The organism is Enterobacter cloacae complex sp. 2022EL-00981 (assembly GCF_028737495.1).
Taxonomy (GTDB): domain Bacteria; phylum Pseudomonadota; class Gammaproteobacteria; order Enterobacterales; family Enterobacteriaceae; genus Enterobacter; species Enterobacter cloacae.
The window spans coordinates 114,166-171,836 of the sequence record NZ_JAQZRK010000001.1 but is presented as its reverse complement, the minus strand read 5'-3'; the positions used below and the strand labels follow the sequence as shown (position 1 = coordinate 171,836).

55 protein-coding genes and 1 pseudogene (2 of these 56 only partly in view) are annotated in these 57,671 nt (G+C 54.7%); 25 read left to right on the top strand and 31 right to left on the bottom strand.

The annotated features are described in order from the left end of the window. Positions 1–559, bottom strand: the start of a protein-coding gene (locus PUZ33_RS00860; protein WP_045294419.1) for a carbohydrate porin. It extends 821 nt beyond the left edge of the window; only the first 559 of its 1,380 coding nucleotides appear in the window; the start codon lies at positions 557–559; the stop codon falls past the left edge of the window. 94 nt (positions 560–653) lie between these two features. Beyond that, a complete protein-coding gene (locus PUZ33_RS00855) occupies positions 654–2,012 on the bottom strand; it encodes a glycoside-pentoside-hexuronide (GPH):cation symporter (protein ID WP_058680158.1) in 1,359 nt (452 codons plus the stop codon). A gap of 365 nt (positions 2,013–2,377) precedes the next feature. On the opposite strand from PUZ33_RS00855, the gene PUZ33_RS00850 reads away from it, so the two are divergent. Beyond that, positions 2,378–4,063, top strand: coding sequence for an alpha,alpha-trehalase (locus PUZ33_RS00850; protein WP_058680159.1), 1,686 nt, complete (start codon positions 2,378–2,380; stop codon positions 4,061–4,063). A 67-nt stretch (positions 4,064–4,130) separates the two neighbouring features. On the opposite strand, the gene PUZ33_RS00845 is transcribed toward PUZ33_RS00850, so the two are convergent. Then, positions 4,131–6,233 (bottom strand): TonB-dependent siderophore receptor, encoded by a 2,103-nt coding sequence (locus tag PUZ33_RS00845; RefSeq protein ID WP_029882291.1) that lies wholly within the window; start codon positions 6,231–6,233, stop codon positions 4,131–4,133. A 113-nt stretch (positions 6,234–6,346) separates the two neighbouring features. Continuing rightward, on the bottom strand, positions 6,347–6,601 hold the full coding sequence (locus PUZ33_RS00840) for a GlsB/YeaQ/YmgE family stress response membrane protein (RefSeq protein ID WP_020690853.1): 255 nt from the start codon (positions 6,599–6,601) through the stop codon (positions 6,347–6,349). A 206-nt stretch (positions 6,602–6,807) separates the two neighbouring features. Between PUZ33_RS00840 and ycgR the strand changes: the two genes are divergently transcribed. Continuing rightward, positions 6,808–7,539 (top strand): flagellar brake protein YcgR, encoded by a 732-nt coding sequence (ycgR, locus tag PUZ33_RS00835; RefSeq protein ID WP_020690852.1) that lies wholly within the window; start codon positions 6,808–6,810, stop codon positions 7,537–7,539. 38 nt (positions 7,540–7,577) lie between these two features. Here ycgR and emtA read toward each other — a convergent pair whose 3' ends face one another. Beyond that, complete coding sequence (emtA, locus tag PUZ33_RS00830; protein WP_023621731.1) at positions 7,578–8,189, bottom strand: membrane-bound lytic murein transglycosylase EmtA; 612 nt, start codon at positions 8,187–8,189, stop codon at positions 7,578–7,580. A gap of 96 nt (positions 8,190–8,285) precedes the next feature. Between emtA and ldcA the strand changes: the two genes are divergently transcribed. After that, entirely contained in the window at positions 8,286–9,200 is a 915-nt protein-coding gene (gene ldcA, locus PUZ33_RS00825; protein ID WP_047360886.1) for a muramoyltetrapeptide carboxypeptidase, read from the top strand. Positions 9,201–9,297: 97 nt separating this feature from the next. After that, complete coding sequence (locus PUZ33_RS00820) at positions 9,298–11,031, top strand: potassium/proton antiporter (protein WP_013096157.1); 1,734 nt, start codon at positions 9,298–9,300, stop codon at positions 11,029–11,031. A gap of 47 nt (positions 11,032–11,078) precedes the next feature. Here PUZ33_RS00820 and dadX read toward each other — a convergent pair whose 3' ends face one another. Together dadX and PUZ33_RS00810 are read right to left on the bottom strand one after the other, a co-directional pair. Beyond that, positions 11,079–12,149: a catabolic alanine racemase DadX gene (gene dadX / locus PUZ33_RS00815; protein WP_013096156.1), complete on the bottom strand. Its 1,071-nt coding sequence runs from the start codon at positions 12,147–12,149 to the stop codon at positions 11,079–11,081. A gap of 9 nt (positions 12,150–12,158) precedes the next feature. Next, a complete protein-coding gene (locus tag PUZ33_RS00810; RefSeq protein WP_014832348.1) occupies positions 12,159–13,457 on the bottom strand; it encodes a D-amino acid dehydrogenase in 1,299 nt (432 codons plus the stop codon). Between the two features lie 320 nt (positions 13,458–13,777). Here PUZ33_RS00810 and PUZ33_RS00805 point away from each other — a divergent pair, with 320 nt between their 5' ends. Then, entirely contained in the window at positions 13,778–15,310 is a 1,533-nt protein-coding gene (locus PUZ33_RS00805) for a SpoVR family protein (protein ID WP_013096153.1), read from the top strand. A gap of 82 nt (positions 15,311–15,392) precedes the next feature. Here PUZ33_RS00805 and fadR read toward each other — a convergent pair whose 3' ends face one another. Beyond that, positions 15,393–16,112 (bottom strand): fatty acid metabolism transcriptional regulator FadR, encoded by a 720-nt coding sequence (gene fadR / locus PUZ33_RS00800; RefSeq protein WP_013096152.1) that lies wholly within the window; start codon positions 16,110–16,112, stop codon positions 15,393–15,395. A 201-nt stretch (positions 16,113–16,313) separates the two neighbouring features. Here fadR and nhaB point away from each other — a divergent pair, with 201 nt between their 5' ends. Then, positions 16,314–17,852, top strand: coding sequence for a Na(+)/H(+) antiporter NhaB (nhaB, locus tag PUZ33_RS00795; protein ID WP_020690847.1), 1,539 nt, complete (start codon positions 16,314–16,316; stop codon positions 17,850–17,852). 46 nt (positions 17,853–17,898) lie between these two features. Next, positions 17,899–18,429 carry a disulfide bond formation protein DsbB gene (gene dsbB / locus PUZ33_RS00790; protein ID WP_028028084.1) on the top strand — a complete coding sequence of 177 codons (531 nt, stop codon included), beginning with the start codon at positions 17,899–17,901 and terminating at the stop codon, positions 18,427–18,429. Between the two features lie 121 nt (positions 18,430–18,550). On the opposite strand, the gene PUZ33_RS00785 is transcribed toward dsbB, so the two are convergent. From PUZ33_RS00785 to PUZ33_RS00775, 3 genes are all read right to left on the bottom strand, one after another. After that, complete coding sequence (locus PUZ33_RS00785; RefSeq protein WP_014832353.1) at positions 18,551–18,991, bottom strand: YcgN family cysteine cluster protein; 441 nt, start codon at positions 18,989–18,991, stop codon at positions 18,551–18,553. 92 nt (positions 18,992–19,083) lie between these two features. Next, positions 19,084–19,743 carry a fumarylacetoacetate hydrolase family protein gene (locus PUZ33_RS00780; protein ID WP_029882294.1) on the bottom strand — a complete coding sequence of 220 codons (660 nt, stop codon included), beginning with the start codon at positions 19,741–19,743 and terminating at the stop codon, positions 19,084–19,086. 47 nt (positions 19,744–19,790) lie between these two features. Then, on the bottom strand, positions 19,791–20,066 hold the full coding sequence (locus tag PUZ33_RS00775; protein ID WP_013096146.1) for a YcgL domain-containing protein: 276 nt from the start codon (positions 20,064–20,066) through the stop codon (positions 19,791–19,793). 123 nt (positions 20,067–20,189) lie between these two features. Between PUZ33_RS00775 and minC the strand changes: the two genes are divergently transcribed. The 3 genes from minC to minE are packed head-to-tail and all read left to right on the top strand — an operon-like array spanning position 20,190 to position 22,006. After that, positions 20,190–20,897, top strand: coding sequence for a septum site-determining protein MinC (gene minC / locus PUZ33_RS00770; RefSeq protein ID WP_020690845.1), 708 nt, complete (start codon positions 20,190–20,192; stop codon positions 20,895–20,897). Positions 20,898–20,920: 23 nt separating this feature from the next. Further along, entirely contained in the window at positions 20,921–21,733 is an 813-nt protein-coding gene (minD, locus tag PUZ33_RS00765) for a septum site-determining protein MinD (protein WP_013096144.1), read from the top strand. A gap of 3 nt (positions 21,734–21,736) precedes the next feature. Then, positions 21,737–22,006, top strand: coding sequence for a cell division topological specificity factor MinE (minE, locus tag PUZ33_RS00760; protein WP_008500504.1), 270 nt, complete (start codon positions 21,737–21,739; stop codon positions 22,004–22,006). Between the two features lie 74 nt (positions 22,007–22,080). On the opposite strand, the gene rnd is transcribed toward minE, so the two are convergent. The 5 genes from rnd to PUZ33_RS00735 all read right to left on the bottom strand — a co-directional run bounded on the left by rnd (position 22,081) and on the right by PUZ33_RS00735 (position 28,460). Continuing rightward, positions 22,081–23,208, bottom strand: a complete 1,128-nt coding sequence (rnd, locus tag PUZ33_RS00755; RefSeq protein ID WP_274205293.1) for a ribonuclease D — start codon at positions 23,206–23,208, stop codon at positions 22,081–22,083. A 71-nt stretch (positions 23,209–23,279) separates the two neighbouring features. After that, positions 23,280–24,965: a long-chain-fatty-acid--CoA ligase FadD gene (gene fadD, locus PUZ33_RS00750; protein ID WP_072262744.1), complete on the bottom strand. Its 1,686-nt coding sequence runs from the start codon at positions 24,963–24,965 to the stop codon at positions 23,280–23,282. Positions 24,966–25,168: 203 nt separating this feature from the next. After that, positions 25,169–25,750 (bottom strand): Slp family lipoprotein, encoded by a 582-nt coding sequence (locus PUZ33_RS00745; protein WP_013096141.1) that lies wholly within the window; start codon positions 25,748–25,750, stop codon positions 25,169–25,171. Positions 25,751–25,787: 37 nt separating this feature from the next. After that, positions 25,788–26,483, bottom strand: a complete 696-nt coding sequence (gene tsaB, locus PUZ33_RS00740) for a tRNA (adenosine(37)-N6)-threonylcarbamoyltransferase complex dimerization subunit type 1 TsaB (protein WP_013096140.1) — start codon at positions 26,481–26,483, stop codon at positions 25,788–25,790. 66 nt (positions 26,484–26,549) lie between these two features. Further along, positions 26,550–28,460, bottom strand: a complete 1,911-nt coding sequence (locus PUZ33_RS00735) for an ATP-dependent DNA helicase (RefSeq protein ID WP_058680161.1) — start codon at positions 28,458–28,460, stop codon at positions 26,550–26,552. A gap of 132 nt (positions 28,461–28,592) precedes the next feature. Between PUZ33_RS00735 and PUZ33_RS00730 the strand changes: the two genes are divergently transcribed. After that, positions 28,593–28,937 (top strand): RidA family protein, encoded by a 345-nt coding sequence (locus tag PUZ33_RS00730; RefSeq protein WP_013096138.1) that lies wholly within the window; start codon positions 28,593–28,595, stop codon positions 28,935–28,937. A gap of 5 nt (positions 28,938–28,942) precedes the next feature. Here the strand turns inward: PUZ33_RS00730 and PUZ33_RS00725 are convergent, their stop codons facing one another. Next, a complete protein-coding gene (locus PUZ33_RS00725; RefSeq protein ID WP_008500497.1) occupies positions 28,943–29,125 on the bottom strand; it encodes a YoaH family protein in 183 nt (60 codons plus the stop codon). A 61-nt stretch (positions 29,126–29,186) separates the two neighbouring features. Between PUZ33_RS00725 and pabB the strand changes: the two genes are divergently transcribed. The 4 genes from pabB to PUZ33_RS00705 all read left to right on the top strand — a co-directional run bounded on the left by pabB (position 29,187) and on the right by PUZ33_RS00705 (position 34,375). Further along, complete coding sequence (gene pabB, locus PUZ33_RS00720) at positions 29,187–30,515, top strand: aminodeoxychorismate synthase component 1 (RefSeq protein ID WP_252107554.1); 1,329 nt, start codon at positions 29,187–29,189, stop codon at positions 30,513–30,515. A gap of 3 nt (positions 30,516–30,518) precedes the next feature. Continuing rightward, positions 30,519–31,097 carry a CoA pyrophosphatase gene (locus PUZ33_RS00715; protein ID WP_013096136.1) on the top strand — a complete coding sequence of 193 codons (579 nt, stop codon included), beginning with the start codon at positions 30,519–30,521 and terminating at the stop codon, positions 31,095–31,097. A gap of 184 nt (positions 31,098–31,281) precedes the next feature. Beyond that, positions 31,282–32,646: an L-serine ammonia-lyase gene (gene sdaA, locus PUZ33_RS00710; protein WP_038419892.1), complete on the top strand. Its 1,365-nt coding sequence runs from the start codon at positions 31,282–31,284 to the stop codon at positions 32,644–32,646. Between the two features lie 130 nt (positions 32,647–32,776). Then, the gene (locus tag PUZ33_RS00705) at positions 32,777–34,375 is read left to right on the top strand and encodes an EAL domain-containing protein (RefSeq protein ID WP_252107540.1); all 1,599 of its coding nucleotides are present in this window, start codon (positions 32,777–32,779) and stop codon (positions 34,373–34,375) included. A gap of 6 nt (positions 34,376–34,381) precedes the next feature. On the opposite strand, the gene yoaE is transcribed toward PUZ33_RS00705, so the two are convergent. Both yoaE and PUZ33_RS25180 read right to left on the bottom strand, forming a co-directional pair. Then, positions 34,382–35,941 carry a CNNM family cation transport protein YoaE gene (gene yoaE, locus PUZ33_RS00700; RefSeq protein WP_058680164.1) on the bottom strand — a complete coding sequence of 520 codons (1,560 nt, stop codon included), beginning with the start codon at positions 35,939–35,941 and terminating at the stop codon, positions 34,382–34,384. Beyond that, positions 35,929–36,087, bottom strand: coding sequence for a protein YoaL (locus tag PUZ33_RS25180; protein WP_372588456.1), 159 nt, complete (start codon positions 36,085–36,087; stop codon positions 35,929–35,931). The genes yoaE and PUZ33_RS25180 overlap by 13 nt, the downstream gene beginning before the upstream one ends. 315 nt (positions 36,088–36,402) lie before the next feature. On the opposite strand from PUZ33_RS25180, the gene manX reads away from it, so the two are divergent. The 5 genes from manX (at position 36,403) to mntP (ending at position 40,556) form a co-directional block, all read left to right on the top strand. Further along, positions 36,403–37,368 (top strand): PTS mannose transporter subunit IIAB, encoded by a 966-nt coding sequence (manX, locus tag PUZ33_RS00695; protein ID WP_038419895.1) that lies wholly within the window; start codon positions 36,403–36,405, stop codon positions 37,366–37,368. A gap of 48 nt (positions 37,369–37,416) precedes the next feature. Next, a complete protein-coding gene (gene manY / locus PUZ33_RS00690) occupies positions 37,417–38,217 on the top strand; it encodes a PTS mannose transporter subunit IIC (protein ID WP_003859914.1) in 801 nt (266 codons plus the stop codon). A 12-nt stretch (positions 38,218–38,229) separates the two neighbouring features. Beyond that, positions 38,230–39,081 (top strand): PTS mannose transporter subunit IID, encoded by an 852-nt coding sequence (locus PUZ33_RS00685; protein ID WP_006175979.1) that lies wholly within the window; start codon positions 38,230–38,232, stop codon positions 39,079–39,081. A gap of 54 nt (positions 39,082–39,135) precedes the next feature. Then, positions 39,136–39,594: a DUF986 family protein gene (locus tag PUZ33_RS00680; RefSeq protein WP_013096131.1), complete on the top strand. Its 459-nt coding sequence runs from the start codon at positions 39,136–39,138 to the stop codon at positions 39,592–39,594. A 395-nt stretch (positions 39,595–39,989) separates the two neighbouring features. Beyond that, positions 39,990–40,556 carry a manganese efflux pump MntP gene (mntP, locus tag PUZ33_RS00675; RefSeq protein WP_013096130.1) on the top strand — a complete coding sequence of 189 codons (567 nt, stop codon included), beginning with the start codon at positions 39,990–39,992 and terminating at the stop codon, positions 40,554–40,556. Here the strand turns inward: mntP and rlmA are convergent. The 7 genes and pseudogenes from rlmA to mgrB form a co-directional block, all read right to left on the bottom strand. Beyond that, entirely contained in the window at positions 40,553–41,368 is an 816-nt protein-coding gene (rlmA, locus tag PUZ33_RS00670) for a 23S rRNA (guanine(745)-N(1))-methyltransferase (RefSeq protein WP_013096129.1), read from the bottom strand. The genes mntP and rlmA overlap by 4 nt on opposite strands. Before the next feature lie 67 nt (positions 41,369–41,435). Next, a complete protein-coding gene (ftsI, locus tag PUZ33_RS00665; protein WP_072203564.1) occupies positions 41,436–43,142 on the bottom strand; it encodes a peptidoglycan glycosyltransferase FtsI in 1,707 nt (568 codons plus the stop codon). 230 nt (positions 43,143–43,372) lie between these two features. Next, positions 43,373–43,582, bottom strand: a complete 210-nt coding sequence (gene cspE, locus PUZ33_RS00660) for a transcription antiterminator/RNA stability regulator CspE (protein WP_001062678.1) — start codon at positions 43,580–43,582, stop codon at positions 43,373–43,375. A 12-nt stretch (positions 43,583–43,594) separates the two neighbouring features. After that, a pseudogene (locus PUZ33_RS00655) lies at positions 43,595–43,739 on the bottom strand (DUF2627 domain-containing protein). A 525-nt stretch (positions 43,740–44,264) separates the two neighbouring features. Then, on the bottom strand, positions 44,265–45,254 hold the full coding sequence (locus tag PUZ33_RS00650) for an MBL fold metallo-hydrolase (RefSeq protein WP_072203565.1): 990 nt from the start codon (positions 45,252–45,254) through the stop codon (positions 44,265–44,267). 23 nt (positions 45,255–45,277) lie between these two features. Beyond that, the gene (locus PUZ33_RS00645) at positions 45,278–45,568 is read right to left on the bottom strand and encodes a YebO family protein (protein ID WP_023620462.1); all 291 of its coding nucleotides are present in this window, start codon (positions 45,566–45,568) and stop codon (positions 45,278–45,280) included. A 74-nt stretch (positions 45,569–45,642) separates the two neighbouring features. After that, positions 45,643–45,786 carry a PhoP/PhoQ regulator MgrB gene (mgrB, locus tag PUZ33_RS00640; RefSeq protein WP_013096124.1) on the bottom strand — a complete coding sequence of 48 codons (144 nt, stop codon included), beginning with the start codon at positions 45,784–45,786 and terminating at the stop codon, positions 45,643–45,645. 159 nt (positions 45,787–45,945) lie between these two features. On the opposite strand from mgrB, the gene PUZ33_RS00635 reads away from it, so the two are divergent. Beyond that, a complete protein-coding gene (locus PUZ33_RS00635; RefSeq protein WP_013096123.1) occupies positions 45,946–46,185 on the top strand; it encodes a YobH family protein in 240 nt (79 codons plus the stop codon). A gap of 66 nt (positions 46,186–46,251) precedes the next feature. Here PUZ33_RS00635 and kdgR read toward each other — a convergent pair whose 3' ends face one another. Further along, a complete protein-coding gene (gene kdgR / locus PUZ33_RS00630) occupies positions 46,252–47,043 on the bottom strand; it encodes a DNA-binding transcriptional regulator KdgR (RefSeq protein WP_013096122.1) in 792 nt (263 codons plus the stop codon). A gap of 178 nt (positions 47,044–47,221) precedes the next feature. Between kdgR and PUZ33_RS00625 the strand changes: the two genes are divergently transcribed. Further along, positions 47,222–48,595 carry an MFS transporter gene (locus tag PUZ33_RS00625; protein WP_058680167.1) on the top strand — a complete coding sequence of 458 codons (1,374 nt, stop codon included), beginning with the start codon at positions 47,222–47,224 and terminating at the stop codon, positions 48,593–48,595. 50 nt (positions 48,596–48,645) lie between these two features. Here the strand turns inward: PUZ33_RS00625 and htpX are convergent, their stop codons facing one another. The 4 genes from htpX to PUZ33_RS00605 form a co-directional block, all read right to left on the bottom strand. Then, positions 48,646–49,527: a protease HtpX gene (htpX, locus tag PUZ33_RS00620; RefSeq protein ID WP_013096120.1), complete on the bottom strand. Its 882-nt coding sequence runs from the start codon at positions 49,525–49,527 to the stop codon at positions 48,646–48,648. A gap of 192 nt (positions 49,528–49,719) precedes the next feature. Next, positions 49,720–51,768, bottom strand: coding sequence for a carboxy terminal-processing peptidase (gene prc, locus PUZ33_RS00615; protein WP_013096119.1), 2,049 nt, complete (start codon positions 51,766–51,768; stop codon positions 49,720–49,722). A 19-nt stretch (positions 51,769–51,787) separates the two neighbouring features. Further along, complete coding sequence (gene proQ, locus PUZ33_RS00610) at positions 51,788–52,474, bottom strand: RNA chaperone ProQ (protein WP_020690828.1); 687 nt, start codon at positions 52,472–52,474, stop codon at positions 51,788–51,790. Positions 52,475–52,570: 96 nt separating this feature from the next. Next, on the bottom strand, positions 52,571–53,068 hold the full coding sequence (locus tag PUZ33_RS00605; protein ID WP_013096117.1) for a GAF domain-containing protein: 498 nt from the start codon (positions 53,066–53,068) through the stop codon (positions 52,571–52,573). Between the two features lie 132 nt (positions 53,069–53,200). Between PUZ33_RS00605 and yebS the strand changes: the two genes are divergently transcribed. The 3 genes from yebS to rsmF form a co-directional block, all read left to right on the top strand. Then, positions 53,201–54,484, top strand: a complete 1,284-nt coding sequence (yebS, locus tag PUZ33_RS00600; RefSeq protein ID WP_038984489.1) for a membrane integrity lipid transport subunit YebS — start codon at positions 53,201–53,203, stop codon at positions 54,482–54,484. Further along, entirely contained in the window at positions 54,453–57,086 is a 2,634-nt protein-coding gene (locus PUZ33_RS00595) for a PqiB family protein (protein WP_058680168.1), read from the top strand. The genes yebS and PUZ33_RS00595 overlap by 32 nt, the downstream gene beginning before the upstream one ends. A gap of 76 nt (positions 57,087–57,162) precedes the next feature. Then, positions 57,163–57,671 carry the 5' end (the start) of a 16S rRNA (cytosine(1407)-C(5))-methyltransferase RsmF gene (gene rsmF, locus PUZ33_RS00590; protein WP_062676524.1) on the top strand. 934 nt of this gene lie beyond the right edge of the window, so 509 of the gene's 1,443 nt are visible here — the first part of the coding sequence; its start codon is at positions 57,163–57,165; its stop codon lies off the right edge, out of view.

Sequence of the window (57,671 nt, the reverse complement as noted above, 5' to 3'; positions counted from 1 at the left end):
GGCCAACTTTTACCTTCCAGTCGTTTTCCGTGCCAAAGAAGAAGACCGCGTCATCCAGGTTCATTTTGCCCGTTAAGTCCGCCAGCGGCTGTACGGAGAAACCGGCAAAATTGCCGTTTTCCATTCGCTTATAGCCGTCAAACCCCAGCAGCAAACGCCCGTTAATATCCCAGCGTTCATGGTTACCGGGTGCCCAGTCTTTATTGGCTGTCGTTTTCATGGACGTTAAACTGCCGGTCTTGCTGGCCGCATCCATATTAAATTCAACGTCACCATAAAATTTAATATCACCGTAGCCGGATAACGTAAGCTTAGGTGCCGTTTGCGCTGTCGCAGGCTCTGTGGATTCAACCACCACAGGATTTGCGGCCACCACGGTTTGCTGCTGTTGCTCCAGAACCTGAATTTGTGCTTCTGCCTTTGCTGCCCTTGTTTCGGCCTTTTCGAGGCGCGCCTCCAGTTGCGCCAGTTTATCTTCCAGACGTTGGGTATCATTTGCTGCCATTGCTGCGGTAGAACAAAACGCACTGACGAGCAGTGCAAGGTATTTCACTTTCATCGACTCCATCCTCGTGAGTTAATCATTATTTCCTGACGGACACAGAGAACCTCACCGATAATTCAAATGAATTATCGGCTTACTGCTTCAACTATTAAGAGTTAGCGAATTCGCCTTTGTTTAAATCACTCACCACGCCATTCATGACGTTTTCAGTTAATTTATAAAATTTGATCGAGAATGCGGTGAGTAAATAAAAGAGTGAAGGGATTAACGTGAACAATAAAATAACGCCCTGAATGGCGGATTCTGACTGTACGGTACTGTTCGACTGGTAATTAAACCAGGCCAGCACCCAACCCAGAATGGCACCACCGACGGCGACACCCAACTTAATCACGAAAATATTGGCCGCAACATTCATACCTGTAATACGACGTTGGGTTTTCCATTCACCGTAATTATTTGCATCAGTGATCATTGACCACTGCAACGCGCCGTTACCGCCCTGGACAATCTGAATGAACACATGGGCAATCAGTGGAATGACCCAGAACTCCAGCGGCAACCAGAAGCAGGCCACGCCTAACGCAGCGTTGAGAATATTGATCCAGAAGGAGAGTTTAACCTTGCAAAAACGGGTACCGAACGGCTGCGCCAGAACCGAACCAAACATCGAGGCCAGCATCCCGCCCAGCATAAAGAACGAGATGACGTCAGCCCCCTTGTTGAGAACAGTGTTCACGTAATAGACCACTGCACCACCGCGGATCACCACCGCCACCAGCATCATAAAGTTGTAGATCGAGAGAATGCGCCACTGATCGTTACGAAAGAGGATTTTAACGTCCCGGGCGATGTTCAGATTCTCCTCTTTGATCGGCTGGACGCGCTCTTTAGTGGTGACAAAACAAATGATAAACATCACGCAGCCGATTGCACCAAACAGCGTCATCGCCACCTGAATGCCGGTCGCCCTGTCGCCAGGGTAGAGATAGTCCGCGAGGGGAAGAATAAGCGCGGTACCAAGCGCGCCACCAATCGGGGTGATGGCAAAGCGCCAGGACTGCAAAGAGAGGTTTTCCCGTGGATCGGACGTTAGCGCAGCGCCCAGGGAGCAATAGGGGATATTAATGGCGGTATACATCAGAGTCATAAATATATACGCCCCGACGGCATAATAAATTTTACCTGTTTCGGTAAAATCCGGAATGGAATAAACCAATACGCAACTCACCGCAAAAGGAACGCATATCGCCAGCAGCCAGGGACGAAAACGTCCCCAGCGCGTGGAAGTTGCATCGGCAATCGCTCCCATAACGGGGTCGGTAATGGCATCTAATAAACGGACCAAAAGAAACATGGTTCCCATTACGGCCGGGGGTAAACCGTAAATATCGGTATAGTAATACGCCAGAATGGCAACCGATGAGTCAAAAACAATATGACTCGCGGCATCTCCAAGGCTGTAGCCTATTTTTTCCCGGACCGGAATTTTTTCACTCACTGACATCACGTTACTCCTTATTGATGAAACCGGTTTCTGCTTTGGCAATAATTTCGCCTGAGCGCAACGAGGCGATCCATTATGTTTTTTCACCATGAAGTTATGTTTTTTGCTTTATGTGATCGGGATAATTAAAAGAAAGCCTTTATCCGGAAAATTATGCGTAACGGATCGCAATTTATTTTCTCGCCTACAGCCATTCACAATATCAATATTTCAGCCGCGCCACCGGGGCATTAAACGCAACGGTAAATTGTCTGGATTTGTGCAAAGTGCGATGTTCGACACGCGAAGCGCGGAATATTCGACTAAGGTTTTCTGGTGAATGATTACAGCGTGACCGCTGCTCAGCGAAATAAGGAGAAGCACCGATGATAACACCTCAAAAGCTGCGCCCTCGCCTCTTACCTCTGGTTCTGGGCAGTGCGCTGCTCGCGGTTGCCGCGACAGGCAACGCGGAAGAGATGAACTCTGGCCAGACAAATTCACCGGATATCTTGCTCGGCCCTCTTTTCAACGATGTCCAGAGCGCCAAACTCTTCCCCGATCAAAAAACCTTTGCCGATGCCGTACCAAAAAGCGATCCCCTGACGATCCTGGCCGACTACCGCATGCAGCGTCGTCAGTCCGGGTTTGATTTACGCCATTTTGTTGATATGAACTTCACGCTTCCCGCGGAAGGGGAAAAATATGTTCCTCCTGCGGGGCAGAGCCTGCGTGAGCATATTGACGGGCTGTGGGCTGTGCTGACGCGTACCACCGATAAAGCCAGTAACAAATGGGATTCACTCCTGCCCTTACCAAAACCCTACGTTGTGCCGGGCGGGCGTTTCCGCGAGGTCTACTACTGGGACAGCTATTTCACCATGTTAGGGCTGGCGGAAAGCGGCCACTGGGACAAAATCAGCGATATGGTGGACAACTTTGCCTACGAGCTGGATACATGGGGGCACATTCCGAACGGCAACCGCAGTTACTATCTGAGCCGCTCCCACCCGCCATTTTTCTCGCTGATGGTGGAACTGCTGGCCACGCACGACAGCGAGGCGCTGAAGAAATACCGTCCGCAAATGGAAAAGGAGTACGCCTACTGGATGGAGGGCGCAGATGCGCTGCAGGCCGGAGAGGCCAACAAACGCGTGGTGAAGCTGGAGGATGGCTCGCTGCTTAACCGCTACTGGGATGACCGCGACACGCCGCGTCCGGAGTCGTGGCTTGACGATATCACCACCGCCAAAAGCAACCCTAACCGCCCGGCAACCGAAATCTACCGCGATTTGCGCTCTGCGGCGGCCTCAGGCTGGGACTTCAGTTCCCGCTGGATGGACGATCCGCAAAAGCTGGGCACCATCCGCACCACCAGTATTGTGCCGGTGGATCTGAACGCCCTGATGTTCAAGATGGAAAAACTGCTCGCCCGGGCAAGCCAGGAGAGTGGCGATGCCGCCAGCGCGAGCAAATATGAGGCTCTGGCCACGGCGCGCCAGAAGGCGATGGAGAAGTATCTGTGGAACGATAAAGAGGGATGGTACGCGGATTACGACCTGAAGAGTAAGAAGGTGCGTAATCAGCTCACGGCTGCAGCCCTCTTCCCGCTGTATGTGAAGGCCGCGGCACAGGATCGCGCGGATAAAGTGGCTGCAGCGACATCCTCACGTCTGCTGAAACCGGGCGGCATCACCACCACCACCGTGAACAGCGGCCAGCAGTGGGATGCCCCCAATGGCTGGGCGCCACTGCAGTGGGTAGCCACGGAAGGGTTGCAGAATTATGGACAGGACAAGGTCGCGATGGATGTCACCTGGCGCTTCCTGAAAAATGTTCAGCATACCTACGATCGCGAGCAGAAACTGGTGGAGAAATATGATGTCTCCTCCACCGGTACGGGCGGCGGCGGCGGTGAGTATCCGCTACAGGATGGATTCGGCTGGAGCAACGGCGTGACGCTGAAGATGCTGGATCTGGTCTGTCCGAAAGAGAAACCGTGTGACAGCGTGCCGCAGAATCAGCCTGCGGCGAATGATGAGGCTGCGCCGGTGAAAAGTACGGCGCAGTAAGTGAACAATGCCGGGTGGCGCTAACGCCTACCCGGCCTGCATTCCCTTCGGGAGAGGGAAACGATAATCAGAAGCTGTAGCTCGCCCCCAACTGATACGTCCGGTCACGCCCAATCCAGCAGTTTGTCGCGTCGTAGCAGGTCAGCGTCTCTTTGTTGGTGATATTTTGCGCGCTGGCTTTCAGCGTCAATCCCTCCAGCGACGGCAGGATTTCCCCCATACGATAGGAGGCCGCCAGATCGTACTGCATGGTGCCGCCCAGTTTGCCCGCATCGTTGTTCGGTGAAATTTCCATTGGACCGGTGTAGCGCGCCCCTGCCCCCAGCATCAGCCCTCTCAGCGGCGTGTTGTCAAAGGTGTAATCCCCCCACAGGTTGAACGCGTTCTCCGGTACCTGCGTTGGCCGTTTGCCCTGGTATTTGTCATCTTCGGTATTGATCAGATGGGTGTAGGCATAGTTGGCAATCAGGGTCACGTTATCCGCTGGGCGGCTGACGATTGAGAGCTCAGCCCCTTTAGATTCCACTTCTCCGGTCTGGCTGTAATTCAGGAAGCCCGGATCGGAGGTGACGACATTTTTCTGACGGATATTAAATACCGAGGCGGTAAAGGTTGTGGCGTAATCCGCCAGCAGGTATTTCACCCCGCCTTCCACCTGCTTGCTGGTGGTTGGCTTCACATCTTTAGCCGTGAGCGTACCCTGCGGCGACACCGGGGCAAACCCTTCGGAGTAGCTGATGAACGGTGAAAGCCCATTCTCAAACGCGTAAAGCGCGCCCAGACGTTTGGTCACGCGGTCCTGCGAGACCCACGCCTTGTCGCCATTCTGCATATAGTTGGTGGTTACCGAGCGGTAATCGTCATAACGCAGGCTGGCCAGCAGATTTAAACCGCCAAACTCCACCTGATCCTGCAGGTAATAGCCGTTTTGCTGATAGCTCAGACGATTTTTCTGCCCCGTATACAACCCGAGATCGCGTTCATTGATCTGCGAATAGTCAGGATTTCGCATATCGATGCCAGGCGTTGTTGAGGCATAACGGTAGTAGAAGTGAGAGTCCATCTTTTGATAGTCAAACCCGGCCAACAGGTGGTGTTTCCACTCTCCCAGCGCCACGGTTTTGGTTACCTGGTTATCGATGTTGAAGCTCTTCAGATCTTCATCCGTGGTGTAAGCAAACCGGTTAAGCTGGTATACCGCGCTCCCCGTCCCCGTGGCATAAACGCTGCGCTGGTGGGTGTCGACATCAAAGTACCGTGCCTTCTGGTTAAAGCCCCAGCCACTGTCAAACTCATGTTCAAAGCTGTAGCCCAGCATCCACTGACGCTGTTTGAAACCGCTCCACTCATCCCCGGCATAATCCCGGCGGTCGGCATATTTCGAGCGCAGATAAGCAAGCGGCAACGGGTTGGATGGAGACAGGCTCGGGGAGTTTTGCGCCAGTGCATCAACCGTAAGACGCGTTTTGCTGTCCGGCTCCCAGGTCACGGACGGGGCAACCAGATAATTTTCATAGCGCGTGGTATGGGGCTGATCGTCATTTTCCGTGGCTTTGCCCAGCAGGCGGTAGTTCCAGTCGCTGTCGGCAATTTGTCCGGTCGAGTCGAGATAACCCTCCTTCAGATTGCGATTGCCGGTGTTGAAACCCAACTCGGTATGGGCGGTTTTTTGTGGTTTTTTACCCTGAATATTCACCAGCCCCCCCGGGGAGCCACCGCCGTAGAGCACAGAAGATGGCCCTTTGAGGATATCAACGCTCTCAATCAGCAGTGGATCGATGCGCGCTTTGGTATTTCCGGTGACGTTATACGGCAGTTGCAGTCCGTTGTAGAACTCCTGGTCAACGGAAAAACCACGGATTTTATATTCGCTCATGTAGGTGGTATTGCCACGCAGCTCTGTCGAAACGCCCGGAACATAGCGCAGGATTTCGTTCACGGAGTTGGCATGGCGTTGCGCGATCTGCTGCGCAGAGACGGTATCGATCACCTGCGGCGTTTTACTTTCGGCAACGGCCGATTTGGTTGCGCTGTTTGTCCATGCGGGGAGAACGCTGCCCTGCTCAGAGCCGGTGACAAGAATGGTGGATTCTTCAGCAAATGCCTGTGCCTGTAATGCCAGCGTCACGGCTCCTGCCAACGCGCATACTGCAAAACGTGAGGTGTTCATAATGTCGTCTTGTGTTTATATGTAACTAGGAACGACAATTATTATCATTTCGATTAGCAAATCAATATCACGGCAAAAAAAACGGCCCTGTCGCGAGAGCCGTTTTGTGTCATCTATGCCCGTCGGAGCAACCTGAATATGCCCAGGACAACAATGGCGCCCACCACAGCCACAAGGAAACTGTGCAGGTCGAATCCACTAATGTCGCCCCCAAAACCAAACATGGTCGCCAGCCAGCCGCCGACAACCGCACCAATAACCCCAAGAACACAGGTCAATATAAAGCCGCCGCCATCATTTCCCGGCATGATGAGTTTAGCGATAGCCCCGGCAATAAGACCAAAGATGATCCACGCGATAATACCCATAGCGATGCCCTCTTGCAGGTTTAACGCATGCGCAGAAAACCCTCCGCGCAGGTAACGTAAGTATAGGTCATCACGGTAAAACCGATTTCATCTCACCGACTTAACTTCTCTGTACTGCGAAAAAAACTCACCGGTTTGTATTAAGTTTCGTTTCACGCTGCCGATAACGCAGAGACAGTCTGTCATTTATCAAGGAGCCATCCGGCGTGAGTAATTACAGTGAGCAGTTCCTGAAGCAAAATCCGCTGGCTGTATTAGGGGTATTGCGCGACCTGCAAAAAGGCGAGGTGCCGCTGCGCATCACCTGGTCAAACAATCAGTTCATCAGCAAGATCCTGGATGCTTCTGCAGAGAGGCTGGTCATTGACCTGGGCAGCCAGGAGCATGAAAACCGCGCCGCGCTGCGGGCGGAGAAAATCTCGGTGATGGCAGAAACGCACGGCGCAAAAGTGGAATTTGTCCTGCCGCGCCTGGAGCTGAGCGAATACGGTGGTCTTCCGGCGTTTGTCACCCCGCTGCCGGCCAACCTCTGGTTTGTTCAGCGCCGTGAATATTTTCGTATCAGTGCCCCGCTTCACCCTGCCTATTTTGGTAAGGCCAAAATGCCTGACAAAAAAGAGATCCGCTTTCGCCTTTTTGACCTCTCCCTGGGCGGCATGGGTGCGCTGATGGATACGCCAAAGCCTGACGGACTGGTAGAAGGCATGCGATTTACCCAAATCGAACTGGATATGGGAGGCTGGGGGCGTTTTTACTTTGATGCGCAGCTGATCGCCATCAGCGAGCGTAAGGTGGTCGACAGCAAAAATGAAACGATCGTCACGCCGCGTCTGAGCTTCCGCTTCCTGAACGTCGGGCCGGGCGCAGAGCGTGAACTGCAGCGGATTATCTATTCTCTGGAGCGAGAGGCGCGGGAGCGGGCGAATAAAGTGTTGTGACAGGAGCCGGGCAGCACACAGGCCGCCCGACAACGGCATTACATGGCATCCATTGCTTTCTGAACTTTCCAGATATAACGCGGAGCCTGTGGTGCCGGATGATTTTTCACCACGTGTTCAAAGAACTCGTCTTTGTCCATGTCGTTGATCTCTTCTATCGCCTCTTTACGGTCCGATGAGAACGTCCTGAGCAGCGCACCCGCGCCGTTCACGTAAGAGACCACCAGCGCATACTGCATCACTTCTGGATCCTCGATTCCCTTCAGCACGCCGTGTTCCAGAATGCTCAAATAGGCCGTGCCCATGGAGATGTTGCGTTCCGGGTTTTTCAGCTCGCTGGTTGACGGCTGACCACGCCAGCCCATATAGCGGTAGACCTCTCTCCCTGCGGTTGAGGCCTTAAGCTGCATCAGCCCTACGGCGTTAGATTTGCTGACAAGCGTTGGGTTACCGCCGGATTCCACGGCAATGATCGCCGTGATCAGTCGCGGGCTGACGCCCCAGGCCTTGCCTGCCTGTTCGCTGATCGGCATCCACTGCATGGCCCGTTTTACAGGCACTTCCGGGTTCCATGCCGGGTTTTGATAGTCATGTTTTGAACTACAGCCAGCCAGCAACACAATCAAAAAAGCAAACCATCTCAATTTCACGTCATCTATCCTTATAGCCGGTCATCGCCCTTGAAGCAGGCAACGTATAAGCGGCATGATATAGACAATTAGATTCTCATTCAGCAAGGAATTGCCATGTCTCAGTTTCATCTTATCGCGCCGTCCGGGTACTGCATCAACCAGGAGGCGGCACAGCGGGGCGTTGAGCGCTTACTGGAACTCGGTTACCCGGTAGAAAATCAGACAATTATCCCCCGCCGCCAGCAGCGTTTTGCCGGTACGGAAGCGCAAAGGCTGAATGATATCAACAGCCTGGTGAACCTGCAGGGTGAGAACAATATCGTGCTGGCGGTGCGCGGCGGCTATGGTGCGAGCCGGTTGCTGGAGAGTATTGACTGGCAAGGGCTGGCAAAGCGTCAGCAGCAGGATCCGCTGCTTATCTGCGGCCACAGCGACTTTACCGTAATCCAGCTCGGGCTGCTCGCGCTGCATAACGTGGTGACCTTCAGCGGCCCGATGCTGGCCGGAAATTTCGGGGCACCCGAGCTTGACCCATTTACGGTGGAACACTTCTGGCGCGCCCTGAAAAACCCGACCTACAGCGTTGAGTGGCAGGGCAACGGGCCGCACTGGTCGTGTGAAGGACAACTCTGGGGCGGAAATCTGGCAATGCTGGTGTCGCTCATTGGAACGCCGTGGCTGCCGCAAATTGATGACGGCATTCTGGTGCTGGAAGATATCAATGAACATCCGTTCCGCGTCGAGCGCATGTTATTGCAGCTGTATTACGCCGGTATTCTGGAACGTCAGTCCGCGGTTATTCTTGGCAGTTTTACCGGTGCCGCGCCGAATGACTATGACGCAGGATACTCGCTGGAAACGATGGTCGATTTCATCCGCTCACGCCTTGATATTCCTGTTATTACCGGGCTGGACTTCGGCCACGAGCAGCAAACCGTCACCCTGGCGTTAGGCGCGCAGGCCACCCTGAAGCATGATGAAACGGGCAGTCGGTTAACGATTGGGGGTCATCCGGTCTTAAAGGCATAAAAAAGCCGTTAATCCCCCTCAATAAACCGCTGTTTCCGTCGTTAATATGTTAGGGTTTTAGTAACAGCATTAACATTGAGGTGGGAGTAAGACAACATTGGATGCCACAGCGATAATCAGTCTTTTCATTCTGGGTTCTGTGCTCGTAACCTGTAGTATTTTATTAAGTTCATTTTCATCGCGTCTCGGCATACCTATTCTTGTTATTTTCCTTGCCATCGGCATGCTGGCGGGTGTCGATGGTATCGGCGGGATCCCTTTCGATAACTACCCTTTCGCTTACATGATCAGTAACCTTGCGCTGGCGGTGATCCTGCTCGACGGCGGGATGCGCACCCAGGCGAGCTCATTTCGCGTGGCGCTGGGGCCCGCCCTGTCGCTGGCGACGGTCGGGGTGTTAATCACCTCCGGTCTGACCGGCATGATGGCGGCGTGGCTGTTCCATCTCGATCTGATGGAAGGTTTACTGATTGGCGCGATTGTTGGCTCAACCGACGCGGCGGCGGTGTTTTCCCTGCTGGGGGGCAAAGGGTTGAACGAACGCGTCGGGTCCACGCTTGAGATTGAATCCGGCAGTAACGATCCGATGGCGGTATTTCTCACCATCACGCTGATAGAGATGATCCAGCAGCATGAAACAGGCTTAAGCTGGATGTTTGTCCTGCATATCCTGCAGCAGTTCGGCCTGGGGATTGCGCTCGGCCTGGCCGGGGGTTACCTGCTTCAGCAGACGATCAACCGGATATCGCTGCCTTCGGGGCTCTACCCGCTGCTTGCCCTGAGCGGCGGCATTCTGATTTTTGCCGTCACCACTGCGTTGAACGGCAGCGGGATCCTCGCGGTTTATCTCTGCGGTTTCCTGCTGGGCAATCGACCTATTCGCAACCGTCACGCCATTTTGCAGAACTTCGACGGGCTGGCCTGGCTGGCGCAAATCGGGATGTTCCTCGTGCTGGGCCTGCTGGTGACGCCGTCAGACCTGCTGCCGATTGCCGTTCCGGCACTGATTTTATCGGCATGGATGATCTTCTTCGCCCGTCCCCTGTCGGTGTTTGCCGGTCTGCTGCCGTTTCGCGGCTTCAACCTGCGCGAACGCGTCTTTATCAGTTGGGTGGGGCTGCGCGGCGCGGTGCCCATTATCCTGGCTGTCTTCCCGATGATGGCCGGACTGGATAACGCGCGGCTGTTCTTTAACGTCGCCTTCTTCGTGGTGCTGATCTCGCTGCTGTTCCAGGGAACCTCGCTCGGGTGGGCAGCGAAAAAAGCCAAAGTGGTGGTTCCTCCTGTGGGCTGGCCGGTTTCCCGCGTGGGGCTGGATATTCACCCGGAAAACCCGTGGGAACAGTTTGTTTACCAGCTCAGCGCCGATAAATGGTGCGTGGGGGCATCGCTGCGCGATTTGCACATGCCTGCGGAAACGCGAATTGCCGCCCTGTTCCGCGATAATGTCCTGCTGCACCCTACCGGCAGCACCCGGCTACGCGAAGGCGATATTCTGTGTGTGATTGGCCGCGAGCGGGACCTGCCCGCCCTGGGTAAACTGTTCAGCCAGTCGCCTCCGGTGGCGCTGGATCAGCGTTTCTTCGGCGATTTTATTCTGGAAGCCAGCGCCAGGTTTGCGGACGTGGCCCTGATTTATGGGCTGGATGAAGGTGCTGAAGGCGACGATAACCAGCAAACGCTGGGCGAAATCATCCAGCAGCGCCTTGGTGCGGCCCCGGTTGTGGGTGACCAGGTGGAGTTTGCCGGGATGATCTGGACCGTAGCAGAGAAAGAAGATAACGCAGTGCGGAAAGTCGGTTTGCGGCCGATGGAAGAGGACGTGGAGTAGTGGTTTTTTGCCGGGTGGCGCTAACACTTACCCGGCACACAGACACGTTACACCGTCACAACCGGCACTCTTGGGGCTAGCGCGCACATCAGTTCATACCCTACCGTCCCCGCCGCGGCAGCCACGTCATCAATTTTGACTTCGTTACCCCACAGCTCGACCGGGGAACCAATGCCCGCCTGCGGACATGGCGTGAGATCAACGGCCAGCATATCCATGGAGACGGTGCCCACCGTTCCCGTACGCACCCCGTCTACCCAGACTGGCGTGCCGCTCGGCGCGATACGCGGGTAGCCGTCAGCATAACCGCCCGCCACAATACCAATCCGTTGCTCGCCCGTCGCCCGGTAACGGCTGCCATAGCCCACCGTGTCGCCGGCCTTCAGCGTCTGCACACCGATGATTTCGCTGCGCAGGGTCATCACCGGCTTAAGGCCGCTGTTGGCGATATCCTGCCACTGGCCTGAGGGAGAGGCGCCATAAAGGACAATGCCCGGACGCACCCAGTTATAATGCGCCTCAGGATGCCACAGCGTGGCCGCTGAGTTGGAGAGCGAACGTGGGCAATCCAGTCCTTCTGCCGCCTGCTCAATGCGCACCATCGCATCGGCAATACCGTCCGGTTTTTCCGCATCGGCAAAATGCGCCATCAGCGTCATTTCGCCCACGTTCTTCAGGGCGCGCAGCTGTTGCCATACCGTATGGACCCGCTCAGGCTGGAAGCCCAGGCGGTTCATACCGCTGTTCACCTTGAGATAAATATCCAGCGGTGCATGCAGTTTTGCATCCTGAATCGCTTTAATTTGCCAGTTGCTGTGAACGCTGGTGGTCAGCCGGTACTTATCCAGCAGCGGCAGATCGTCGGCGTGGAAGAACCCCTCAAGCAACAGAATGGGCCCTTTCCAGCCGCGCTCGCGCAGCAGAATGGCCTCTTCCAGATTCAGTAACGCAAAACCGTCGGTGGCGCTGAGCGCACTCCAGATACGATCGATACCGTGGCCGTAGGCATTGGCTTTCACCACCGACCAGACGCGTGAACCTGGCGCCGCCCGGCGAACAATTTGCAGGTTATCCTTCAGGGCCTGCAAATCGAGCTGAGCCAGAACAGGACGGGACATGACAACTCCTTAGTTATGCGCGCCGTGCAGGTGCTGTGGACGCGAAGGGGTAAACCCCGATTGATAGCGTGCGGCACTTAAATCGTCAAACGGAATTGCCGGCGTGCGCCCGGATATCAAATCGCTAAGCAGCTGGCCAGAGCCGCAGGCCATTGTCCAGCCAAGCGTACCGTGGCCGGTATTGGTCCACAGGTTTTTGAACGGCGTACGGCCAACAATTGGCGTGCCGTCTGGCGTCATTGGGCGCAGCCCGGTCCAGAAGGTTGCCTGCTCGACAAAACCGCCACGCGGGAACAGGTCGCCCACCACCATCTCCAGCGTTTCACGGCGCGGCTTCAGCAGCTCGGTGTTAAAGCCGACAATCTCCGCCATCCCGCCAACGCGGATGCGGTTATCAAAGCGGGTAATGGCGATTTTGTAGGTTTCATCCAGAATGGTGGAAACTGGCGCCCCGCTGTCCTCTTTTACCGGAATGGTCAGGGAGTAGCCCTTCAGTGGGTAAACCGGAATGTCGAGAATGCCCTTCAGCATCGCTGTGGAATAGGAGCCAAACGCCATGACGTAGGCATCCGCTTTAATGACTTCATCGCCACACTTCACGCCGTAGATACTTCCGCCTTCTGACAGCAGTTTGTCGACCGCGGTATTAAAGCGGAATTTCACCCCCGCCTGCTCGCACATCTGCGCGAGACGCTGCGTAAACAGCTGGCAGTCGCCGGTTTCATCATTCGGCAAACGCAGGCCGCCCGTCAGCTTGTGCGACACTTCTGCCAGCGCCGGTTCAACCTGCCCAAGCTGGCTGGCTTCGAGCAGTTGATACGGTACGCCCGCATCTTCCAGCACGGCAATATCACGGGTGGCGTTTTCATACTGTTGCGCGGTGCGGAACAGCTGCAGCGTGCCGCCCTGACGACCTTCGTACTCAATACCGGTGGAGGCGCGCAGTGCTTTCAGGCAGTCACGGCTGTATTCCGCCAGACGCACCATCCGACCTTTGTTTTCCATGTAGTGCCGGGTGTCGCAGTTGCGCAGCATCTGCCACATCCACTTCAGCTGGAACTGGGTGCCGTCGAGGCTGATGGCCAGCGGCGCATGGCGCTGGAACATCCACTTAATTGCCTTCAGCGGAACGCCGGGTGCCGCCCACGGCGCGGCATAGCCCGGAGAGATCTGTCCGGCGTTCGCCGCACTGGTTTCCAGCGCAGGCCCTGACTCACGATCGATAACGGTCACGTCATGTCCCGCCTGACTTAAATACCAGGCGCTGGTTACGCCAACGACACCACTTCCCAGTATGACAACACGCATAGCCACTCCATATGTGCAAAAGAACAATCTTCTAATTACAGATTGATAACCTAGTTGAAAATATTATTCAACATACGACTTTTTTATGGTGACTTACCTCACACATCCCCCAGCATCAGGGGATGAGGCGAATTTGGGATCTCCTGCTGCGCGTTATTTTTAACCAGTATAAAATTCTGTGAAGACCGCTTTTTTTGCCGCATCAAAAACGGGAAATCGCAAAGAAAAAATTTCTGCTCCAGCACGCTTTTTAACACGGTGATCTATGCTTATCAGGAGGCTCTCCAGACAGAGAGAGCTCCCACAACGAGGGCGCGCTAATGGCTACTATTGATTCCCTGAATAAGGACAGCACACGTCTGAGCGATGGACCCGACTGGACCTTCGAGTTGCTGGATGTCTATCTCGCCGAAATCGACCGGGTGGCAAAACTGTATCGTCTGGATACCTACCCCCATCAAATTGAAGTCATTACGTCCGAGCAGATGATGGACGCCTACTCCAGCGTCGGGATGCCGATTAACTATCCGCACTGGTCGTTTGGTAAAAAATTCATTGAAACGGAGCGTTTATATAAGCACGGCCAGCAGGGTCTTGCGTATGAGATAGTGATCAACTCCAACCCGTGTATCGCCTACCTGATGGAAGAGAACACCATAACCATGCAGGCGCTGGTGATGGCGCATGCCTGCTACGGGCATAACTCGTTTTTCAAGAATAACTACCTGTTCCGCAGCTGGACCGATGCCAGCTCGATTGTCGATTACCTGATCTTCGCGCGTAAGTACATTACCGACTGCGAAGAGCGCTACGGCGTGGACGAAGTGGAGAAACTGCTCGACTCCTGTCACGCGCTGATGAACTACGGCGTTGATCGTTACAAACGTCCGCAGAAAATCTCCCTGCAGGAGGAGAAAGCGCGGCAGAAAAGCCGCGAAGAGTATCTGCAAAGCCAGGTAAATATGCTGTGGCGCACTCTGCCGAAACGTGAAGAAGAGAAAGCGGTTGCTGAAGCGCGTCGCTACCCGTCTGAGCCGCAGGAAAATCTGCTCTATTTTATGGAGAAAAACGCGCCGCTGCTGGAGCCATGGCAGCGTGAGATCCTGCGCATCGTGCGTAAGGTCAGCCAGTATTTCTATCCGCAGAAACAGACCCAGGTGATGAACGAAGGCTGGGCGACTTTCTGGCACTACACCATTCTTAACCATCTGTATGACGAAGGGAAAGTCACCGAGCGGTTCATGATGGAGTTCCTGCACAGCCATACGAACGTGGTGTTCCAGCCGCCTTACAACAGCCCATGGTATAGCGGCATAAACCCGTATGCGCTCGGCTTTGCAATGTTCCAGGACATTAAACGCATCTGCCAGTCGCCAACCGAAGAAGATAAATACTGGTTCCCGGATATCGCCGGCTCTGACTGGCTGGAAACGCTGCATTTCGCGATGCGTGACTTTAAGGATGAGAGCTTCATCAGCCAGTTTATGTCGCCGAAGATTATGCGTGATTTCCGCTTCTTCACCGTGCTGGATGACGACCGCAATAACTACCTGGAGATTTCGGCGATCCATAACGAGGAAGGTTACCGTGAGATCCGCTCTCGCCTCTCCTCCCAGTACAACCTGAGCAACCTTGAACCCAACATTCAGGTATGGAACGTGGATTTACGCGGCGATCGCTCCCTGACACTGCGCTATATTCCGCACAACCGGGCCCCGCTGGATAAAGGACGCAAAGAGGTGCTGAAGCACGTGCATCGCCTGTGGGGCTTTGATGTGCTGCTGGAGCAGCAGAATGAAGATGGCAGCGTGGAGCTGCTGGAACGTTGCCCGGCGCGGTTGAATACGTTGTAATGGTTTTTGCCGGGTTTTGTAGGCCCGGTAAGCGAAGCGCCACCGGGCGAAAAAAAACCTCTCACTTGAGAGGTTTTTTATTTCAGCGGCCCTGAATGGCTAAATCACCCGGCAGCGTTTTCTGCATCCGGTGCCAGATTTCACCGGAATCGTGGCCGTAGCGGCGCACCGTTTCATACACCTGATCGTGCAGGCCTTCAGTACAGAGCTTGCTGAGCTTATGGTAGAAGCCCAGCGCCAGGCTGCGCGCCTCGGGGTTGGCAAAGTAGTGGCGACCGATACGGGTATACAGCCCTTTCATGCCGTTCAGGATCAGACCGTACACCGGGTTACCGGAGGCAAACGCCAGTCCGCGGAAAACGTTGTAATCGAGCGTGGCAAAGGCATCCGCGTGATCTTCCACTTCGTTCGCGCTGGCAAGCACCTGCAGCGCGTCTTCCGGATGCTGACGAAAAGCGGTACGAATAAAGATTGTCGCAATGTTGGTACGCACCGAGAGCAGATTGTCGATCAGCTGTGGCACGCTTTCGTGATCGAGACGCGCCAGCGTTTCAAGAATGTTCAGCCCGGAGGTTTCCCAGAAGTTGTTTACTTTCGTTGGCTTACCGTGCTGGATCGTCAACCAGCCATCGCGCGCCAGTCGCTGGAGCACTTCACGCAGCGTGGTGCGAGTGACGCCAATCAGTTCAGAGAGTTCGCGTTCAGCCGGAAGAATGGATCCCGCAGGGAAGCGATTATTCCAGATGCTTTCAATGATGTACTCTTCCGCGAAACCCGCCGGGCTCTGCGCCTTAATGACCATAGTGAGATTTCCATTACACAGCTTTTGCAAATTGCACTCATCATACCAGAGGCATGCAGTGGCAGGTAGCGCGTGAAAGAGAGAAAAGAGGGATCGCTGTTTTATTTTCGTGAAATTTACAATACACGCTTATCCGCCTCTGCCCCGCGTTTTTTGCGTATACTGATGTTTTGTTTTACCTGACGGGGAAGGACGTCTGTTGTGGAAATTTCTTTTGGGCGCGCGCTGTGGCGCAATTTTTTAGGCCAGTCTCCTGACTGGTACAAACTGATACTTCTGGTTTTCCTGGTTGTTAATCCCATTATTTTTAGTATCACTCCGTTCGTCGCCGGGTGGCTGCTGGTGGCGGAGTTTATCTTCACCCTGGCCATGGCGCTGAAATGTTATCCCCTGCTGCCGGGTGGTTTGCTGGCTTTTGAAGCCGTGGTTATCGGCATGACGAGCGCAGAGCATGTCAAAGCCGAGCTGGCATCCAACCTTGAAGTGCTTCTGCTGCTGATCTTCATGGTGGCCGGTATCTACTTTATGAAACAGCTGCTGCTGTTTATCTTCACCCGCCTGTTGCTCAGCATTCCGTCTAAAACGATGCTGTCGCTGGCGTTCTGCCTTGCTGCCGCATTCCTTTCGGCCTTCCTGGATGCGCTAACCGTCGTGGCGGTGGTCATCAGCGTTGCCGTCGGGTTTTACGGCATTTATCACCGCGTGGCATCGTCCCGTCCGGGCGAGGATTTGCAGGACGACAGCCACGTCGAGGCGCATAACCGTGAGGTGCTGGAACAGTTCCGCGCGTTTCTGCGCAGCCTGATGATGCACGCAGGCGTCGGTACCGCATTAGGTGGCGTGATGACCATGGTTGGTGAGCCGCAAAACCTGATCATCGCCAAAGCGGCTGAGTGGCATTTTGGCGAGTTTTTCCTGCGCATGGCACCGGTCAGCCTGCCCGTGTTCGTCTGCGGGTTAGCGACCTGTATCCTGGTCGAGAAATTCAATGTTTTCGGCTACGGTGCGCAGTTGCCTGAGCCAGTTCGCAAAGAGCTGCATAAATTTGACGAGCAGAACCGTACGCAGCGCACGCGCCAGGAGACGCTGCGTCTGATTGCGCAGGGGATCATCGGTATCTGGCTTATCGTCGCGCTGGCTTTCCATCTTGCCGAAGTCGGGCTGATTGGTCTTTCGGTTATTATTCTTGCGACGACCTTTAGCGGGGTAACGGATGAACATGCTATCGGTAAAGCCTTTACCGAAGCCCTGCCGTTTACCGCGCTGCTGGCGGTCTTCTTTGCGGTGGTGGCGGTGATTATCGACCAACACCTGTTCGCCCCGATTATTACTTTTGTACTGCAGGCGGCGCCCGACGCGCAGCTGTCGCTCTTCTATCTGTTCAACGGCCTGCTGTCGTCCATCTCCGATAACGTTTTTGTCGGCACGGTCTACATCAATGAAGCCAAAGCGGCGATGGAAGAAGGCATTATCAACGCCGGGCAGTTCGAGCTGCTGGCGGTTGCCATTAATACAGGCACCAACCTGCCGTCGGTGGCGACGCCAAACGGACAGGCCGCTTTCCTGTTCCTGCTGACCTCGGCCCTCGCGCCACTCATACGTCTTTCTTATGGAAAGATGGTCTGGATGGCGCTGCCCTATACGCTGGTGCTCACCATTGTGGGATTGCTTTGCGTCAAAATTACCCTCATTCCCTGTACGCAATGGCTGATACAAGCGGGTATACTTGCGGCGCATTAAAATTCGTTTACACTGCGCTTTCTAAGCATGTTCCAGGGAAATGATTATGTTGAGATTTTTAAACCAGTGCTCCCGCGGTCGCGGAGCATGGTTGTTAATGGCCCTGACCGCCTTTGCGCTGGAAATGGTCGCGCTGTGGTTCCAGCATGTGATGGGACTCAAACCCTGCGTGCTCTGTATCTACGAGCGCTGCGCGCTGTTTGGCGTCATGGGCGCGGGTCTGTTGGGTGCGATTGCACCAAAAACACCGCTCCGCTACGTCGCTATCGCGGTCTGGCTGTACAGCGCCTGGAAAGGGATTGAGCTTTCCTGGCAGCACACCATGATGCAACTGCACCCGTCGCCGTTCATGACCTGTGATTTCGCAGCCCGCTTCCCGAGCTGGTTGCCGCTGGATAAATGGCTGCCGCAGGTGTTTGTCGCCTCCGGTGACTGCTCTGTACGTCAGTGGGAATTCCTGTCGCTGGAGATGCCGCAGTGGCTGGTGGGCATTTTTGTGGCCTACTTCGTGGTCGCGCTGCTGGTGCTGATTGCTCAGCCGTTTAAGCCGAAGAAGCGCGATCTGTTCGGAAGGTAAAAGCAAAACGGCAACGATAGTTGCCGTTTTTAGTTTTTGCGCCCTCTCCCGTGGGAGAGGGTTGGGGTGAGGGCATCAGGCCGCACCCCAATAAAAACCCGCCTCGGCGGGTTTTTATTTATCACCGGGTCGGGTGATTCATAATGTGGTCTTCCCAGTCCCGCACCTCGGACTCTTTCACCGCGATGTGACGCACAGAGATACGCTCGCCGTGCATGGCCGCTTTAGACCCGGTCAGCAAGGGGTGCCATGTCGGCAGATCCTTCCCTTCCGCCAGCAGGCGATACGCGCAGGTATGCGGCAGCCATTCAAACGTCGGCAGGTTCTCACGGGTGAGCTTAATGCAGTCCGGCTCGAACTCAAAGCGGCGCTCGTAGTTGCGGCACTGGCAGGTTTTGATGTTTAACTGCTTACAGGCAACGTTGGTGAAATAGATTTCATCAGTGTCTTCATCCATGAGCTTATGCAGGCAGCACTGCCCGCAGCCGTCACATAACGACTCCCACTCCACGTCTGTCATTTCGTCGAGAGTTTTGCGTTGCCAGAAAGGGATGTCGTTCATCAGGATGTCCACACGTCAAAAGAAAGCGCACCTTATAACGAGTCTGGCACGTTGATGCAAGTTTTGCCGCCCTGAGGGGCGGCAAAATGCGTTTACAGCACGCGGGTTTTCAGTGACAGGCCGTTAAAGCTCACTTCCAGTTCGTCTCCACCGTTAAGAGGGCCGACACCTTCTGGCGTACCGGTCAGGATCACATCCCCCGGCTTAAGGGTAAAGAAGCGGCTCATATAGGCAATCAGCGGCACGATCTTATGGATCATATCTGCCGTGGTGCCCTGCTGGCGGATCTCACCGTTCACTTTCAGGCTGAGGGACGTGTTCTGTGGATCGCCGGTAAATTCGCCGACCGGAACAAAACCCGAGATCGGGCAGGCATTATCAAAGCCTTTGGCTTTTTCCCACGGCTGCCCTGCTTTCTTCAGCTTTCCCTGTACCTCACGCAGCGTCAGATCCAGCGCTACACCGTAACCGGCGATAGCTTTTTGCACATGCTCTTCGGAGGCCTGGCGTAGCGTCGCGCCAATCAGCACCGCCAGCTCCACTTCATGATGCACTGAACCCAGTCCCTGCGGCAGTGCCAGCGGCTGGCGGATATCGCAAAGCGCGGTTTCCGGCTTAATGAACAGCACCGGCTCTTCTGGCGTCGCGCTGCCCATCTCCTGAATGTGTTTGGCATAATTGCTGCCCACGCAAACCACTTTGCTGACGGGATAATCCAGTAATGCACCTTGCCAGTTATGATGTTGATACATGGTCGACCCCTAAACGGTTGATGTGTTATGCCCGAAAACAGGTGAGGCTATTTTTTACCGGTCGCCTCAAGATGCTGTTTTAATAAATTCTCGGGAGGTGGCGGAAGCTGTAAATAATAGCCTTGCTCCGTTAAGGCCGTTTTAACTTTTTCCAGATCGGCGTTAACCAGTTTCTTACGACCGTCGAGCGGCAGCAGCATCGCCAGCTGAGGTCGGCCAAAGCTCTTCATTAATTCTTCTGGCACGCGGGAAAAATCGTCTTTCTTTTCGACATAAAGATAGGTCTGGTCGCGGCTTGTACTTCTGTAGATCACACAAAACATGTTTTTACTCTGAATTCATAGGTGGTTGCTTGCCTCAATATACTCCTGACTATAACATGCCTGATACTCTTCGGAATATCGCAGCGAGTGGTTGCGGTTAATAGCAAATTGAGTAAGGCCAGGATGTCAAACACGCCCATCGAGCTTAAAGGCAGTAGCTTCACCTTATCAGTGGTACATTTGCATGATGCAAAACCCGAGGTTATTCGTCAGGCGTTAGAAGACAAAATCGCTCAGGCTCCCGCCTTTCTGAAACACGCCCCTGTTGTTATCAATGTCAGTGGTCTGGAATCCCCGGTTAACTGGAAACAACTCCAGCAGGCCGTCTCCTCTACCGGTCTGCGCATTGTGGGCATCAGTGGCTGTAAAGATACTGAGCTGAAAGCGGAAATCGACCGTGCGGGACTGCCTCTTCTGAACGAAGGCAAAGAAAAAGCCCCACGTGCGGCCCCCGTTGCCGTTGAAACGCCCCCACCTGCGGTACAAAACGTTACCGCCCTCACAAAAACGCGAATGATTGATGTGCCGGTTCGTTCCGGACAGCGCATTTATGCACCAAACTGTGATCTAATTGTTACAAGCCACGTCAGCGCTGGCGCTGAGCTGATTGCAGATGGCAATATTCACGTTTACGGTATGATGCGTGGGCGTGCACTCGCCGGGGCGAGTGGCGATCGGGACGCACAAATATTTTGTACTCACCTGACTGCGGAACTGGTGTCCATCGCAGGTGAATATTGGCTGAGCGACAAGATCCCAGCCGAATTTTATGGCAAAGCGGCTCGTCTGCGACTGGCAGACGACGCGTTGACCGTTCAACCGTTGAATTGATCCCTTTTTAACAAGGAATTTCTATGGCACGCATTATTGTTGTTACTTCGGGTAAAGGAGGCGTTGGCAAGACCACCTCCAGCGCGGCCATCGCTACTGGTTTGGCCCAGAAGGGAAAGAAAACCGTCGTTATCGATTTCGATATCGGTCTGCGTAACCTCGACCTGATTATGGGTTGTGAACGTCGCGTCGTGTATGACTTCGTAAACGTGATTCAGGGCGATGCCACCCTCAACCAGGCGCTGATTAAAGACAAGCGCACCGAGAACCTTTATATCCTCCCGGCCTCTCAGACGCGTGACAAAGACGCCCTGACCCGCGAAGGGGTTGAAAAGGTGCTCGATGAGCTGAAAAAAATGGAGTTCGACTTCATTGTCTGTGACTCCCCTGCCGGTATCGAAACCGGTGCCCTGATGGCGCTCTATTTCGCTGATGAAGCGATCATCACCACGAACCCTGAAGTGTCATCCGTCCGTGACTCTGACCGCATTCTCGGGATCCTCGCATCCAAATCCCGCCGTGCGGAAAATGGCGAAGACCCGATTAAAGAGCACCTGCTGCTGACCCGCTATAACCCGGGCCGCGTAAACAAAGGTGACATGCTGAGCATGGAAGACGTGCTGGAGATCCTGCGCATTAAACTGGTGGGCGTCATCCCGGAAGACCAGTCCGTGCTGCGCGCCTCTAACCAGGGCGAGCCAGTGATCCTTGATACAACAGCAGATGCCGGTAAAGCGTATGCGGATACGGTTGACCGTCTGCTGGGAGAAGAACGTCCTTTCCGCTTCATTGAAGAAGAGAAGAAAGGTTTCCTCAAACGCCTGTTCGGAGGATAAGTTATGGCATTACTGGACTTTTTTCTCTCGCGGAAAAAGAACACCGCCAACATCGCAAAAGAACGACTGCAAATCATCGTTGCGGAGCGTCGTCGTAGCGACGCCGAGCCTCACTACCTGCCGCAGCTGCGCAAGGACATCCTGGAAGTGATCTGCAAATATGTGCAGATTGACCCGGAGATGGTCACCGTGCAGCTGGAGCAAAAAGACGGGGATATTTCGATTCTGGAGCTGAACGTCACGCTCCCGGAAGCGGAAGAGTCGCGTCCGTAGTTTTTGATTTCGTAGCCCCGGTAAGCCGCAACGCCACCGGGGGAATATGCCGGGTATATCGCCCGGCATATTGATTATCGTGGATACCCTTCCAGCAACGTATTCAGGCGATCGGCCATCAATTCCCCGCGCCAGCCCGCCATCATTTCCGGTAAGCCATTCTGCGGTTTCAGCTTCCAGTGCCAGTTCAAAAGCTGGTTTATCTGACGACGTGATGCCAGCAACTCCGCACTCAATTTGCTTTCTGCCGCCACAGCCTGCACCAGCGCTTTAATATCTTTAAACGCTTTGCGATAGCCCGGCATATCCATCAGATTCAGCAGCGGCTCTGGCAGTGCGTCATCCGGTATCTGCTGCGCTTTGGCCACCAGCGCGAGCAGCGTTTTTCCGTGAAAACGGATTTCGCTGCCTGAAAGCCCAATGCTGTCCAGCTCGCCCATGCTGCCTGGCATATAGCGTGCGACCGCCCACAGGTGCTCTTCGCGTACCACAAAGTTAACGGCCAAATCGCGTTCGCGCGCTTTACGCAGGCGCCAGTCGGCTAATAATTGCAGACAGGCCAGCTGACGTGTACGCAGCTGCCACGCATTGCTGATGTCGCGCCAGGCCTCTTTCGGGTCAGCGATTTCCTGGCGACGCAGCTGCGTCATGCGGCACTCATCCAGTGCAGCAGGCAGCCAGCCGGAGGCTTCTGCCTCTTTCATCAGTTGTCCGGCAATCGGCAGCAGGTAAAACACATCTGCCGCAGCGTAGTCCAGCTGACGCTCCGTGAGCGGGCGCGCCAGCCAGTCGGTACGGGATTCACTTTTATCCAGGGTCAGGCCGGTGTACTCCTCAACCATGGCGGCAAAGCCCCATGAAAGCGGACGATTGCTGAACGCGGCGAGGATCTGCGTGTCAATCAGCGGCTGCGGCATGATGCCAAACGTATTCAGAAAGACTTCCAGATCTTCACTGCCTGCGTGCAGGTATTTGGTGACCGCAGTATCAAGCAGCAGGTCACGCATCGGCGTCCAGTCGGTAATGCCGAGCGGGTCAATCAGCGACACGTGTTTGCCGTCGTACATCTGAATCAAACCCAACTGCGGATAATACGTCCGGGTACGGACAAACTCGGTATCCAGGGCGATGGCAGGAAAGTCGCGCGTCACTTCGCACAGCGAAGCCAGCTCGTCGTTGGTCGTGATCATCTGGTAATTCAAAACGGTTTCTCTTTTGTTTGCGCCCATAAAAAACGCCGGCTAAACCGGCGTCTGGGCGATTAGCGTGAAGCTCAGGCCTTATTGTCCACTTTGGCACGGGCTTCGTCACGTAATTCTCGTCGTAATATCTTCCCGACGTTCGATTTCGGCAGCTCATCGCGGAACTCCACCAGCTTCGGCACTTTATAGCCGGTGAGCTGACGGCGGCAGAACGTAATGAGCTCCTCCTCGGTAAGAGAGGCGTTTTTCTTCACCACAAAAATCTTCACTGCCTCGCCGCTGCTGCCGGAAGGTACGCCAACCGCGGCAACTTCAAGCACGCCGCTATGCTGCATCACCACATCTTCGATCTCATTCGGATAGACGTTAAATCCCGAGACGAGGATCATGTCTTTCTTACGATCGACAATGCGCAGGAAGCCCTCTTCGTCCATCACCGCGATATCACCGGTGTGCAGCCAGCCGTCTTTGATGATTTCGTCGGTGGCATCAGGACGCTGCCAGTAGCCCAGCATCACCTGTGGCCCTTTAACGCACAGTTCACCCGGCTCGCCCGGTGCAACTTCGTTGTCGTCATCATCCACCAGTTTGGCTTCCGTCGACGGTACGGGCAGGCCGATACTGCCGCTGTGATAGTCGATATCATGCGGATTGACGCTGACCAGCGGGGCGCATTCGGTCAGGCCATAGCCTTCGAGTAAATACTGGCCGGTGAGTTTCACCCAGCGCTCTGCCACCGCCTGCTGAACCGGCATTCCGCCGCCCGCAGAGAGGTGCAGCGTGGAGAAATCAAGCTGCTGGAACTCTTTGTTATTAAGCAGCGCGTTAAACAGGGTATTGACCCCGGTCATAGCGGTGAACGGGTATTTCGCCAGCTCTTTAACCAGCCCCGGAATGTCGCGTGGGTTGGTGATCAGCACGTTCTGACCGCCCAGCTCAATAAACAGCAGGCAGTTCATGGTCAGCGCGAAAATGTGATAAAGCGGAAGCGCGGTGATGACCACCTCTTTGCCCGGATGCAGCAGCGGCCCGTAGGTCGCATTCACCTGCTCAAGGTTCGCCAGCATATTGCGGTGAGTCAGCATGGCGCCTTTGGCCACGCCGGTAGTGCCACCGGTGTACTGCAGGAACGCAAGATCCTCTGACACCACTTCCGGTTTGACGTATTGCATACGATACCCGGCATGCAGCGCGCGGCGGAAAGAGATGGCATCCGGCAGATGGTATTTCGGTACCAGACGTTTAATGTATTTGACGACAAAGTTAACCAGCGTGCCCTTGGCGGTGGAGAGTTGATCCCCCATACGCGTCAGGATGACGTGTTTAACCTGGGTTCTGTCGACCACTTTCTCCAGCGTGTGGGCAAAGTTTGAGACGATCACAATTGCGGTCGCGCCGCTGTCGTTCAGCTGATGCTCCAGCTCACGTGGGGTGTAGAGCGGGTTGACGTTGACGACAATCATCCCGGCCCGCAGGATACCAAATAACGCGACCGGGTATTGCAGCAGGTTCGGCATCATCAGCGCGACGCGATCCCCTTTTTGCAGCCCCAGCCCTTCCTGCAAATAGGCCGCGAACGCCCGACTCCGCTCCTCAAGCTTACGGAACGTCATCACCTCACCCATATTGATAAACGCGGGCTGATCGGCGTAACGCCTTACCGAGTGTTCAAATAATTCAACCAGGGATTGATAACGGTCAGGATTGATCTCCGAAGGCACATCTGCGGGATAACGGTTAAGCCAAACCTTGTTCAATGCATCACCTCTGAATTGAGTGTTCGTCGTCATCACAACCCCGATAATAAACAGTTTGTTAACATTATATTAACTCAGCGTACCAGTTTATTAATTGCCCAGATTTAAGGTTGCGAAGCGCGTCACTCTTTTTTTTCGTTTTAGCCGTAAAAAAACAGAGACAGCGGCTGAGCCGCTGTCTCTTTTCTAACAATAACAGTAAGTTACTCAGTAACGATCGTCTGTACCTGCGCCGGCCCCGGGTTATACCAGCCCCAGCCGGGGTAGCCGTAACGATACGGGTGTGGGCCCCACATCCACGGATCGACAGGCTGAGGCGGCATGATCACCTGCTGTGTCAGCCGCCAGCGTTTGTAGCCGTTAACCTGCATGGTCATAAATTTGTAAGGCGTTGTGCCGATTTTGCCCTGTGTCGTGCCGGTAATCGGCCCGACGACGGTCACCAGCTGTCCACGGAAATCAACCGGGTCGAGGAAGCCGCTGACATCGGCAAAAATGCGCCCACGCGAGGTTTCGCCGAGGATCGGCCGCGCGCCGCTATCCAGTGGCACGGTGGCGATCTCCAGCCGGGTTTTCCCCTGCTGGTTTTGCACCTCAATCACCTTCCCGCCGAAGCGCGCTTCCTGACCGACGTAAAGCTCAGGGGCATTCATCACGCGAACCAGATCCTGCTGTGGCGTAGGGCTACTGCCCTTAATCGCATCAGGAACGGAAACGCATCCGCTCAGTGCTATGGCCACAGCGCCTGCCATAATTAGGCGTACTACTTTAGTCTGAACCGCCATGATGCGACTCCTTTTTCTCAGTTCCTGTTACTGAGATTCACTCGCGGCCTGGAAGTTTCTTCCACGCGACGGTGTTTCGCAAATAAACCGGCTCGGCATGTTCAACAGCCACGGTTTTTCCTGCTGCGAGCAGCTGGCAGGCCAGAGGAAGCATATCCTCTGCGGCAGGCAGAAGCATGTTGCCGTCCACCAGCGTTACGCCGGTACCGTTTGCCATGTCAGGCCATGCCGCCCAACCGGTCCCTACCGTCGCCCACTCACCGGAGAGGTTCTGCAACCGTTCGGTTACCGCTTCCGGCTTGAGCACCGCTTCCGTCTCTTCGCCGTGCCACACGCCCTGCTCGTCGCGGGTGTATTCAGCCCAGTAGACTTCGCCCATGCGGGCATCAATCGCTGCCAGCACACGGGTAGCACCGGTCATACGCCACGCGCCCTGCGCCATCGTCGCCAGGGTGGAAACACCGATCATCGGAAGGTCAGCGCCAAGCGCCAGCCCCTGCGCAATACCGATCCCAATGCGTACACCCGTAAAGCTGCCGGGGCCACGGCCAAAGGCCAGCGCATCGAGGTCGGTTAAGGTGGTGTTGCCCTGGGTCAAAATCGCTTTCACCAGGGGCAGAATACGTTGGGTGTGTTCTCGTGGGCACTCTTCGAAATGAGCAGAAATAGCACCGTCGTTCCACAGAGCAACGGAACACGCCTCTGTAGCGGTATCAATAGCCAGAATTCGCATCAGTCGTCGCGCTCTCGCAATGGTCAGTCACAAAATGGCGCGCATCTTAGCACACTCCCGGGCAAATTACTCCGCCGTTGGGTTGGCCAGGAAGCGAACCGCGCGTTTAATGTCCCGCGTACGCGGCGCGGGCGGCAGGCTGGCGAGGAAGGTCGCACCGTAGGGGCGCATCACCAGCCGGTTATCACAGATTACGAGCACGCCGCGGTCGTCCACGTCGCGGATCAGGCGTCCTACCCCCTGCTTGAGGGTGATCACCGCGTCCGGCAGCTGTACCTCGTCGAAAGGATCGCCTCCGCGCAGACGGCAGTCTTCCATTCGCGCTTTGAGCAGCGGATCGTCCGGCGAGGTAAAAGGCAGTTTATCGATAATCACCAGCGACAAGGTATCGCCCCGCACGTCTACGCCTTCCCAGAAACTGCTGGTTGCCACCAGAAGCGCATTTCCGGCACTGACAAACTGTTGTAACAGTTGCCCTTTGCTGGTTTCTCCCTGCAGCAGCACAGGCAAGGTCATGGTGGCGCGGAACTGTTCTGCCAGGTCGCGCATCATGGCGTGAGAGGTGCAGAGCATAAAGCAGCGGCCATTGTTGGCCTCAATCATCGGCTTCAGCATGGCTGCCAACAGGCGTGCGGCGCCGGGCTGGTTGGGTAACGGCAGATTACGCGGCACGCAGAGCAGCGCCTGTTTTTCATAATCAAACGGGCTCGGCAGCAGCAGTGACTCCGCCTGTTCAATCCCGAGACGCTCGGTGAAGTGGTGCAGATCGTCATTCACCGACAGGGTCGCGGAGGTAAATATCCAGCTCCCCGGTTTTTGCGCCATCACCTCTTTGAATTTGTCTGCCACCGTCAGCGGCGTAAGCGCCAGGGTGAAATGACGAGACGTGCATTCATACCAGTAGCTGTACCCCGGCTGGTTGATCTCCTTCAGCCGTTTCAGCCGCCCGCGATAGAGCGTGGCACGCTCGAAGGCAGCGTCCAGCAGCGCAGAACGGCCAAGCGACAGTTTCGCCACGTCGTAACAGAGTTCCAGCGCATCATCCAGCAGCAGTAGCGCGCGCTGGATATTATTGTCCGCCAGCAGCTCGCGCAAATTGCCGCGGTAGCCCGGCTCGCCAAGCTGCAGGCGAAAATCCTGCGCGCTTTGCGCGAGGCGATCGGCACATTTTTGCAGCTGCTGGGTATCTTTTAATTCAGTGCGATAAGCAATGGTGAAATCTTTCGCCAGATCCAGCAGCTGGCGGCTGGAGAGCGACTGACCGAAATACTGGCTGGCGATATCCGGAAGCTGATGGGCTTCGTCGAAGATCATCACTTCCGCTTCAGGAATAAGTTCGCCAAAACCGCTGTCTTTCACCACCATATCCGCGAGAAACAGATGGTGGTTGACCACCACCACATCTGCATCCATCGCCGTTTTACGCGCTTTGACCACAAAACAGTCTTTATACAGCGGGCAGTCGCTGCCCAGGCAGTTGTCATTGGTGCTGGTCACCAGCGGCCAGGCGGGAGAGTCTTCCGCCACGCTCGCGCAGGTGCTGATATCCCCCTCTTCCGTCTGATTAGCCCAGGCGCGAAGGATGATCACATCACTCAGGGTCTGCACCGGCAGGTCGCCGCCCGCCAGCGCCTGCTGTTCAAGACGCTCCAGGCAGAGATAGTTGGAGCGCCCTTTCAGCAATGCCAGCCGCCCTTTGTATTTCAGCGCTTTTGCCACCGTCGGCAAATCACGGCTGTAGAGCTGATCCTGCAACGCCTTCGAGCCGGTAGAGATGATCACCTTCTTTTTCGCGCGCAGCGCCGGTGCAAGGTAAGCGTAGGTTTTTCCCGTGCCGGTTCCGGCCTCGACCACCAGCGGCTGTGCCTTATCGATGGCGCGAGTGACGGCATGCGCCATCTGACGCTGCGGTTCACGCGGTTTAAAACCGGGAATAGCCTGTGCTAACTGCCCTTCAGGGGAAAAATCGTCTGCCACGGTGTTCTCTCACTGTATTTTTGCACAGGGATTATGTCAGCCCATCCTCTCCTGTGCCACCCCAAATAGTGACGACGGCGAAACAATATGGCAGTCTTGCCGCCTGATGACGAAAGTAACGAGGAAACGTTTATGACAATTGTGCGCATTGATGCCGAAGCCCGCTGGTCTGATGTAGTCATTCATAACCAGACGCTCTATTACACTGGCGTGCCGTCCAATCTGGATGCGGATGCCTTTGAACAAACAGCTGACACCCTGGCGCAGATCGATGCGGTGCTGGAAAAGCAAGGCAGCGACAAATCGCGTATTCTGGACGCCACCATTTTCCTGGCGAATAAAGACGATTTTGCGGCCATGAACAAAGCCTGGGATGCGTGGGTGGTGGCGGGTCACGCGCCTGTACGTTGTACCGTACAGGCCACGCTGATGAAGCCGGAATACAAGGTAGAGATTAAGATTATCGCGGCTGTGTAAGCCGGTTACTCTTCATCTTCATCCTCGAAACGCGCCACGATCCGCTCGCCGGTATGGGTGGCGCGAAGTTCTTCCGCCACCTGAGAAATGGCCTGCCCGCTGCTCATCCCCTGGGACATCAGCTCCTGGATCCGCTCAACCGCTTTCTGCTGTTGCTCGTGGCTCAGAGAAGGTAAACCTGCAAACATCGTCAACTCCTGCTAAATTATTCGCGCTAATTATTTCACGCTGCCCGGTAGTATGCCACACATGAACATGCGCTTCCCCACTGTTATTACCCTGCCGTGGCGTACTGACGCCGCTGAATTCTGGTTTGCTCGTCTGAGCCATCTTCCCTGGGCGATGCTGCTGCATTCCGGCCATGCGGACCATCCTTACAGCCGCTTCGACATTGTGGTTGCTGACCCGGTGCGCACGGTGACATCCGAAAACCAGCCCTCCACGCACGATCCGCTGATCCAGCTCCAGGAGGCTATCGACGAGCTGGGTTTGTCTGCCACGCCGAACCCGGATCTTCCCTTCCAGGGCGGTGCGCTGGGCGTGTTTGGCTATGACCTTGGTCGCCGCTTTGAAACGCTGCCTTCCGTTGCGAAGGCAGATATTCCGCTGCCGGATATGGCGGTGGGACTTTACGACTGGGCGCTGATTGTCGATCACCATAAAGAGGTGGTCTCCCTGCTCAGCCATTCGGATGTGGAGGCACGCCTGGCCTGGCTGAACGCACAGCAGCCCTTAGCCGCGCCGGATTTCCGTCTGACCTCTGCGTGGCGTTCAAACATGACCCCGCAGACCTATGCGGAAAAATTCGCACGCGTGCAGGCGTATCTGCAAAGCGGTGATTGTTATCAGGTTAACCTTGCCCAGCGCTTCCAGGCGACGTATCAGGGCGATGAATGGCAGGCCTTTACCCGCCTCAATGCCAGCAACCGGGCACCGTTCAGTGCGTTTATCCGTCTCGATCAGGGCGCGATCCTGAGTCTTTCGCCTGAGCGGTTTATTCATCTGGCGGAAGGCAAGATCCAGACACGCCCGATTAAAGGGACCTTGCCGCGCCTGAGCGATCCGGCTGCCGACCGCCAGCAGGCGGAAAAGCTCGCCGCGTCACCGAAGGACCGCGCCGAAAATTTAATGATTGTCGACCTGATGCGCAACGACATTGGCCGGGTGGCGGTACCGGGCAGCGTTCGCGTGCCGGAGCTGTTCGTCGTCGAGCCTTTCCCGGCGGTGCACCATCTGGTCAGCACCATTACCGCACAGCTGCCGGCTTCGCGTACCCCCTGCGATCTTCTGCGCGCCGCGTTCCCGGGTGGCTCCATCACCGGCGCGCCAAAAGTGCGGGCGATGGAGATTATCGATGAGCTGGAACCGCACCGTCGCAACGCCTGGTGCGGCAGCATTGGCTACGTTAGCGTCTGCGGCACGCTGGATACCAGCATCACTATTCGCACCCTGACGGCCTGCGACGGCCAGCTTTACTGTTCCGCAGGCGGCGGGATTGTTGCTGAAAGCCAGGTCGAGGCGGAATATCAGGAAACTTTTGATAAAGTTAACCGTATCCTGCAACAACTGGAGAACTGACGGGTGGAGAGAGAGAACTTGACGCTGGATGATTTTCTGTCGCGCTTTCAGCTTTTGCGGCCACAGGTGAGCCGCGAAGCGCTTAATCAACGTCAGGCGGCGGTGCTGATCCCCGTGGTGCGTCGTGAGCAGCCCGGTTTGCTGCTGACCCAGCGCTCCCCTCATTTACGCAAACATGCCGGTCAGGTCGCTTTCCCCGGCGGCGCGGTAGACAGCAGCGATGCCTCGCTGATTGCCGCGGCGCTGCGTGAAGCGCAGGAAGAGGTGGCGATCCCACCGGAGGCCGTCGAGATTGTCGGCGTCCTCCCGCCGGTGGACAGCGTGACCGGTTTCCAGGTGACGCCGGTGGTGGGCATTATCCCGCCCGGCCTGCAGTATCACGCCAGTGTTGATGAGGTATCTGCGGTGTTTGAAATGCCACTGGAAGAAGCCCTTCGCCTCAGCCGCTATCACCCGCTGGATATTCAGCGCCGTGGGCACGATCATCGGGTCTGGTTGTCCTGGTATCAGCATTATTTTGTCTGGGGCATGACGGCGGGCATCATTCGTGAACTGGCTCTGCAAATCGGCCTGAAGCCTTGACTATACTTTACATTCCACCCTCTTTTGTCAGGTTTGCGATCGGCGTCGCGCTATTAGCAAAACCATCGTTAACCATTAGTTTAATTCATGTGAATAGTTAAGCCGAGGTCGATGTTCCCTCTTACACTATGCGCAGTTATAACATCGTTACTGGAACCCCGGTAACCCTGTCAGGAGTGTGAAAGTGATTAGTATATTCGACATGTTCAAAGTGGGAATTGGCCCTTCGTCTTCCCATACTGTTGGGCCGATGAAGGCCGGTAAACAGTTCGTCGATGATCTGGTCGAAAAAGGATTACTGGAAAGCGTTACCCGTGTCGCCGTGGATGTCTACGGCTCACTGTCATTAACGGGTAAAGGCCACCACACCGATATCGCCATTATTATGGGTCTGGCGGGCAATATGCCGGACACTGTAGATATTGATGCCATCCCGGCATTCATCCGTGACGTGGAAGCGCGCGGTCGTCTGCTGCTGGCTAACGGCCAGCACGAAGTGGATTTCCCGCAGGATGACGGGATGCGTTTTCGTAGCGACAACCTGCCGCTGCATGAAAACGGCATGACCATCCATGCATGGAATGGCGAAAAAGAGATTTACAGCAAAACGTACTACTCCATCGGCGGTGGATTCATCGTGGATGAAGAGCATTTCGGTAAAGAGAGCACCGGCGACGTCAACGTGCCGTATCCGTTCAAATCGGCCACCGAGATGTTGGGTTATTGCAAAGAGACCGGCCTGTCGCTGTCCGGCATGGTGATGCAGAACGAACTGGCACTGCACAGCAAAAAAGAGATCGAAGACTATTTTGCAAACGTATGGCAGACCATGCGCGCCTGTATCGATCGCGGGATGAACACCGAAGGTGTGCTGCCGGGTCCGCTGCGCGTACCGCGTCGTGCCTCTGCCCTGCGCCGCATGCTGGTGACCACCGATAAATTCTCCAACGACCCGATGAACGTGGTCGACTGGGTGAATATGTTCGCTCTGGCGGTTAACGAAGAAAACGCTGCCGGTGGCCGCGTGGTGACGGCGCCCACCAACGGTGCGTGCGGTATTGTTCCGGCGGTGCTGGCTTATTACGATCACTTTATTGAACCTGTTACGCCAGATATCTACATCCGTTACTTCCTGGCGGCAGGTGCCATTGGTGCGCTGTACAAAATGAACGCCTCTATCTCTGGCGCTGAAGTAGGATGCCAGGGTGAAGTGGGTGTGGCCTGTTCCATGGCGGCCGCTGGTCTGGCTGAACTGCTGGGCGCAAGCCCTGAGCAGGTTTGCGTGGCGGCGGAGATCGGTATGGAACATAACCTGGGCCTGACCTGTGACCCGGTTGCCGGGCAGGTGCAGGTACCGTGCATTGAGCGTAACGCCATTGCGTCGGTGAAAGCGATTAACGCCTCCCGTATGGCAATGCGCCGTACCAGCGAGCCTCGCGTGTCGCTGGATAAAGTTATTGAGACCATGTACGAAACCGGTAAAGACATGAACGCGAAGTACCGTGAGACTTCCCGTGGTGGTCTGGCCATTAAGGTACAGTGCGACTAATACCTCCCCTCGCCCATCTGCAACGGATGGGCGAAATTTCCTTCTGATTCTCGTCGCCTTTCACTTTCCCCACTACACTTTCACTGTTGCGTCTGGCTTTTGGGGCTGGAGGTGTATCAGGCGACCGTTCATGCAAACCGCACAAACGATCATTAAAAACTATCGCCGAAAACGCGTTATCGTCTGCGTGACGGTTGCGCTCCTTACGCTCATCCTGACGTTGGGCATTCGATTTATTTCACAGCGCAATGTTAATCAACAACGCATTGTCGATTTCGCCAGCCATACCGTTCGCTCACTTGAAAACGTCCTGCTTTCCCTGGATAACCGCCGGCCGGAGTTGTTGGGTCTTGTCGGCCAGCCGTGCCCGCAGGCGCATCTGACTCTGCGTAAGCAGGCCGCCATTTTACAGACCGTCCGCTCGATTACCCTGATTAAAGAGGGGATCCTCTACTGCTCCAGTATTTTTGGCAGTCGCGCCGTCCCGGTTCATGAATTATTTCCCGAACTGCCGTCAGGTCTGCCAAAACTGATTTTATCGACCGATAAGTGGCTGCTTAAAGGCAGCCCTATTCTTATCCAGTGGCACCCGACGTCACAACGCGGTGAAGAGGGGGTGATGGAGGTGATCAATATCGATCTCATCACCAGAATGATCCTTGAGCCGCCCCGCCCGCTTATCACTGACGTGGCGTTAACCGTGGGAGATCGCTCTTTACGCTACGGTCAAGGTATTACCGACGCGCTGAAGTTTAATGAGGCTGACTCGCGAATAGAGGAAGTCTCTACACGCTTTCCATTTACCATCACGGTCAGTGGGCCGGGTCCTGGCGCGCTGGCACTTAAAAGCCTGCCGGCACAGCTGCCGCTGGGGTTAATGCTGAGCCTGGTTCTGGGGTATCTGGCCTGGCTGGCCACAGCAAACCGGATGAGCTTCACGTGGGAAATCGATATGGGGATTGCGGCACGGGAATTTGAGCTGTTCTGTCAGCCGCTGGTGAATGCCCGTACGCAGGAGTGTATCGGCGTGGAAATTCTTCTACGCTGGAACAACCCGCGTCAGGGTTGGATCTCCCCGGAAGTGTTCATCCCCCTGGCAGAAGAACATAACCTTATTGCTCCCCTGACGCGCTACGTGATTGCCGAGACGGTACGTCAGATAGGCTACTTCCCCTCCCACCCGGGCTTTCACATCGGTATTAACGTGGCGGCCAGCCACTTCCGTCACGCCGTGCTACTTCAGGATCTGAACCGTTACTGGTTCAGCGCAAACCCGAGCCAGCGGCTGGTTATCGAACTTACCGAGCGTGACGCGCTGGTCGATGCAGATTATCGCATCGTGCGCGAGCTGCATCGCAAAGGGGTCAAACTGGCTATCGACGATTTTGGCACCGGGAACAGTTCGCTCTCCTGGCTTGAAAAGCTTCATCCTGACGTACTGAAAATCGACCAGTCCTTTACCACCGCCATTGGAACCGATGCCGTGAACTCAACGGTGACAGATATCATTATTGCGCTGGGTCAGCGGCTGAATATTGAGCTGGTTGCGGAAGGGGTCGAAACGGAGGAGCAGGCGCGCTACTTACGCCGACACGGTGTTCATACTCTGCAGGGGTATTTCTATGCGCGGCCGATGCCGCTGCGGGATTTTCCACAATGGCTGGCGGAGAGTTCACCTCCGCCAGCGCATCATAACGGGCACATCGTGCCCTTAATGCCGTTGCGTTAAGAAGCGTTACTCATCTTCGTCGTGCACGGATTGCTCTTTAACAATACGCACCATATCAACGCGATAGTCGTTGGCTTCAACAATGGTAATGCTCAACGGGGGCAGTTCGATCACATCCCCCACGCGCGGGATCTGCCCGTTCACGGCGATGACCAGACCGGCCACAGTGGCAATGTCTTCTTCATCGTTGACCACGTTTTCCAGCCCCAGCGTATGCGAAAGCGCGTGCAGGTCAGTGGTACCTTTCACCAGCCAGCCTTCACCATCGGCCACGATTTCCGGTGTTTCGTCCTCATCCGGGAATTCACCGGCAATGGCTTCAAGCACGTCCAGCGGCGTGACCAGCCCCTGCACCACACCGAACTCGTTGGTGACAATCACGAAGCTGCCGCGGGCACGGCGCAGAACGCCAAGCAGGTTGATGGGGTCCAGCGTTTCCGGTACCACGATAGCCGGTGAGGCGGCGGCGATGGCTTCGACGTCAACGCCCTCTTCCAGCGCGACCAGCATCTCTTTGGCACGCACGACACCGATGATCTCATCCAGCTCACCACGACACACCGGGAACAGGCTGTGCGGTGAAGAGAGCAGCTGCTGACGAATTTCATCAACGCTCAACCGGGAATCTACCCAGCTGATCTCGCCGCGCGGGGTCATGATGCCGCGCACTGAACGGGAGGCCAGGGAGAGAACGCCGTTAATCATATAACGCTCTTCTTCCACAAACGCCCCTTCCGGCACCGGAACCGGGTTACGGTTCTCGGTGTCACTCTGCACATTCACCTGACGGCGACCGCCCATCAGGCGCAGGATGGCATCCGCGGTGCGGGCACGCAGCGGCTGATTGGACTGCTGCTTAATAAAGTTACGGCGTGCAATCTGGTTAAACAGTTCGATCAGGATCGAGAAGCCAATCGCGGCATACAGATAACCTTTCGGAATATGGAAACCGAAACCTTCCGCTACGAGGCTCAGACCGATCATCAGCAGGAAGCTCAGACACAGCACCACGACCGTCGGATGTTGGTTCACAAAGCGGGTCAGCGGTTTAGACGCCAGCAGCATAACCGCCATGGCGATAACCACCGCCGCCATCATCACCGGGAGATGGTTCACCATACCCACCGCTGTGATCACCGCATCAAGCGAGAAGACAGCATCCAGCACCACGATTTGCAGCACCACAACCCAGAAGCTGGCATAGCCTTTGCCATGACCATCGTCGTGCTGACGGTTCTCCAGCCGCTCGTGCAGCTCTGTCGTTGCTTTAAAGAGCAGGAATATCCCCCCGAGCAGCATGATCAAATCGCGGCCAGAGAAGGTGAAATCCATGACGGTAAAGAGCGGTTTTGTCAGGGTGACCATCCACGAGATCACGGACAGCAGCGCCAGACGCATAACCAGCGCCAGCGAGAGGCCGATCAGACGCGCTTTATCACGCTGTTTTGGCGGCAGTTTGTCCGCGAGGATGGCAATAAACACCAGGTTATCAATGCCGAGAACGATCTCCAGCACCACCAGCGTGAGCAATCCCACCCAGATTGACGGGTCCATTAAGAATTCCATGACAAGCTCCTGCTAAAGGAATGACGAAACGGTGCCCCACTCAATGTGGGCAAAACAGCGGTAAACAGAGTCGATACGTGGCGAGGATCGCCGGTGAAAAAGGCGCGAAGTGGCCTGATAGATGACTGACGTCGGTGACGGTCCATATAGTGGGCTGTAGCCCTATACTCCTGATCAATTAAACGGAGGCTAAACATATCAGAGACATTACGTTTTTAGCAAAGATTTACGTTCCTTTGCAAAAACGTGAAAAGGCAGAATTTGTGTTGAGTAATTTCTGATTTTCGAAACCTAAATTACGGATCTTCATCACATAAATTATTTTTTCACTATCTAAAATAATTCGCGTAAGTCTGAGCTTTTTTAACTCTAACCCTTATCTGAATCGATTCGGTTCGCCAATACGATTCTCAGTACGTCTGCCTGGCAGAGGTATTAATGATAATAAAAGGAGGTAGCAAGTGACCATTGCTATTGTCATAGGCACACATGGTTGGGCTGCAGAGCAGCTACTCAAAACAGCAGAGATGCTGTTGGGCGAGCAGGAAAACGTCGGCTGGATCGATTTCGTTCCCGGTGAAAACGCCGAGACGCTGATTGAGAAATACACGGCTCAACTGTCGAAGCTGGATACCAGCAAAGGCGTGCTGTTTCTCGTTGATACATGGGGCGGCAGCCCGTTCAACGCTGCCAGCCGCATTGTCGTCGATAAAGAGCACTATGAAGTTGTCGCAGGGGTTAATATCCCGATGCTGGTGGAAACCTTCATGGCACGCGACGACAATCCGGCTTTTGATGAGCTGGTTGCCCTGGCGGTCGAAACCGGTCGCGAAGGCGTGAAAGCGCTGAAGGCACAGCCGGTTGAGAAACCCGCACCGGCGGCAGCCGCGGCACCGAAAGCCGCTGCCCCCGCAAAACCGATGGGCCCGAACGATTATATGGTGATTGGCCTTGCGCGTATCGATGACCGTTTAATTCACGGCCAGGTGGCAACGCGCTGGACCAAAGAGACCAACGTTCAACGTATTATCGTGGTCAGCGACGAAGTGGCCGCCGACACGGTGCGTAAAACCCTCCTCACCCAGGTTGCTCCTCCGGGCGTTACCGCGCACGTGGTGGATGTCGCCAAGATGATTCGCGTCTATAACAACCCGAAATATGCCGGTGAACGCGTGATGCTTCTGTTCACTAACCCGACAGACGTCGAGCGCATTGTTGAAGGCGGCGTGAAAATCACCTCCGTGAACATTGGTGGTATGGCTTTCCGTCAGGGCAAAACGCAGGTCAACAACGCGATTTCAGTCGATGCGAAGGATATCGAGGCATTTAACAAGTTGAATGCTCGCGGTATTGAACTGGAAGCCCGTAAGGTTTCCACGGACCCGAAACTGAAAATGATGGATTTGATCGGCAAAGTTGGGAAATAAGCCCGCGCCGGTTTTTTCACATAAAGATTATGCAATAGGAGAAGTACAATGGAGATTACCACTCTTCAGATTGTGCTGGTGTTCATCGTCGCGTGTATTGCGGGTATGGAATCCGTACTTGATGAATTTCAGTTCCACCGCCCTCTGGTGGCCTGTACGTTGATTGGCGCCGTTCTGGGTGATATGAAAACCGGTATCATCATCGGTGGTACCCTGGAAATGATCGCTCTTGGCTGGATGAACATCGGTGCGGCGGTTGCGCCCGATGCCGCGCTGGCGTCCATTATTTCAACCGTGTTGGTCATTGCCGGTCATCAAAGCATCGGTGCCGGTATCGCTCTGGCAATTCCGCTGGCCGCCGCAGGCCAGGTACTGACCATTATCGTTCGTACTATCACCGTGGCTTTCCAGCACGCAGCGGATAAGGCGGCCGAAAACGGCAACCTCACGGCGCTCTCCTGGATCCACGTCTCGTCCCTGTTCCTGCAGGCGATGCGTATCGCTATTCCTGCCGTTATCGTCGCTATCTCCGTAGGCACCAGCGAAGTTCAGGGCATGCTCAACGCCATCCCTGAAGTGGTCACCAGCGGTCTGAACATCGCCGGTGGTATGATCGTGGTGGTTGGTTATGCGATGGTCATCAACATGATGCGCGCAGGCTACCTGATGCCATTCTTCTACCTGGGCTTCGTAACCGCGGCGTTCACCAACTTCAACCTGGTTGCTCTCGGTGTGATTGGTGCGGTAATGGCAATTCTCTACATCCAGCTCAGCCCGAAATATAACCGCGTTGCGGGTGCCCCAGCGCAGGCTGCTGGTAATAACGATCTCGATAACGAACTGGACTAACAGGTGAGCGAAATGGTTGATATGACTAAAACTACCCCTGAGAAGAAACTCACTCCGGGTGATATTCGTGGCGTGTTCATCCGTTCTAACCTGTTTCAGGGTTCATGGAACTTCGAACGTATGCAGGCCCTGGGCTTCTGCTTCTCCATGGTACCGGCGATCAAACGCCTCTACCCGGAGAACAACGAAGCACGTCGCCAGGCGATTAAGCGTCACCTGGAATTCTTTAACACCCATCCTTACGTAGCGGCACCGGTACTGGGCGTTACCCTGGCGATGGAAGAGCAGCGTGCAAACGGCGCAGAGATCGACGATGGTGCCATCAACGGTATTAAAGTCGGTCTGATGGGTCCGCTGGCAGGCGTAGGTGACCCGATCTTCTGGGGTACCGTTCGTCCGGTCTTTGCAGCGCTGGGCGCGGGTATCGCGATGAGCGGCAGCCTGCTCGGTCCACTGCTGTTCTTCATCCTGTTCAATGCGGTGCGTCTGCTGACCCGTTACTACGGCGTGGCGTACGGTTACCGTAAAGGGGTGGATATCGTTAAAGATATGGGCGGCGGCTTCCTGCAAAAACTGACAGAGGGGGCGTCAATCCTCGGCCTGTTTGTGATGGGGGCGCTGGTTAACAAGTGGACGCACGTGAACATCCCGCTGGTGGTTTCAACCATCACCGGACAGGATGGACAAACCCGTGTGACCACCGTGCAGACCATCCTTGACCAGCTGATGCCTGGCCTGGTGCCGCTGCTGTTGACCTTCGCCTGTATGTGGCTGCTGCGTAAGAAAGTGAACCCGCTGTGGATCATCGTTGGCTTCTTCGTCATCGGTATCGCGGGCTACGCTGTTGGTCTGTTGGGCCTGTAAAGCTTTATGTTATACGCCGGGGGCTTGCCCCCGGTTTTTTTATCTGGAGGATGAATGACTGTCACGGACACCGTACTGGTTTTGTTTATTGTTGCCCTTCTGGCTTACGCGATCTATGACGAGTTCATTATGCCTCGCCGCCACGGCGAGACGCTGCTGACCCTTCCCCTCTTACGCCGTGGACGCATTGATGCGTTTATCTTCGCCGGTCTGGTGGTCATCCTGATTTACAATAACGTGACCAGCCATGGTGCAATATTAACCACATGGTTATTATGTGCGCTGGCATTAATGGCGATTTACCTGTTCTGGATCCGTTCGCCAAAACTCATTTTTAAAAAACACGGATTCTTCTTTGCCAATGTCTGGATAGAATATAACCGCATTAAAGAGATGAATTTATCTGAAGACGGGGTGCTGGTGATGCAATTAGAACAGCGCCGCCTGCTCATTCGTGTCAAAAATATAGATGACCTGGAAAAGATATACAAATTACTCATTAAAACTCAATAAGTTATATTTATAGCATCGGCTATATTCCGTGTTAACGTTGCTCACGAAATATAGCCATAGCTATATTCCATTCTTTTTATCCTTCCTATTTTTTAACGCTATTTTCACGAATAAATCTAAATGAAAATCGTTATCAACAAGATAATAAAATAATACCCCGCTGTTGTTGTTTTATATTCTCAAAATATGTTAAGGTTGCGCCCGTCGTTGGGGAGTAGCTAATTTCCTGTACTCAGGAAATGTACGTGTCAACATACTCGTTGAAAAACGTGGCGCGTACGGATCGTTTTCTGCACATCATTGTGCGACGGTCAGGCGAGACCATAGATACATCAACTGCTGTTTACTGGGGGCAGTGATGTGTCATATGGATATCTCCCGGTCTGGACGCTTGTATGAACATCTCCGCCACCATTCTTCTCGCTTTCGGCATGTCCATGGATGCTTTTGCTGCTTCCATCGGAAAAGGTGCCACACTCCATAAACCAAAATTTTCTGAAGCGCTGCGCACAGGTCTGATTTTCGGTGCTATTGAAACCCTGACGCCGCTTATCGGCTGGGGCCTGGGTATGCTGGCCAGCCAGTTTGTACTGGAGTGGAACCACTGGATTGCGTTTGTGCTACTGGTGTTTCTCGGCGGACGAATGGTGATTGAAGGATTCCGTGGCAACAGCGATGAAGATGAAGAGCCTCAGCACCGCCACGGTTTCTGGCTGCTGGTCACCACCGCCATTGCCACCAGCCTTGACGCGATGGCCGTCGGTGTTGGTCTGGCCTTCCTGCAGGTGAATATCATTGCCACCGCGCTGGCCATTGGTTGCGCCACACTGATTATGTCCACCCTGGGCATGATGGTTGGCCGTTTTATCGGCCCGCTGCTGGGTAAGCGAGCCGAGATCCTGGGCGGGATCGTGTTAATCGGTATTGGTGCCCAGATACTCTGGGCACACTTCGCGGGTTAACCTTCGCGCTGCCAGCAGTGGATGCTGAAATCCGTCTGGCAGCGAAACGTGGCCTGTGCAGCCAGCGTCTCCCGGACAGCCGGTTTTGCCCGCCAGGCAAACGGCGTCATTTGCAGTAACGCCACGGCTTCATCCCCTTTCAGATCCATCTCATACGCTACGGTTTCTTCCTGCCTGAGCACAAAACCAGCCAGTTGTTCTGAATGGGGAGCATGCAGGCGAACCTCGTCATAAATCAGCCCTTTAAGCTCCATCAAATGACGTGGTCCAGGCGTGACGGTTATCACCCACCCGCCGGGTTTTACCACCCGGGCCAGCTCTTCTGCCTTACAGGGAGCATAAATACGCACAACGGCATCCATGCTGGCATCTTCAAACGGCAGCCGGTGGCTTGAGGCCACGCAGAACATCACCCCCGCGTAGCGTTTTGCCGCTGCGCGAATCGCCGCTTTCGACACGTCCAGACCCGTCGTCTGCGCGCCCTTCCCGGCGGCAATTTCGGCAAACCTTGCGGTGTAATACCCTTCACCACAGCCGATATCCAGCAGAGCGGAGGCACTCTGCGTCAGCGTGTGGTCCAGCAACTGCGCGACACTCTCCCTTAGCGGTTTGTAATGTCCGGCATCCAGAAAGGCACGTCGCGCCTGCATCATCTCTGCGCTGTCGCCCGGATCGCGGGAGCGTTTATGCTGCACCGGCAGAAGATTCACATACCCCTCTTTCGCCATATCAAACTGATGTCCCTGCGGACACGCATAACTTTTCTCAGAACGCGTCAGGCGCGCGTGACAAAGGGGGCAACTGAAGGGCATGACAACTCCGGGGCATAAATCAAAGGGCGAAGTGTACCGCTATTCGCCCCGTTATAAAACGCCAGGGTTAACGCATGACGATAAGGTGGCCGGAATCAGCCGGCAGGCCATCCGGTTTCACGTTCTCCAGGCGCAGCACATTCCCCATGATCTCACTGAAAACGGGCGCTGAAACGGCACCACCATAATAGGCACCGTTCTGCGGATCGTTTATGACCACCACCAGCGCAAAACGCGGGTCGCTGGCAGGCGCAACGCCTGCGGTATAGGCGACATACTTATCGACGTACTTGCCACTGTCATCAATCTTTTTCGCCGTACCGGTTTTGACCGCCACCCGGTAATCCCGTACGGCGGCCTTCACTCCTCCACCGCCCGGAAGCGCCACGCTTTCCATCATGTGTTCCACTTCATGGGCAATCTTTTCTGGCATGACTCTGTGGCCTATCACTGGCGGGTCGATACGGGTGATCGAGAGCGGGCGCTCAAGCCCATACCCGCCAATGGTGGCGTAGACATGGGCCAGTTGAAGGGGCGTCACCATCAGGCCGTAGCCGAAGGCAAAGGTTGCCCTGTCGAGTTGACTCCAGAATTTACGCTGCGGCAGTAACCCTGAGCTTTCGCCCGTTAAACCCAGCCCGGTATTGGTGCCAAAGCCAAAGTTCCGGTAGGTATCGATAAGATGCTGGATGGGCATCGCCAGAGAGAGACGGGAAACACCGGTGTCGCTCGATTTTTGCAGGATCCCGGTCATCGTCAGTTCCGGATAGTAACCCACATCACGGATACGGTGACCGTCAAGAGTATACGGATGGGTATCAATGACGCTGTCCGGTTGCACCAGCCCCTGCTGCAATGCCGTCATCAGAACCAGCGGCTTAACGGTGGAGCCGGGTTCGAAGGTATCGCTAATGGCACGATTACGAAAATCGTTTAACGTTGCACCTTCACGGTTGTTCGGGTTGAAATCGGGATAGCTCGCCATGGCGAGTATTTCCCCTGTGGGGATATTGATCAGGACCGATGCACCCGACTCGGCTTTATTCCAGGCAACCGCATTATCAAGCGCGTCCTCGGTGATGGTTTGCAGACGCTCGTCAATGCTCAACTGGATATTATGCGCAGGAACGGGCGCCACTTCGGTCAGGTTTTCCACCACGCGTCCATAGCGGTCCTCCCTCACCTGCCGGACCCCGGCCTTCCCCATCAGCTGCGCGTTGAAGCTCTTCTCTACGCCTTCAATCCCCTGACCATCAATATTGGTAAAACCGATAAGGTTTGCGGCCACATGGCCTGCCGGATAAAAACGCCGGGACTCATCGCGCAGGTTGATGCCCGGCAAATTGAGTTTATCGATCCACTGCGCCTGAGCAGGATCCACCTGACGGGCAAGGTAAATGAAGCGCCCCTGCGGATTACTGTTAATGCGCGATGCCAGCGTGCTGAGGGAGAGATGCAGCGCACTGGCCAGCGCCTGCCAGCGGTCATCAAACCCTACCCCACCTTTTGCCAGTACCGTTTTGGGATCGGCCCACACGGCCCTGACGGGCACACTCACCGCCAGCGGACGGCCTTTACGGTCCATGATCATGCCACGCGGTGCATCAATCGCCACCTCACGCAGCGATCGCATATCTTCCTGTTTTACCAGATTGTCAGGTTTGATGATTTGCAGCCAGGCAACGCGTCCCAGTAAAAATGCCAGGCTGCAAAAAATAGCAAAACAGAGCAGAGCAAAACGTGCCGGGGTGAAACTGCCGGCACTCGGTATCATTTTCTTCTTCACCTGAACCCCAGGGCTGTTGAACAACGCCCTGATTTAACGGGAAAAGCCGCTGTGGAGGGGGGAAAACAGTGCTAATAATCTCGTAGCTTTGCAACAAGGTACTAACAGAGACAGGGATGGTAATATTTTGAAAGATAAGGCATATAAAAAAGCCCCGCGTTTGCGAGGCTTTATGTCTGAGATTGAAGTGCTACGCGCTTCAGTCAGCAGCGGTTCGATCAGATAGCAGTTACGTTAACTGCAGCTGGGCCTTTCTGGCCATCCTGAATTTCGAACTCAACGTTCTGGCCTTCAGCCAGAGTTTTGAAGCCGTTACCCTGGATTGCAGAGAAGTGTACGAACACGTCTTTGCTGCCGTCAGCAGGAGTAATGAAACCAAAACCTTTAGACTCGTTGAACCACTTAACTTGACCTTTAATCTTTGCCATTTGCAAAATTCCTTAGAGTGTTTTCTTAGCCCGCAGGCATTGACTGAGATAAAACTGAGACATTACTGCTTGAGGCACTAATATAAGGTTCGGCAGAGAAGCGGTAGTCAACGACAACGTGTTTACTCAGGACTTCTTTACTGAAAATGCCACACATAAACAGAACTGTACCTCGTTTGACCCAAAACGTGTTATCACACACTATGTTTAATATGGCAAGCCATTTTTAAACATGTCTCGATCCGCCGCACAAATTCGAACACAGCCTGTAAGGATTTGCACATTTATGCTTACCGCGTACAAACCAGTCCTCGTCCTTATACAGACTCAACGTTGCTTTCACACCCGCTGTAATCAAAGACTTTTTTAACATAGCTCAATCATTACAATGCGTCCAGCAACCCACGAAAGAAAGCCGGAAACAGTGATTGATTTAGAACATTTTGTGAAAAGTTATGCTCAAATCATTGTAACGCAACTGTATTGTTACAAAGAAAATACACAGCTAATAAGCCCGGCCAAACTGTGTTAAAAATCACCAGATAATAAAAATGTTATGCACCAAAATAATGAAATTTTTATGACTCTGCCTCAAAAGAAGGCAAGCAAAACGTTTCGATAAAAATAAAACATTAGATAGTGGCTTTAATAGCAGAATATATGCAACAAATCATCGCTTCGCTTACAAGGATAAATATTCACCAATTTTCAGTATCCTGAAGGAATTATTAACCGGTGCTAAATTAACAAGCGCGTCAGTTAACTCTCTGACTGGTTCATCCAGTGATTCATCCGCCAGTTCAAACACGCCCCAGTGAATGGGAAAAGCTAAGGGACTCCCCAGCTGCTGCCACAATGCGACGGCAGATTGCGGATCCATATGGTGTACCGCCATGAACCATCTTGGTGCATAGGCGCCAATGGGCAACGCGGCGGCGTCGATTTTGCCCAATCGTTCCGGGATCAAAAGCAGCTCCGGAGAGTACCCCGTATCGCCGCTAAACCAGAAACGGCGGTGTCGCCCCTCAAAGACCCAGCCACACCACAGAGAGCGATTGCGGTTCCAGAATGTTCGCATGCTCCAGTGCTGTGCCGGAACGGCGGTCAGGGTTATCCCCTGCCAGGTGATACTCTGCCACCAGTCGAGCTCAACAATGCGCCTTGCTCCCCGTCGGCGAAACCACTGTGCAAGTCCTAACGGCACGAAGAAACTGACGTTGGGAAAGCGCTTCAGGATACGGCGAATGGTCGCGTCATCAAGGTGATCGTAATGATTGTGGGAGATAACCACTGCATCAAGCTGCGTGAGTTGTTCCACAGAGAGAACGGGAGGCGTTCTGCGCAGGGGCCCCAGGAACGGTACGGGAGAGGCGCGTCGGGAAAACACCGGGTCGGTGAGAAGAGTATTGCCGTCCATTTGCAGCAGCATACTCGCATGCCCCAGCCACCATACCCCATCTTCATGAGGTTGATTAAGCGACACGGGCTGCCACCACTGGCGGATAAAGTCGTCATAACCGAGCGCAGGAGGTTTGGGCAAACCGGCTTCTTTACGCGCTTTACGCCAGCGCTTAAGGTCGCCGGGCTGATGCCCAACGGGACAGGTATTCTGAAAACCGTTCGGTGTGTGATGCTTCAGGGAGGCGTCATACCAGGGATTTTTCCAGACCACAACCACCTCCCAGGTCAGAAAGATTAACGCTCTGCCACCAGACGGATAAAGTCGTCTTTGTCGTCGCTCTCTTCCGCAGCAGCCTCTTTCGCCGTCTCTTTCTCTTCCGGTTCGTTAGCCTCACACAGACGGCGTAACAGCGCATTCTGACGCTTTTGCTGATCGAGCAGCGCTTCCAGCAGTTCGATCTGCTCGTTCGTCCGGGAGCTCGCGCGGTTCACGAAAAACCAGATGACAAGTCCCACCAGCAAAACAACGACAGAAACCATCAGGGATGCCATATTCAGCAGCCCTGAATTCAGTAACTCACCCATTTCACCACCTCAATAAAAACACGCATTTTACCACTGGCGCGAAGGAAGGAAATCACCTTAAGAAAAAATGCCTGTTACCACGGAATAAACTTATTGATTGCGCAAACGCCGCTAAAAAACTGTACATCCTGATCGCACATCACATTGATCGTCTGCGTCCACAACACCACGCATGCAATCAGCACGATAACCAGAATTACCCAGCGTATTTTTTTCACTCCACACTCCGTCTTAACACCTGTTGCATACAGGTTATCACGGTTATCTTAAACAAGGACTAACTGTAACGCCTGTAAGCCCTTTTCAGAATCATGCACTTGTTTCATAGAGTAAACCGTTTAGTCTTGAGGCATGACAACAAAGATAAAGAGGCAATGATGCATTTAATCATTCGAACAATTATTGCACTGGCCGTAGTATGGATTGGCCTTTTATTAACCGGATATGGCGTGCTTGTGGGGAGCACCGAAAACGCAGCTGGATTAGGTATCCAGTGTAAATACCTGACCGCCCAGGGAATGAGCACCGCCCAGTACCTGCATTCTGATAGCGGGATCATCGGGTTAACCAACTGCCCGGTCCTGCGTAAAACTTCCGTCGTCATTGATAACGGTTAATTACCCTTTTTTACGACCGATAAAAAACGCCGCAATGTCTGCGGCGTTTTTTTATGCTGAGAGGGGTTAAAACGGATACGCGTTATAGCCCATCTGCTCAGAAATCTTACGCGCGGCGGTATGAAGAATAGCAACATACTCATGCAGACGTTCTTCTGAGAAGCGCAGCGTCGGGAAGGAGATACTCAAGCCCGCAATCACCACACCAAAGCGGTCAAATACCGGCACACCAATGCAGCGCAGCCCTTCTTCCTGCTCTTCGTTATCTTCGCCATAGCCCTGCTCACGTACCTTATCAAGCACCGTCAGCAGTTCGTCCGTGCTGGTGATGGTACGCTGGGTGCTGCGTTTGTACTCCACCCCATCCAGAATCTGCTTCACTTCTTCGCGGTCACGCCAGGCCAGCAGAACTTTGCCGATAGCCGTGCTGTATAACGGATTGCGACGCCCGATGCGAGAGTACATGCGCAGGTTATACATAGAGTCAATTTTATGGATGTAAACAATGCTGTCTTCATCCAGAGCACCCAGGTGAATGGTTTCTTTGGTCAGACGAGAGAGCTCACGCATCTGGATATCTGCACTACGCACCAGGTCAACGTTTTGCAGCGCACGGGCACCTAATTCGAACAGTTTCAGCGTCAGAGAATATTTTTCAGACTCGCCTTCCTGCGCGACATACCCCAGTGACTTCATGGTTTGCAAAAAGCGATAAACGGTGCTTTTCGACATCATCACACGCTGCGACAATTCTGTAATACCAATTTCACGCTCTTCTCCGAGCGCCTGCAGGATGCCAAACACCTTCAGCACGGAAGAAACAGAATCGGGTTGTTTATCCAAATCTGCAATTGCCATTCATCACCTCATAGAGAGTGTTTTATAAAAATCAGAACCGGTTTTTATTATAAATTCCCGTCATGCCTGCTGCAATCAATCCGCGTTTACTTCGTTACAAATCTGCGACATAAAGCGGTTGTAACAGTGCTAAAATAGTTACCCTGAGAATAATTTCACACTGAGCTATTCATCCCACATGGAAAAAAAACTGTCCGATGGCCTGCCTTTACCCCAGCGGTATGGCGCTATCGCTACGATTATCATCGGTATTTCAATGGCCGTGCTCGACGGCGCGATTGCCAATGTTGCCCTGCCCACCATTGCCAGCGATCTGCATGCCTCACCCGCCAGCTCAATCTGGATTGTTAACGCTTATCAGATAGCGATCGTGATCTCACTGCTCTCGTTCTCGTTTCTGGGTGATATGTTCGGCTACCGGCGGGTGTATCAGTGCGGTCTGGTTGTGTTTACCTTAACCTCCCTTTTCTGCGCCCTCTCTGATTCGCTGCATATGCTGACGCTGGCCCGCATTGCGCAGGGTTTTGGCGGCGCGGCGTTGATGAGCGTTAATACCGCGTTGATTCGCTTAATTTATCCTCAGCGCCATTTGGGGCGCGGAATGGGAATAAACTCCTTTATTGTGGCGGTATCCTCGGCCGCCGGGCCCACCATTGCGGCGGCTATACTGTCTGTCGCCTCATGGCAATGGTTGTTCGCCATCAATGTGCCGCTGGGTATGGTGGCCATTTTCTTTGCCCTGCGCTATCTGCCGGGGAACGGCCCTAAAAGCACCATGCCTCGTTTTGATATCGCCAGTGCGGTGATGAATGCGCTGACCTTTGGCCTGTTGATTACGGCCCTGAGCGGCTTTGCGCAGGGTCAATCACTCCTGCTGACCGTCGCAGAGGTTGCTGCTCTGCTGATCATTGGCTACTTCTTTGTTCGCCGCCAGCTCGCTTTGCCTGTGCCGTTACTGCCGGTGGATCTGCTGCGTATTCCGCTTTTTTCGCTCTCAATATGCACCTCCATCTGTTCGTTCTGCGCCCAGATGCTCGCCCTCGTCTCTCTGCCCTTTTTCCTGCAGAGCGTAATAGGACGTTCGGAAGTGGAGACCGGACTGCTGCTGACCCCATGGCCGCTGGCAACGATGGTGATGGCACCGCTGGCAGGTTATCTCATAGAGCGCGTGCATGCCGGATTACTGGGCGCGCTGGGACTGGCGGTCATGGCGGCGGGTCTGTTTGCGCTGGCGCTGCTTCCCTCGCAACCTACGGATCTGGATATTATCTGGCGTATGATCCTCTGCGGTGCCGGTTTTGGCCTGTTCCAGTCGCCGAACAACCACACCATTATCACCTCCGCACCGCGCCACCGCAGTGGAGGAGCCAGTGGCATGTTGGGTACCGCGCGCCTGCTGGGGCAAAGCACCGGTGCGGCACTGGTCGCCCTGATGTTCAACCTCGCCGGGCAGAATGGTAATCACCTTGCGCTCCTCACCGCAGGCGCACTTGCCACACTTGCCGCGATCGTCAGCGGCCTGCGCGTCACGCAGCCCAGCGTACAGGCGTAAAAAAAGCCGGGCGGAGTTACCTCCGCCCGGCTCAGACTGCATCTTCAGCGTTACTTCAGGTATTCCCCACTGCGCAGCGCTTCAATACGTTTATCCAGCGGCGGGTGAGACATAAACAGCTCGCTCAACGATTTTGATTTACCGTTAATGCAGAATGCCATCATGCTGTTTGCTTCCTGCGGCTCGTAGCTGGTTTTCAGACGCTGCAGGGCAGCAATCATCTTCTCACGACCAACCAGTTTCGCAGAGCCGGCATCCGCATGGAATTCACGGTGACGGGAGAACCACATGGTGATGATGCTGGCCAGAATGCCGAACACCAGTTCCAGAACCATTGATACCGCGAAGTAGATCAGCGGGTTACCGTTGCTCTCTTCACCTTCATCGCGGTTTCCACCCATAAAGCCAGCGGCAATCTGCGCCAGAATACGGGAAATAAAGATCACAAAGGTGTTCACCACGCCCTGAATCAGCGTCATGGTTACCATGTCACCGTTCGCGATGTGGCTGATTTCGTGCGCGATAACCGCTTCGGCTTCGTCACGGCTCATGTTCTGCAGCAGCCCGGTACTTACGGCAACCAGCGACGCATCGCGACGGGCACCCGTAGCAAAGGCATTGATGTCCGGCGCATGGTAAATGGCAACCTGCGGCATGGCGATCCCCGCCTGCTTAGCTTGCTGCGCCACCGTATTCATCAGCCACTGCTCCATATCGTTGCGCGGCTGTTCAATGACCTCACCACCTACCGATTTCAGCGCCATCCACTTCGACATCAGAAGTGAAATAAAAGAGCCACCAAAACCAAACAGCAGCGCCATAATCAACAGACCCTGAACGCTACTCGACTGAATTCCTGTCAGGCTTAGCACCAGCCCGAATACCACCATTACCGCCAGGTTGGTGAGCAGGAAGAGCGCGATTCGCATCATAATTTTCTTTTAACCTCAGTTTAACAAAACGCACTATGCGATTACCCACATCGTATGGGTATTGTGGCTATTTTCAAGCATCCGAAGGGCGTAAGTCACCAGAAAGACACAACTTTACACAATTGGAAATCTGCCTGACGGAAGGATGCAGAACAAAAAGAAACAGGCACAATTTCTTGTGCCTGTTGGGGATTATTTTGCCGGAGCAGGTTGCTCGGCGGGCCTGGCTTTTTCGAGTTTCGCCAGGTCAAGAGCGATATGTACCGTCTCGTCCAGGTACGGATCCGGCTCCTGGTAATCTTTTGGCAGATCGTCCAGTTTCTTGAGCAACGGTTTACCTTCACGTTTGAAGCGATCGTTGATACGCGCCAGACGCGTTGCGTCATCCTCATTGTTCTCTTTCTCACGCTGAGCGTAGTTAAGAGAAACAATATTCCGTTTTTCTTTCAGGGCATTAAAGCGGGCAATGTCCTTCATGATGTACTGGAATTCAGGATCTTTCGCGATGCGTTCGTTGTGGTCTTTCAGTAGCTCCGGACCAAACTGGGTCATATCACCGGCTTTCACGTAAGTCGCGGCATTGATGCTATCCCACGGCAACGCGTTATCTTCAAACTTCTCACCGGTTTCCGTCTCTTCCGTGCCTGTCGGCATCATGATGTCTGGCGTCACGCCCTTACGCTGCGTACTGCCGCCGTTCACACGATAGAATTTCTGAATGGTGTACTGAACAGACCCCAGCGCAGGCCATTCCGGACGCAGCATCTGATCGTAAATACGATTCAGGGAACGATACTGCTGCACGGTACCTTTACCGAACGTCGGCTCACCCACGATCAGCGCGCGACCATAGTCCTGCATTGCAGCGGCAAAGATTTCTGACGCTGACGCACTGAAGCGATCGACCAGCACCACCAGCGGGCCTTTGTAGTAAACCACGCCATCATTGTCGGCATCTTCACGCACTTTACCGTTGTTATCGCGCACCTGCACGACCGGACCAGACGGGATAAACAGGCCAGACAGAGAGACAGCTTCTGTCAGTGCACCACCGCCGTTGCTGCGCAGATCGATGATCACGCTGCTGACGTTCTGCTTCTCAAGCTTCTGCAGCTGCACTTTTACGTCATCGGTCAGCCCTACGTAGAAGCCAGGGATATCAAGTACACCCACCTTCTCTTTACCAACGGTTTTCACCGACATTTTCACCGCGCGGTCTTCAAGACGAATACGCTCGCGGGTCAGGGTTACGATACGGGTTTTGGTGCCTTTCCCGGCAGGCAGAATTTCAAGACGAACTTTGCTGCCTTTCGGACCTTTGATCAGCGCAACCACATCGTCCAGACGCCAGCCGATGACATCAACCATGTTCTGCCCGGTTTGGCCTACACCGACAATGCGATCGCCTACGCTTATCGCTTTGCTTTTTGATGCCGGGCCACCCGCAACCATGGAGTTGATCACCGTGTAATCGTCGTCCATCTGCAGCACCGCGCCGATACCTTCCAGAGACAGGCTCATTTCGGTATTGAACTGTTCGGTGTTACGCGGGGAGAGATAGTTCGTATGCGGGTCGATTTCGTGGGCAAAGGCAGTCATTGCCAGCGAGAAAACATCTTCGCTGTTGGTTTGTGCCAGACGACGAATGGCAAACTTGTAACGGCGCGTCAGCGTGTCACGGATCTCTTTCTCATCTTTGCCAGTGAGCTTGAGACTCAGTTCGTCGTACTTCACTTTGCTGTCCCACAGGGCGTTCAACTCGGCTTCGTCTTTCGGCCAGGGCGCTTTGCTGCGGTCCAGATTAAAGGTGTCGTTGCCGGTGAAGTCCATCGGACGTTCCAGCACTTTCAGCGCATATTGATAACGTTCAAAGCGGCGCTTTTGTGCCAGATTATACAGATCGTAGAACAGATCCAGCTTGCCGGAACGCAGCTCATCACCGACGTCGGATTTACGTTTGGCGAACTGCTCGACATCGCTGGCGAGCAGTACGTTATGGCTGTAATCCAGCAAGTTCAGATAGCGGTCGAAGATTTTGGCCGAAAAGGCCTGATCGAGATCGAACTGACGATAGTGCGAACGGGTGAAGCGTGACGTCACACGCTCGCTCACCGTCGCGTGCTGCGTCTCTTCCTTGAGAACCGGAATTTGATCAACACGCGTAATATCGTCCACTGCGAAAGCATGGCCTGTTATGGCAAACAGGCCCGCCAGCGCGGTGAGCTTAAAAAAAGTGTTCATGCCAGGCTTGGCCTCCGTTTCAGAACAACAAGTGTTCTGCGCGTACAATCATTGACATACCAGAAGTCAGCTGTACACGAACGCCATCTTTGGTGATTTCCATAACGGTGGCGTCCATTGCATTGTTACCCGCTTTTACCTTCAGTGCCTGACCGACGCTCAGGGCGTTGATGTCTGAAACCGGAGTGTGGCGCTGCTCTTCACGAGGCGCGCGCGGGGCTTTAGCTGCTGGTTTGTCAGCACGCGGTTTGCGATCGTTATTTTCCGTGCGACGCGGTGCAGGACGCGGTTTACGCTCACGACGAGGCGCTTCTTCCTGGCCGTTTGCCGCAGCGGCTTCACGTTTTTTCGCCTGCTGTTCTGCACGTTGTGCCTGAACGCGTGCTTTGGCTTCTTCAAGCTGCTTACGCGCATGCTCGACGTGCTGCTCGTCCAGCTCACCACATGGGTTGCCGTCAAGATCCACGCGAGTCGCGCCCGGTTTGATACCGTACAGGTAGCGCCAGCTCGAAGTATAAAGACGTAAGGCGGAACGCAGCTGAGTTTTGCTGAGGTTCATTTCCCCCTCAACGCGTGCTACCAGATCCTGAAAAATACCGACTTTCAGGGGACGAGCTTCGCCTTCAGCGCTGAAGCACTGTGGGAAACGCTCGGCCAGAAATGCGATAACTTCTTTACTGCTATTCAACTTAGGTTGATTTTCCATGAAATTTCCTGATTACAACGGACGTTGCCAACAAGCGCAGGCATGAACAGGCGTCATTATAATGACGCTATCAGTAAATGCTACGTTATCCGTTGATTATCCTGCGACGCTCGCAAAGAATTTTTGATAATCGGTTGCTGCAAGAACGTTTTCCAGATTCGCCACCAGCTCGCGCAGCCCCTGTTCGTCCTCGATTGTAAAGCGACTGAAGACCGTACTGTCGATGTCCAGAACGCCAATAATCTGATTTTTTACCACCAGCGGCAGCACGATTTCAGAATTACTGGCGGCATCACAGGCAATGTGCCCGTCAAACGCATGCACATCTTCCACACGCTGTACCTGATTCTCGGCGACTGCCGTGCCGCAGACACCCCGGCCTACCGGAATGCGCACGCAGGCCAGTTTGCCCTGAAACGGCCCCAGCACCAGCGTTTCACCTTCCAGAAGATAAAAACCGGCCCAGTTCACGTCAGAGAGACGTTCAAACAGCAATGCGCTAGTATTTGCCAGAGTGGCTAAGAAGCTGGTCTCACCCGCCATCAATGCCTTAAAATCGCGGTTCAGATCCGCGTAGAATTCTGTTTTGTTCATTCTTCAATCACTTAGTTGTCTTACAAAATTACCGCATAGCCTATTAAAATAAGCATTAAATGCGCTCATGCTCAAGATGAATCCATTCATGAGTTATTATAACTTTCAACAATACCTATTTGTGCGCAACTGATGGCCTTAAAAACAACCAAAATCACGCCGACAAAAAAGATAACTGTCCATACGGTAAGCGCAGCTTTGCCTCGTGCACATTATCAGCGTTGCCCCCAGTGCGATACGCTTTTTATGTTGCCGAAGATGAAATCGCACCAAAGCGCCTTTTGTCCCCGCTGCGACGCCAAAATTCGTGACGGCCGCGACTGGTCATTAACCCGTCTCGCCGCCATGGCGGTCACCATGCTGCTGTTGATGCCCTTTGCCTGGAGCGAGCCGCTGCTAAAGCTCTACCTGCTCGGCGTGCGCATTGATGCCAACGTGCTGCAGGGGATCTGGCAGATGACGCGCCAGGGCGATCCGGTGACCGCAGCCATGGTGCTTTTCTGCACCGTTGGTGCACCGCTGGTGCTGGTCGCCGCCATTGCGTATCTCTGGTTCGGTAATATTCTCGGCATGAACCTGCGTCCGGTGTTGCTGATGCTCGATAAACTCAAAGAGTGGGTGATGCTGGATATCTATCTGGTGGGCGTTGGCGTGGCCTCCATAAAAGTGCAGGACTACGCGTTTCTGCAACCGGGCGTCGGCCTCTTTGCTTTTATCTGTCTGGTATTGCTCAGTATCCTGACGCTGATCCATCTCAACGTTGAGCAGCTCTGGGAGCGATTTTACCCGCAGCGCCCCGCCACGCGCCCGGACGAGAATCTCCGGGTCTGTCTGGGCTGCCACTACACCGGGCTGCCCGATGCGCGCGGCCGCTGCCCACGCTGCCATATTCCCTTGCGACTGCGGCGCAACAATAGCCTGCAAAAATGCTGGGCCGCCCTCATTGCCTCGTTGATATTCCTGCTTCCTGCCAACATGTTGCCGATATCCATTATTTACGTGAATGGCGGGCGGCAGGAGGATACCATCCTCTCGGGCATTATCTCCCTTGCGCACAGTAATATTGGCGTGGCGGCAATTGTGTTTATCGCCAGTATTCTGGTGCCGTTTACCAAAGTGGTAGTGATGTTTACCCTGCTCATCAGTATTCACTTTAAATGTGAGCAAGGCTTACGTACCCGTATCCTGCTCCTGCGCTTCGTTACCTGGATTGGCCGCTGGTCGATGTTGGATCTGTTCGTGATTTCGTTGATGATGTCGCTGATTAACCGCGACCAGCTACTTGCTTTTACAATGGGACCCGCAGCTTTTTATTTCGGCTCTGCGGTGATATTGACTATTCTTGCTGTGGAATGGCTGGATAGCCGCTTACTTTGGGATGCACATGAGTCAGGAAACCCCCGCTTCGCCGACTGAAGCGAGAATTAAAACAAAACGCCGCATTTCGCCATTCTGGTTGCTGCCTGTCATCGCCCTGATGATTGCAGGCTGGCTTATCTGGACGAGCTATGAAGATCGCGGAAGTACCATCACCATTGATTTCCAGTCTGCCGACGGCATTGTGGCCGGACGTACCCCGGTGCGTTTCCAGGGGGTGGAAGTCGGTACCGTCCAGGATATCTCCCTTGGAAAAGGGCTGAATAAGATTCAGGTGCGGGCCAGCATAAAATCCGATATGCAGGACGCGCTGCGCAGCGAAACGCAGTTCTGGCTGGTCACGCCAAAGGCCTCTCTGGCAGGGGTGTCAGGTCTGGATGCGCTGGTTGGCGGGAACTATATCGGCATGATGCCCGGTAAAGGTGAGCCACAGGATCACTTTGTGGCGCTTGATACGCAGCCCAAATATCGTCTCAATAACGGCGATCTGATGATCCACCTGCAGGCGCCGGACTTGGGGTCACTCAACAGCGGCTCGCTGGTGTACTTCCGTAAAATCCCGGTGGGCCGGGTGTACGATTACGCCATCAACCCCAACAAGCAGGGGGTAACTATCGATGTGTTAATCGAGCGTCGCTTTACCAATCTGGTGAAAAAAGGCAGCCGTTTCTGGAACGTTTCCGGCGTGGATGCTGACCTAAGCCTCAGCGGTGCGAAAGTGAAGCTTGAAAGTCTGGCCGCGCTGGTCAATGGTGCCATTGCCTTTGACTCCCCGGAAAATTCCAGCCCTGCCGCCGCAGATGACACGTTTGGCCTGTATGCCGACCTGGCGCACAGCCAGCGTGGCGTGATCGTCAAACTTGCCCTGCCCGATGCCAAAGGGTTAAAAGCCGGTTCTACGCCGCTGATGTATCAGGGGCTTGAGGTCGGTCAGCTCACCAAAATGACGCTCAATCCGGGCGGTTCCGTAACCGGGGAGATGACGGTTGACCCAAGCGTGGTGGATCTTCTGCGCGAAAAAACGCGTATCGAAATGCGCAGCCCGAAACTGTCCCTGAGTGATGCCAGCATCAGCAGCCTCCTGACAGGCAGTACCTTCGAGTTGATCCCCGGCGAAGGCCAGCCCAGCAACACCTTTGTGGTTGCCCCGGCGGATAAAGCCCTGCTGCAAAAACCCGGCGTGGTGACCATTACGCTGAACGCGCCGGAAAGTTACGGTATCGAAGCCGGTCAGCCGCTGATTTTACACGGCGTGCAGGTAGGCCAGGTGCTGGAGCGGTCATTGTCGGAAAATGGTGTAAGCTTCTCCGCCGCAATCGATCCGCAATACAGAAATCTGGTGCATGGCGACAGCAAATTCGTGGTTAACAGCCGCGTAGACGTGAAGGTCGGGCTGGACGGCGTTGAATTCCTCGGAGCCAGTGCGAGCGAGTGGGTGAACGGCGGGATCCGCATCCTGCCGGGCAGCAAAGGTCCTGTCCGCGACAGCTATCCGCTGTATGCCAATCTGGATAAAGCGATTGAAAACAGCATGAGCGATCTGCCGACCACCACGCTGACGTTAAGTGCGGAAACGCTGCCGGACGTTCAGGCAGGCTCGGTCGTTCTGTATCGCAAGTTTGAAGTTGGGGAAGTCATTACCGTTCGCCCTCGTGCAGACGCCTTTGATATTGAACTGCACATCAAGCCGGAGTATCGGAAACTGCTTACCCCGAACAGCGTCTTCTGGGCAGAAGGTGGCGCAAAAGTTCAGCTCAACGGTAGCGGGCTGACCGTGCAGGCCTCCCCGCTCTCGCGCGCGCTGCGCGGGGCGATCAGCTTCGATAATCTGCCCGGCGCGGGCGGCAATATGCGCAAGGGTGACAAGCGTATCCTCTTCCCGTCTGAAACCGCTGCACGTGCGGTTGGCGGGCAGATTACCCTGCACGCCTTCGATGCCGGGAAGCTGGCGGAAGGAATGCCTATCCGCTACCTGGGCATTGATATCGGACAGATCCAGAAGCTGACGCTGATCACCGCCCGCAATGAAGTGCAAGCCACCGCAGTGCTTTATCCGGAATATGTGCAGACGTTTGCCCGTTCAGGCACGCGTTTCTCCGTGGTGACGCCGCAGATCTCGGCCGCGGGCGTTGAGCATCTCGACACCATCCTGCAGCCGTATATTAACGTCGAGCCTGGCCGTGGCAACGCGCGTCGTGATTTTGAACTGCAGGAAGCCACCATCACCGACTCGCGCTATCTTGATGGTCTGAGCATTGTGGTGGAGGTACCGGAAGCCGGCTCGCTTAGCATCGGCACGCCAGTTCTGTTCCGCGGTATTGAAGTGGGAACGGTGACCGGCCTGACGCTCGGGACGCTCTCCGACCGCGTGATGGTGGCGTTACGCATCAGCGATCGTTACCAGCATCTGGTACGGAATAACTCGGTGTTCTGGCTGGCCTCTGGCTATTCACTGGACTTCGGCCTGACGGGCGGCGTGGTGAAAACCGGTACGTTCAACCAGTTTATTCGCGGCGGTATTGCTTTCGCCACGCCGCCGGGTACACCGCTGGCGCCGAAAGCACAGCCGGGCAAACACTTCCTGCTGCTTGAAAGCGAACCTAAAGAGTGGCGTGAGTGGGGAACCGCCCTGCCGCGTTAATCTCAGGGCTCCGGTGTCAACGCGCCGGAGCCTTTATGTTACACTGCGCACCTGAACTTTTCCCTGTGGTGTGCCCGTGGCTCAAAACTCCGTATATCTTCCTGAACAATTCCTGGCGCAGATGCGCGAGGCGCTTCCTTCTCACCTCTCGTTAGACGATTTTATCGCCGCCTGTCAGCGACCGTTACGCCGGAGCATTCGCGTCAACACGTTGAAAATCAGCGTCGCAGATTTCCTTGCGCTGGTATCACCTTACCACTGGCAGCTCACGCCCGTGCCGTGGTGTGAAGAGGGTTTCTGGATCGAACGGGAGGACGAAGCGTCACTGCCGCTGGGCAGTACCGCCGAGCATTTGAGTGGCCTGTTTTATATTCAGGAAGCCAGCTCAATGCTGCCGGTTGCTGCGCTGTTTGCCGATGGCAACGCGCCTGAACGGGTCATGGATGTGGCTGCCGCCCCCGGTTCAAAAACCACGCAGATTGCCGCCCGCATGGCTAACCGCGGGGCCATTCTCGCCAATGAGTTTTCAGCCAGCCGCGTGAAGGTGCTGCATGCCAACATCAGCCGCTGCGGCATTCAGAATGT

Excerpts from the sequence above, each read along its gene's own strand:
- dadX (WP_013096156.1), bottom strand. The coding sequence starts at position 12,149 with ATGTCCCGTCCTGTTCTGGCTCAGCTCGATTTGCAGGCCCTGAAGGAT.
- PUZ33_RS00625 (WP_058680167.1), top strand. The coding sequence starts at position 47,222 with ATGGAAAAAAAACTGTCCGATGGCCTGCCTTTACCCCAGCGGTATGGC.
- PUZ33_RS00745 (WP_013096141.1), bottom strand. The coding sequence starts at position 25,750 with ATGGCGGTTCAGACTAAAGTAGTACGCCTAATTATGGCAGGCGCTGTG.
- yebS (WP_038984489.1), top strand. The coding sequence starts at position 53,201 with ATGGCCTTAAAAACAACCAAAATCACGCCGACAAAAAAGATAACTGTC.
- PUZ33_RS00810 (WP_014832348.1), bottom strand. The coding sequence starts at position 13,457 with ATGCGTGTTGTCATACTGGGAAGTGGTGTCGTTGGCGTAACCAGCGCC.
- PUZ33_RS00785 (WP_014832353.1), bottom strand. The coding sequence starts at position 18,991 with ATGAACGACATCCCTTTCTGGCAACGCAAAACTCTCGACGAAATGACA.
- PUZ33_RS00725 (WP_008500497.1), bottom strand. The coding sequence starts at position 29,125 with ATGTTTGCAGGTTTACCTTCTCTGAGCCACGAGCAACAGCAGAAAGCG.
- PUZ33_RS00685 (WP_006175979.1), top strand. The coding sequence starts at position 38,230 with ATGGTTGATATGACTAAAACTACCCCTGAGAAGAAACTCACTCCGGGT.
- tsaB (WP_013096140.1), bottom strand. The coding sequence starts at position 26,483 with ATGCGAATTCTGGCTATTGATACCGCTACAGAGGCGTGTTCCGTTGCT.
- minE (WP_008500504.1), top strand. The coding sequence starts at position 21,737 with ATGGCATTACTGGACTTTTTTCTCTCGCGGAAAAAGAACACCGCCAAC.
- minC (WP_020690845.1), top strand. The coding sequence starts at position 20,190 with ATGTCAAACACGCCCATCGAGCTTAAAGGCAGTAGCTTCACCTTATCA.
- yoaE (WP_058680164.1), bottom strand. The coding sequence starts at position 35,941 with ATGGAATTCTTAATGGACCCGTCAATCTGGGTGGGATTGCTCACGCTG.
- rlmA (WP_013096129.1), bottom strand. The coding sequence starts at position 41,368 with ATGCCCTTCAGTTGCCCCCTTTGTCACGCGCGCCTGACGCGTTCTGAG.
- dsbB (WP_028028084.1), top strand. The coding sequence starts at position 17,899 with ATGTTGAGATTTTTAAACCAGTGCTCCCGCGGTCGCGGAGCATGGTTG.
- ldcA (WP_047360886.1), top strand. The coding sequence starts at position 8,286 with ATGTCTCAGTTTCATCTTATCGCGCCGTCCGGGTACTGCATCAACCAG.
- PUZ33_RS00645 (WP_023620462.1), bottom strand. The coding sequence starts at position 45,568 with ATGGGTGAGTTACTGAATTCAGGGCTGCTGAATATGGCATCCCTGATG.
- fadR (WP_013096152.1), bottom strand. The coding sequence starts at position 16,112 with ATGGTCATTAAGGCGCAGAGCCCGGCGGGTTTCGCGGAAGAGTACATC.
- PUZ33_RS00845 (WP_029882291.1), bottom strand. The coding sequence starts at position 6,233 with ATGAACACCTCACGTTTTGCAGTATGCGCGTTGGCAGGAGCCGTGACG.
- PUZ33_RS00850 (WP_058680159.1), top strand. The coding sequence starts at position 2,378 with ATGATAACACCTCAAAAGCTGCGCCCTCGCCTCTTACCTCTGGTTCTG.
- prc (WP_013096119.1), bottom strand. The coding sequence starts at position 51,768 with ATGAACACTTTTTTTAAGCTCACCGCGCTGGCGGGCCTGTTTGCCATA.
- minD (WP_013096144.1), top strand. The coding sequence starts at position 20,921 with ATGGCACGCATTATTGTTGTTACTTCGGGTAAAGGAGGCGTTGGCAAG.
- PUZ33_RS00680 (WP_013096131.1), top strand. The coding sequence starts at position 39,136 with ATGACTGTCACGGACACCGTACTGGTTTTGTTTATTGTTGCCCTTCTG.
- htpX (WP_013096120.1), bottom strand. The coding sequence starts at position 49,527 with ATGATGCGAATCGCGCTCTTCCTGCTCACCAACCTGGCGGTAATGGTG.
- PUZ33_RS00635 (WP_013096123.1), top strand. The coding sequence starts at position 45,946 with ATGCATTTAATCATTCGAACAATTATTGCACTGGCCGTAGTATGGATT.
- cspE (WP_001062678.1), bottom strand. The coding sequence starts at position 43,582 with ATGGCAAAGATTAAAGGTCAAGTTAAGTGGTTCAACGAGTCTAAAGGT.
- PUZ33_RS00705 (WP_252107540.1), top strand. The coding sequence starts at position 32,777 with ATGCAAACCGCACAAACGATCATTAAAAACTATCGCCGAAAACGCGTT.
- PUZ33_RS00805 (WP_013096153.1), top strand. The coding sequence starts at position 13,778 with ATGGCTACTATTGATTCCCTGAATAAGGACAGCACACGTCTGAGCGAT.
- kdgR (WP_013096122.1), bottom strand. The coding sequence starts at position 47,043 with ATGGCAATTGCAGATTTGGATAAACAACCCGATTCTGTTTCTTCCGTG.
- PUZ33_RS00595 (WP_058680168.1), top strand. The coding sequence starts at position 54,453 with ATGAGTCAGGAAACCCCCGCTTCGCCGACTGAAGCGAGAATTAAAACA.
- manY (WP_003859914.1), top strand. The coding sequence starts at position 37,417 with ATGGAGATTACCACTCTTCAGATTGTGCTGGTGTTCATCGTCGCGTGT.
- PUZ33_RS00605 (WP_013096117.1), bottom strand. The coding sequence starts at position 53,068 with ATGAACAAAACAGAATTCTACGCGGATCTGAACCGCGATTTTAAGGCA.
- pabB (WP_252107554.1), top strand. The coding sequence starts at position 29,187 with ATGAACATGCGCTTCCCCACTGTTATTACCCTGCCGTGGCGTACTGAC.
- mntP (WP_013096130.1), top strand. The coding sequence starts at position 39,990 with ATGAACATCTCCGCCACCATTCTTCTCGCTTTCGGCATGTCCATGGAT.
- proQ (WP_020690828.1), bottom strand. The coding sequence starts at position 52,474 with ATGGAAAATCAACCTAAGTTGAATAGCAGTAAAGAAGTTATCGCATTT.
- ftsI (WP_072203564.1), bottom strand. The coding sequence starts at position 43,142 with ATGATACCGAGTGCCGGCAGTTTCACCCCGGCACGTTTTGCTCTGCTC.
- PUZ33_RS25180 (WP_372588456.1), bottom strand. The coding sequence starts at position 36,087 with ATGGACCGTCACCGACGTCAGTCATCTATCAGGCCACTTCGCGCCTTT.
- PUZ33_RS00840 (WP_020690853.1), bottom strand. The coding sequence starts at position 6,601 with ATGGGTATTATCGCGTGGATCATCTTTGGTCTTATTGCCGGGGCTATC.
- PUZ33_RS00780 (WP_029882294.1), bottom strand. The coding sequence starts at position 19,743 with ATGTATCAACATCATAACTGGCAAGGTGCATTACTGGATTATCCCGTC.
- PUZ33_RS00730 (WP_013096138.1), top strand. The coding sequence starts at position 28,593 with ATGACAATTGTGCGCATTGATGCCGAAGCCCGCTGGTCTGATGTAGTC.
- PUZ33_RS00855 (WP_058680158.1), bottom strand. The coding sequence starts at position 2,012 with ATGTCAGTGAGTGAAAAAATTCCGGTCCGGGAAAAAATAGGCTACAGC.
- PUZ33_RS00775 (WP_013096146.1), bottom strand. The coding sequence starts at position 20,066 with ATGTTTTGTGTGATCTACAGAAGTACAAGCCGCGACCAGACCTATCTT.